The organism is Halobellus sp. LT62 (genome assembly GCF_037031285.1).
Taxonomy (GTDB): domain Archaea; phylum Halobacteriota; class Halobacteria; order Halobacteriales; family Haloferacaceae; genus Haloquadratum; species Haloquadratum salinisoli.
Map to the genome: position 1 here is coordinate 1,071,378 of NZ_JAYEZO010000001.1, position 57,671 is coordinate 1,129,048.

At 56.7% G+C, this 57,671-nt stretch carries 44 protein-coding genes and 12 pseudogenes (2 of these 56 cut by a window edge); 35 read left to right on the forward strand and 21 right to left on the reverse strand.

Annotation, left to right across the window (positions count from 1 at the left end; translation table 11 throughout):
- Positions 1–786, forward strand: partial view of a formylglycine-generating enzyme family protein gene (locus U5919_RS05340; RefSeq protein WP_336022670.1) — the 3' portion only. The gene continues 222 nt to the left of window position 1, outside the view; 786 of the gene's 1,008 nt are visible here — the last part of the coding sequence; its start codon lies beyond the left edge, outside the window; it ends in the stop codon at positions 784–786.
- Between the two features lie 87 nt (positions 787–873).
- Positions 874–2,418, forward strand: a complete 1,545-nt coding sequence (locus tag U5919_RS05345; RefSeq protein WP_336022671.1) for a sulfatase-like hydrolase/transferase — start codon at positions 874–876, stop codon at positions 2,416–2,418.
- A 207-nt stretch (positions 2,419–2,625) separates the two neighbouring features.
- Here U5919_RS05345 and U5919_RS05350 read toward each other — a convergent pair.
- Together U5919_RS05350 and U5919_RS05355 are read right to left on the reverse strand one after the other, a co-directional pair.
- Positions 2,626–3,417: pseudogene (locus U5919_RS05350) on the reverse strand (MBL fold metallo-hydrolase); the annotation flags it as partial.
- A 487-nt stretch (positions 3,418–3,904) separates the two neighbouring features.
- Entirely contained in the window at positions 3,905–4,651 is a 747-nt protein-coding gene (locus U5919_RS05355; RefSeq protein WP_336022672.1) for an IclR family transcriptional regulator, read from the reverse strand.
- A gap of 157 nt (positions 4,652–4,808) precedes the next feature.
- Between U5919_RS05355 and U5919_RS05360 the strand changes: the two are divergent.
- The 5 genes and pseudogenes from U5919_RS05360 to U5919_RS05380 form a co-directional block, all read left to right on the forward strand.
- A pseudogene (locus U5919_RS05360) lies at positions 4,809–5,189 on the forward strand (transposase); the annotation flags it as partial.
- 656 nt (positions 5,190–5,845) lie between these two features.
- The gene (locus U5919_RS05365; RefSeq protein WP_336022673.1) at positions 5,846–6,835 is read left to right on the forward strand and encodes an outer membrane protein assembly factor BamB family protein; all 990 of its coding nucleotides are present in this window, start codon (positions 5,846–5,848) and stop codon (positions 6,833–6,835) included.
- A gap of 127 nt (positions 6,836–6,962) precedes the next feature.
- Positions 6,963–7,163 (forward strand): annotated as a pseudogene (locus tag U5919_RS05370) (hypothetical protein); the annotation flags it as partial.
- A 21-nt stretch (positions 7,164–7,184) separates the two neighbouring features.
- Positions 7,185–7,434, forward strand: a pseudogene (locus U5919_RS05375) (DUF7558 family protein); the annotation flags it as partial.
- Positions 7,386–7,694 (forward strand): type II toxin-antitoxin system PemK/MazF family toxin, encoded by a 309-nt coding sequence (locus U5919_RS05380; protein WP_336023869.1) that lies wholly within the window; start codon positions 7,386–7,388, stop codon positions 7,692–7,694. The pseudogene U5919_RS05375 and the gene U5919_RS05380, both read left to right, overlap by 49 nt.
- Before the next feature lie 217 nt (positions 7,695–7,911).
- On the opposite strand, the gene U5919_RS05385 is transcribed toward U5919_RS05380, so the two are convergent.
- Positions 7,912–9,408 carry a GAF domain-containing sensor histidine kinase gene (locus U5919_RS05385; protein WP_336023870.1) on the reverse strand — a complete coding sequence of 499 codons (1,497 nt, stop codon included), beginning with the start codon at positions 9,406–9,408 and terminating at the stop codon, positions 7,912–7,914.
- A gap of 87 nt (positions 9,409–9,495) precedes the next feature.
- Between U5919_RS05385 and U5919_RS15880 the strand changes: the two are divergent.
- Positions 9,496–9,591 (forward strand): annotated as a pseudogene (locus U5919_RS15880) (DUF6735 family protein); the annotation flags it as partial.
- Between the two features lie 684 nt (positions 9,592–10,275).
- Positions 10,276–10,599, forward strand: coding sequence for a DUF6788 family protein (locus U5919_RS05390; protein ID WP_336022674.1), 324 nt, complete (start codon positions 10,276–10,278; stop codon positions 10,597–10,599).
- A gap of 71 nt (positions 10,600–10,670) precedes the next feature.
- On the opposite strand, the gene U5919_RS05395 is transcribed toward U5919_RS05390, so the two are convergent.
- Positions 10,671–11,081, reverse strand: coding sequence for a helix-turn-helix domain-containing protein (locus U5919_RS05395; protein ID WP_336022675.1), 411 nt, complete (start codon positions 11,079–11,081; stop codon positions 10,671–10,673).
- A 121-nt stretch (positions 11,082–11,202) separates the two neighbouring features.
- On the opposite strand from U5919_RS05395, the gene U5919_RS05400 reads away from it, so the two are divergent.
- Positions 11,203–11,793: a DUF8170 family protein gene (locus U5919_RS05400; RefSeq protein WP_336022676.1), complete on the forward strand. Its 591-nt coding sequence runs from the start codon at positions 11,203–11,205 to the stop codon at positions 11,791–11,793.
- 415 nt (positions 11,794–12,208) lie between these two features.
- Here the strand turns inward: U5919_RS05400 and U5919_RS05405 are convergent, their stop codons facing one another.
- The 3 genes and pseudogenes from U5919_RS05405 to U5919_RS05415 form a co-directional block, all read right to left on the reverse strand.
- Complete coding sequence (locus U5919_RS05405) at positions 12,209–13,483, reverse strand: orc1/cdc6 family replication initiation protein (protein WP_336022677.1); 1,275 nt, start codon at positions 13,481–13,483, stop codon at positions 12,209–12,211.
- A 1,095-nt stretch (positions 13,484–14,578) separates the two neighbouring features.
- A pseudogene (locus U5919_RS05410) lies at positions 14,579–15,052 on the reverse strand (DNA polymerase domain-containing protein); the annotation flags it as partial.
- On the reverse strand, positions 15,024–15,893 hold the full coding sequence (locus U5919_RS05415) for a CPBP family intramembrane glutamic endopeptidase (protein ID WP_336022678.1): 870 nt from the start codon (positions 15,891–15,893) through the stop codon (positions 15,024–15,026). The pseudogene U5919_RS05410 and the gene U5919_RS05415, both read right to left, overlap by 29 nt.
- Positions 15,894–15,963: 70 nt before the next feature.
- Between U5919_RS05415 and U5919_RS05420 the strand changes: the two genes are divergently transcribed.
- Together U5919_RS05420 and U5919_RS05425 are read left to right on the forward strand one after the other, a co-directional pair.
- Positions 15,964–16,392: a universal stress protein gene (locus tag U5919_RS05420; RefSeq protein WP_336022680.1), complete on the forward strand. Its 429-nt coding sequence runs from the start codon at positions 15,964–15,966 to the stop codon at positions 16,390–16,392.
- Positions 16,393–16,485: 93 nt separating this feature from the next.
- A complete protein-coding gene (locus tag U5919_RS05425; RefSeq protein ID WP_336022681.1) occupies positions 16,486–18,666 on the forward strand; it encodes a heavy metal translocating P-type ATPase in 2,181 nt (726 codons plus the stop codon).
- Positions 18,667–18,704: 38 nt separating this feature from the next.
- Here U5919_RS05425 and U5919_RS05430 read toward each other — a convergent pair whose 3' ends face one another.
- The 3 genes from U5919_RS05430 to U5919_RS05440 form a co-directional block, all read right to left on the reverse strand.
- Complete coding sequence (locus tag U5919_RS05430) at positions 18,705–18,926, reverse strand: hypothetical protein (protein WP_336022682.1); 222 nt, start codon at positions 18,924–18,926, stop codon at positions 18,705–18,707.
- 144 nt (positions 18,927–19,070) lie between these two features.
- Positions 19,071–19,712, reverse strand: coding sequence for a hypothetical protein (locus U5919_RS05435; RefSeq protein WP_336022683.1), 642 nt, complete (start codon positions 19,710–19,712; stop codon positions 19,071–19,073).
- A 23-nt stretch (positions 19,713–19,735) separates the two neighbouring features.
- Positions 19,736–20,107: an SHOCT domain-containing protein gene (locus U5919_RS05440; RefSeq protein ID WP_336022684.1), complete on the reverse strand. Its 372-nt coding sequence runs from the start codon at positions 20,105–20,107 to the stop codon at positions 19,736–19,738.
- A gap of 181 nt (positions 20,108–20,288) precedes the next feature.
- On the opposite strand from U5919_RS05440, the gene U5919_RS05445 reads away from it, so the two are divergent.
- The 7 genes from U5919_RS05445 to U5919_RS05475 all read left to right on the forward strand — a co-directional run bounded on the left by U5919_RS05445 (position 20,289) and on the right by U5919_RS05475 (position 25,758).
- Entirely contained in the window at positions 20,289–21,683 is a 1,395-nt protein-coding gene (locus tag U5919_RS05445) for a permease (protein WP_336022685.1), read from the forward strand.
- A gap of 131 nt (positions 21,684–21,814) precedes the next feature.
- Positions 21,815–22,408, forward strand: a complete 594-nt coding sequence (locus U5919_RS05450) for a helix-turn-helix transcriptional regulator (RefSeq protein WP_336022686.1) — start codon at positions 21,815–21,817, stop codon at positions 22,406–22,408.
- A 122-nt stretch (positions 22,409–22,530) separates the two neighbouring features.
- A complete protein-coding gene (locus U5919_RS05455) occupies positions 22,531–23,946 on the forward strand; it encodes a multicopper oxidase family protein (RefSeq protein WP_425604197.1) in 1,416 nt (471 codons plus the stop codon).
- Positions 23,947–24,175: 229 nt separating this feature from the next.
- The gene (locus U5919_RS05460; protein WP_336022688.1) at positions 24,176–24,472 is read left to right on the forward strand and encodes a hypothetical protein; all 297 of its coding nucleotides are present in this window, start codon (positions 24,176–24,178) and stop codon (positions 24,470–24,472) included.
- Positions 24,473–24,529: 57 nt separating this feature from the next.
- Positions 24,530–24,886 carry an SHOCT domain-containing protein gene (locus U5919_RS05465; protein ID WP_336022689.1) on the forward strand — a complete coding sequence of 119 codons (357 nt, stop codon included), beginning with the start codon at positions 24,530–24,532 and terminating at the stop codon, positions 24,884–24,886.
- Positions 24,887–24,981: 95 nt separating this feature from the next.
- Complete coding sequence (locus U5919_RS05470) at positions 24,982–25,392, forward strand: DUF302 domain-containing protein (RefSeq protein WP_336022690.1); 411 nt, start codon at positions 24,982–24,984, stop codon at positions 25,390–25,392.
- 12 nt (positions 25,393–25,404) lie between these two features.
- Positions 25,405–25,758, forward strand: a complete 354-nt coding sequence (locus tag U5919_RS05475; RefSeq protein WP_336022692.1) for an SHOCT domain-containing protein — start codon at positions 25,405–25,407, stop codon at positions 25,756–25,758.
- Positions 25,759–25,867: 109 nt separating this feature from the next.
- On the opposite strand, the gene U5919_RS05480 is transcribed toward U5919_RS05475, so the two are convergent.
- Positions 25,868–26,266, reverse strand: coding sequence for an SHOCT domain-containing protein (locus tag U5919_RS05480; RefSeq protein ID WP_336022694.1), 399 nt, complete (start codon positions 26,264–26,266; stop codon positions 25,868–25,870).
- A 28-nt stretch (positions 26,267–26,294) separates the two neighbouring features.
- Positions 26,295–26,855, reverse strand: a complete 561-nt coding sequence (locus U5919_RS05485) for a DoxX family protein (RefSeq protein ID WP_336022696.1) — start codon at positions 26,853–26,855, stop codon at positions 26,295–26,297.
- Between the two features lie 114 nt (positions 26,856–26,969).
- Here U5919_RS05485 and U5919_RS05490 point away from each other — a divergent pair, with 114 nt between their 5' ends.
- The 5 genes from U5919_RS05490 to U5919_RS05510 all read left to right on the forward strand — a co-directional run bounded on the left by U5919_RS05490 (position 26,970) and on the right by U5919_RS05510 (position 30,892).
- Positions 26,970–27,320, forward strand: coding sequence for an ArsR/SmtB family transcription factor (locus tag U5919_RS05490; protein WP_006183485.1), 351 nt, complete (start codon positions 26,970–26,972; stop codon positions 27,318–27,320).
- Between the two features lie 3 nt (positions 27,321–27,323).
- Positions 27,324–27,599: a DUF7521 family protein gene (locus tag U5919_RS05495; RefSeq protein ID WP_004515576.1), complete on the forward strand. Its 276-nt coding sequence runs from the start codon at positions 27,324–27,326 to the stop codon at positions 27,597–27,599.
- Positions 27,600–27,735: 136 nt separating this feature from the next.
- Positions 27,736–28,131, forward strand: a complete 396-nt coding sequence (locus U5919_RS05500; protein WP_336022701.1) for a hypothetical protein — start codon at positions 27,736–27,738, stop codon at positions 28,129–28,131.
- A 147-nt stretch (positions 28,132–28,278) separates the two neighbouring features.
- Positions 28,279–28,476: a heavy-metal-associated domain-containing protein gene (locus U5919_RS05505; RefSeq protein WP_336022702.1), complete on the forward strand. Its 198-nt coding sequence runs from the start codon at positions 28,279–28,281 to the stop codon at positions 28,474–28,476.
- Positions 28,477–28,609: 133 nt separating this feature from the next.
- Complete coding sequence (locus U5919_RS05510; RefSeq protein WP_336022703.1) at positions 28,610–30,892, forward strand: copper-translocating P-type ATPase; 2,283 nt, start codon at positions 28,610–28,612, stop codon at positions 30,890–30,892.
- Between the two features lie 323 nt (positions 30,893–31,215).
- Here U5919_RS05510 and U5919_RS05515 read toward each other — a convergent pair.
- Positions 31,216–31,476, reverse strand: a pseudogene (locus tag U5919_RS05515) (DUF8172 family protein); the annotation flags it as partial.
- Between U5919_RS05515 and U5919_RS05520 the strand changes: the two are divergent.
- From U5919_RS05520 to U5919_RS15770, 10 genes and pseudogenes are all read left to right on the forward strand, one after another.
- Positions 31,447–33,926: pseudogene (locus tag U5919_RS05520) on the forward strand (ATP-binding protein); the annotation flags it as partial. The pseudogenes U5919_RS05515 and U5919_RS05520 overlap by 30 nt on opposite strands.
- The gene (locus U5919_RS05525; protein WP_336022705.1) at positions 33,923–34,807 is read left to right on the forward strand and encodes a bifunctional DNA primase/polymerase; all 885 of its coding nucleotides are present in this window, start codon (positions 33,923–33,925) and stop codon (positions 34,805–34,807) included. The pseudogene U5919_RS05520 and the gene U5919_RS05525, both read left to right, overlap by 4 nt.
- A complete protein-coding gene (locus U5919_RS05530; protein WP_336022708.1) occupies positions 34,804–36,327 on the forward strand; it encodes a primase-associated protein in 1,524 nt (507 codons plus the stop codon). Before U5919_RS05525 ends, U5919_RS05530 begins: the two co-directional genes overlap by 4 nt.
- 320 nt (positions 36,328–36,647) lie before the next feature.
- Positions 36,648–36,983, forward strand: coding sequence for a DUF7344 domain-containing protein (locus tag U5919_RS05535; RefSeq protein ID WP_336022710.1), 336 nt, complete (start codon positions 36,648–36,650; stop codon positions 36,981–36,983).
- 673 nt (positions 36,984–37,656) lie between these two features.
- Positions 37,657–38,096, forward strand: a pseudogene (locus U5919_RS05540) (DUF8030 family protein).
- A gap of 276 nt (positions 38,097–38,372) precedes the next feature.
- A complete protein-coding gene (locus tag U5919_RS05545; protein WP_336022711.1) occupies positions 38,373–40,532 on the forward strand; it encodes a PAS domain S-box protein in 2,160 nt (719 codons plus the stop codon).
- 104 nt (positions 40,533–40,636) lie between these two features.
- Complete coding sequence (locus U5919_RS05550) at positions 40,637–40,804, forward strand: hypothetical protein (RefSeq protein ID WP_336023898.1); 168 nt, start codon at positions 40,637–40,639, stop codon at positions 40,802–40,804.
- Positions 40,805–41,028: 224 nt separating this feature from the next.
- Positions 41,029–41,286, forward strand: a complete 258-nt coding sequence (locus U5919_RS05555) for a hypothetical protein (RefSeq protein WP_336022712.1) — start codon at positions 41,029–41,031, stop codon at positions 41,284–41,286.
- A 978-nt stretch (positions 41,287–42,264) separates the two neighbouring features.
- On the forward strand, positions 42,265–42,942 hold the full coding sequence (locus U5919_RS05560) for a PAS domain-containing protein (protein WP_336022714.1): 678 nt from the start codon (positions 42,265–42,267) through the stop codon (positions 42,940–42,942).
- Positions 42,943–43,918: 976 nt separating this feature from the next.
- Positions 43,919–44,263: pseudogene (locus tag U5919_RS15770) on the forward strand (zinc ribbon domain-containing protein); the annotation flags it as partial.
- Positions 44,264–44,642: 379 nt separating this feature from the next.
- Here the strand turns inward: U5919_RS15770 and U5919_RS05570 are convergent.
- The 8 genes and pseudogenes from U5919_RS05570 to U5919_RS05605 all read right to left on the reverse strand — a co-directional run.
- Complete coding sequence (locus U5919_RS05570; RefSeq protein WP_336022715.1) at positions 44,643–46,829, reverse strand: PAS domain S-box protein; 2,187 nt, start codon at positions 46,827–46,829, stop codon at positions 44,643–44,645.
- The gene (locus U5919_RS05575) at positions 46,826–48,700 is read right to left on the reverse strand and encodes a PAS domain-containing protein (protein WP_336022717.1); all 1,875 of its coding nucleotides are present in this window, start codon (positions 48,698–48,700) and stop codon (positions 46,826–46,828) included. The genes U5919_RS05570 and U5919_RS05575 overlap by 4 nt, the downstream gene beginning before the upstream one ends.
- 3 nt (positions 48,701–48,703) lie before the next feature.
- The gene (locus tag U5919_RS05580) at positions 48,704–49,348 is read right to left on the reverse strand and encodes a response regulator (protein ID WP_336022718.1); all 645 of its coding nucleotides are present in this window, start codon (positions 49,346–49,348) and stop codon (positions 48,704–48,706) included.
- The gene (locus U5919_RS05585) at positions 49,338–49,952 is read right to left on the reverse strand and encodes a HalOD1 output domain-containing protein (RefSeq protein ID WP_336022719.1); all 615 of its coding nucleotides are present in this window, start codon (positions 49,950–49,952) and stop codon (positions 49,338–49,340) included. Before U5919_RS05585 ends, U5919_RS05580 begins: the two co-directional genes overlap by 11 nt.
- Before the next feature lie 678 nt (positions 49,953–50,630).
- Positions 50,631–52,976: an MEDS domain-containing protein gene (locus U5919_RS05590; RefSeq protein ID WP_336022720.1), complete on the reverse strand. Its 2,346-nt coding sequence runs from the start codon at positions 52,974–52,976 to the stop codon at positions 50,631–50,633.
- Between the two features lie 159 nt (positions 52,977–53,135).
- Positions 53,136–53,777, reverse strand: a complete 642-nt coding sequence (locus U5919_RS05595) for a helix-turn-helix domain-containing protein (protein ID WP_336022721.1) — start codon at positions 53,775–53,777, stop codon at positions 53,136–53,138.
- A gap of 135 nt (positions 53,778–53,912) precedes the next feature.
- Positions 53,913–54,563 (reverse strand): annotated as a pseudogene (locus U5919_RS05600) (type B DNA-directed DNA polymerase); the annotation flags it as partial.
- Positions 54,558–55,023 (reverse strand): annotated as a pseudogene (locus U5919_RS05605) (hypothetical protein); the annotation flags it as partial. The pseudogenes U5919_RS05605 and U5919_RS05600, both read right to left, overlap by 6 nt.
- A 311-nt stretch (positions 55,024–55,334) precedes the next feature.
- Here U5919_RS05605 and U5919_RS05610 point away from each other — a divergent pair.
- On the forward strand, positions 55,335–57,671 hold the 5' portion of the coding sequence (locus U5919_RS05610) for a PD-(D/E)XK nuclease family protein (RefSeq protein WP_336022722.1). Its footprint extends 852 nt past the window's final position; only the first 2,337 of its 3,189 coding nucleotides appear in the window; its start codon is at positions 55,335–55,337; its stop codon lies off the right edge, out of view.

Consider the following 57,671-nt stretch of genomic DNA (forward strand, 5'->3'; position numbering starts at 1 on the left):
ACTCGGGAGGTCACCGTCGATCAGTTTTACATCAGCAAGTACGCCGTGATGAACGCCGAGTTCCTCGAGTTCGTCCAAGAGACGGGATACACCACAGACGCCGAGAAGTTCGGCTGGTCGTTCGTCTTCGAGGATTTTGTCCCACGAACCGACTATGATCGGATCATTCAGAACATTGCGGCCGCGCCGTGGTGGGTCGCAGTCGAGGGTGCGAACTGGCTGCGCCCGAACGGCCCGAGTACGAGTATCTTAGACGACCGCGAGCTGCTGAAGCACCCTGTAACACACGTCTCGTGGAACGACGCGATAGCGTATGCTGAATGGGCTGGAAAACGACTTCCCACTGAAGCCGAGTGGGAGTATGCCGCCCGCGGCGGCAGAGAGGGCCGGCGTTTCCCTTGGGGCGACGAGCTGGAACCGGACGGTGAACACCGCTGCAACGTCTGGCAAGGCGACTTCCCGGAGCACAACACAGGCGATGACGGCTACGAACGGACGGCACCGGTCAATGCGTTCGAATCGAACGATTTCGGGCTCTACAACGTTTCTGGCAACGTCTGGGAGTGGTGCAACGATTGGTTCAGCCCAACCTATCACCGAACTGATGGGTACGACCACGAGAACCCGACTGGACCGTCGACCGGCGATGAACGCGTGATGCGGGGCGGTTCCTATCTCTGTCACCAGTCGTGGTGTAACCGATATCGGCTCGCCGCTCGATCGAAGAACACCGCAGACAGCTCAACCGGCAACATCGGTTTTCGCTGTGTCGTCGACGCGAAATGAGAGATATTTCAGGGGTCCCCGAGGGGAATCATACTATAGATGTCATATTGCGGGATTTTTATATGCCTCTAATCTCATCTGCGAACAATGAGCGGCTCAAGCAGTAATATTCTATTCATCACAAGCGATCAGCATAGCCATCGATATCTGGGAAATCGACCAGCGCACAACGGTGGCGAGGATGTCGACACGCCCACGCTTGATCAGTTGGAAGACAACTCTACGTCGTTCGATAGCACCTACTGTGCAACGCCGCTCTGTACCCCCTCGCGTCTGTCACTGCTCACGGGGAAACGTGCCCCCAACGCCGATGCGTGGGGTAATTCTAGTCTGCTTCAGCCGGACTTGGAGACGTTCCCCGAAACGCTGTCCAATGCGGGGTATGAGACGTGTCTCATTGGAAAAATGCACTTGGGGGGGAATCGCCAGTTCGCAGGGTTCGATCATCGGCCGTACGGTGACCTCACGGGGAACACTGGTCATCAGATGGAACCGCCGAATAGATCACTGGGTGAGCAGGGCCCTGATTGGGAGGCTCTCGTGACTGACGTCGGAAACACGGATATTCCCGAGAGCCTGCTCCAAGAGCGGAACGTCATCGCGGAATCGATGTCTTTTCTCCGCGAACACGAGTACGCGAATCCGGATCAGCCGTGGGCACTCTGCGCGTCATTCAGCCGTCCGCATTGGCCGCGAACCGCCCCAGAACGTTTCTTCGACAAATACTGGCAAGGTGGCGTCTCCGAACCACGGATAGTGGAGGGAGCGGATACGGACGAACATCCACTCATCGCCGAACAAAAAGAGTTGACAGCGGGAGTCACACACGACGACGCGATGCGAGCACGGGCAGCGTATTTTGCTTGTGTCGAGTACTTGGACGAACTCATCGGAGACTTCCTCGCGGCGCTTGATCGAGACGGGTTCTTAGATGACACAATAGTAGTCTATACGAGCGACCACGGTGAGATGGCCGGGGAACACGGACTCTGGGATAAATGCACATATCACGAGAGTTCCACTCGTGTCCCGCTTTTCGTCCAGACGCCGGAGCATCGAACAGACGATCTCGAACCATCCCGTTTCGAGAGGCCTGTCAATCTCATTGATCTGTATCCGACGCTGTGCAATCTCGTGGGTGTTACTCCTCCGAAGGATCTCGACGGAACAAACCTCTCAGCGAGCATCGTCAACGAAGAGGAACCCGAACGCGGGCCAGTGATGACTGACTGTTTCGCCACTCCCGGTGCTCCCGCAACGGACTACCGAATGGTCCGCGATGGCGACTACAAGTACGTGAGATTTCGGGACGCTCCAGAACTACTCTTCAATGTCGAGGAGGATCCGTTAGAGACGGAAAATTTGGCCGAAGAGCCACGAGACGACGATGCGGAGGCGTTGGAGTCTCTTCGGAACGTCGTACGCGAGTCACTGGATTTCGAGGAAACGCTCGAACAGAAAGAGAAGGCTGCTCAGTTAAAGGACGAGTACAGATTGGGCGCCTACAGGGGTGGGCCTAACCAGTATCACCTCCCCGATGGACGAGTCATCGATGCTGATACGCCTATCTATCATCCCGATGTCGTTGCTGAGGAACCGGACGTGATATTCGACGACTTCGAAGAGCCGTAACCGGGAGTAACTGCGTCAGTGTGACCGGACCACCGGGGAGACAGACGTCTGGGTTCGACCGATCAAGTGGACAGATAGACAAGATCGCGAAAGGGTACATCGTAGCCACTGTGGGGCCGAGCGATCCGAGAGTCCACAGACCACCGCCAAAAAGTGAGTACTGCATCCGGAGACTCTAGAGATGGATCAGTGAGATGAACCGCGAGTTCACACCGAGAGGCGTAAGCCATCATCCGCGACGTACACAGTCCCCAAAAACTGTTGTTTCACCGAATCGGTGATCGCTTGTTCGTCCCGATACGGAAGTAGATGAGTCAACATCAGCGTGTCGACGTCGGCTGCAGCGGCTATTTCTCCGCGCTCCTCAGGACTACAGTGGACATCCGAAATCCCCTCCAGCACGCTCGGAGGGATGCCCGTAGTGTATTCCTCCCAGACGACTTCGTCACCGGTAGAATCGGGATAGCCACTCGTCGGTGCGATGCCACAGTCCTGAATGAGGAGGTCACCATCGCGGGCAGCGTCAACAACTGTGTCTGTCTTTCCCGTATCCCCGGAAATAGTGGTTATTGCTCCTGAGGAGTGTTCCCGTATACGGAATCCATGCGTCTCGATCGAGTGCTTCACCTCGAAGGCCTCGATCGACCAGTTGGTCTTCGAGAATTCTGCTCCAGCGGCCACTTCATACGTCGGAAGATCCCTGATTAGCTCTGAGGGTGCCCCTGCCGAAACTCGATAGTCGATTGCATCACCGTAGATGTCGTACAGACTCGACAGGAGTATGTCAGTAGTTGGCTGTGGGCCATAGATGCTGAGTTTGTCTTCGCCCCGCGTCCAGTTCGTGATGAGGAAGTAATAGAAAGCAGCATTATGATCGATGTGGTGATGGGTAAAGAAGAGCGAATCAATAGTGCCCGGATTAATTCCGTGTTCCACCATACGATGGATTGACCCCGGACCACAATCGAACAAGAGTCTCTCCTCGCCGATATCCACGAGAACGCTGGAACCAGATCAATTAGGAAGAGGAACAGGAGTGCCTGTTCCTAGTATCGTGATTTCCATACGCTCCGTGTTGAGTGGAAAGTAATAAGTTGAGATGGTCCAGATCTCAAAACCAATTTACCTTAATATATTTGACACATATCCGCCAGTTTGTTACTAATTCGAGAGGCTCGAAGAGACCTATTTGTTGCGCTGAATTGATTTCGTATTCGGGTTTCAGCCACCTCGTATCGGGTATTAGCAGAGGAACATAAGAAAAAACCAAAACAATTCGTGTAGCTCGAATCTGTGGCTGAGCGCAGTCTATTATTGATTATAAATTTTGTTACGGGCTATTTTCTGGTATAAATAATAGGCGTACACTTGTGAGGTGAAATTACCCCTCTGGGCTATCAGCCGCTCACGTATTTGGAAACTGCTTACGTGATGTGTTATTAGACCACATCCGTCGCGATTCGAATGAGTAGAATTTATCCGGCCGTTACGACTGCAAACTTATCGAGATCTCTGCCGCTTTTTCGAGGACGTCTTCAGAAAACACGCTGAGATCATCGTGCTTAGCACCATCGAAGGAGTGGAAGCCCACTGCACCAATCTCATCAGCGACTGCTATTGGAGCGGCGATTGCATTGACTCCGGATACTGCTTCACCCTCCGAGATCGCATATCCCCGATCGCGGATGATTTCGATTTCGTCTCGAAGCCTCGTCTCACTTGTAATCGTGTGTTCAGTGCTTGATTGCAGCCTGTTGTCGCGGAGAATTTCGTCGATGCGATCGTCGGGAAGTACAGACAATATTGCTTTCCCACCAGCATTCGAATGAAGCGGCGTGAGCTGACCAATAACAGAATAATGGTTTTTCGAAGTCTGATTAGATGATCCATAAATAGGTGCACACATATCATTTTCTAAGGAATATAGCCATGAAGTTTTTCTAGTTTGTACTGACAAGTTTTCTACAACTTCTCGGCCTGCAGAAAGCAAATCTCGCTGCTTACGTTCTTTATTCCCCAAGTAATACAGATGTAGACCAGCACGATATTGATCATTTATCTTTACAACCAGATCTTCATTGCGTAACGTTGTAAGATGTCTATGCGTGGTACTTTCGGCTATTTCTAATTCTTCTGCTAATTCTTTAATTGTCGAGCTATTCTTTTCTATCAACGTTTCTAGTATTTTGATTGATGTCTGTGTTGTTTGGACCGGCCGTCGTATTTCGACCATATCTCGTAACATTTTTTATGGATGTAATACTTTTCGAGTCAATCGAGATAGAGGAATTCGGAGCGAAGTTGTCGTTGAGGGCCTGCTTGCCCAGACAGAATGGTCTGCTCCGTTGAAATTCTTAGAGAGTTACAAGTTGCCCCGGTAGTCTGATCGGGTGGAAGCCGTCCCGAAATCGCGGTTACTCCAGTTCGTTGAGCAAGCGATGCACTTAGCTCGCCGAGCTGTCACTCGTTACTTCTCAAAGTTCTCGAAACAGCGGGACATACTTCATCAGCACATCGTTCTCCTCTGTCTCAAGATTCGGAAGAATACGACGTACCGGACGCTTCTGGACGAACTTATCGAGATGCCTCGGATTCGGAGCGTCCTCAATCTTGAGGAACTCTCGTCTCCTTCGACGTTGTGTAAGGCGTTTAACCGCCTTGATATACTGTTTTGCGGGTTCTTCTCAATCACTGAGTCACACTTTCTCCCGGCCACCGGTGTCGTTGGGATTGACGCTTCCGGCTTTGACCGCAGTCACGCCTCGAAGCATTCCGAGTAGATGAGCGAGTTCAATCGTTTTGGGAGTGACGCTCCGGATCAATCAATTAACAGCGCATCGATTCCGGAGTCGAACTTTCCCGTGGTCCCGGAACCGTCGTTCCTGTAGGATTTCTACCCGGCTGTTTCCTGCTATTGGCACCGTCTTTTTCAGTGGGTGGCCTCGGACAAGTTAATATAAATAACTCCTGCGGGTTGACCACCGAGGATTTTGCCAGTCTAAAGGGATGTTCCAGTAGATATCCGAGAGGTTAGGCGCACAGCCATCGGTAGTTGTTGGGTAGAATGCGGCATCAAGGGGTTAGTTTTACAATATCCCGCAAGCGGAGGTGTCGTATGCCTTCCCGCTCGCGACGCGCACTCCTCCAAGCACTTGCCGGCACTGCCACCGTCCTCGCCGGCTGCCAAAGCGACACCCAGTCCAAGACCACCCAAACCACTACAACAACGACATCGACATCCACCCCCACGACCACGGTATCGACTACGACGACCGAGGGGACCAAGCCCGAGGCCATCGGGGGCGACCCTGACTCACTCCCGGAGAAAGTGTGGCCGCTCCCAGACCGAGGGCCATCGAACAATGCCTACCTCCCGGCTGGTCCTAGTTTCGGGACGGTGTCTGGGGTAGGCTGGGAATTTGCACCGATGAATCCCAACGGGGACCACTACAGTCCTCGGTACCTCCAACCTGTCATCGCAGAGGACACCATCTATGCGGTGAACGCACTGACATACGGGGCGAACGTCGCCCTGCCCGAAAACCAGTACCTCCGCGCGGTCAGCACAGCTGGTGAAGAGCGCTGGACGGTGACTCTCTCCGCTGGTGATTCGACACCGGTGCCGTCCCTGCCAGCTATTCGCGACGACCTTGTCCTGCTTGGTCTCGACCAGATTCTCCGTGCCTATGAACGCTCAACTGGAGAGACCGCGTGGACGGTCGATATCGACGAAGGCATCCATACGATTGTCCCAACCTCACAACGCATCGTCGTTCGTGGCAGCCGCGCCATCATCGCAGTTGCCAGCGGCGACAAACAGTGGACAGTGCCGTATGAGGTGTACCCGAGTGCGATGGCGGTCGCCCAAGATACCGTGTTCGTCGGGTCGAGCAAACGCATTTCTGCACTCGATCCTGCTACTGGGAAGATACAGTGGCGCGAGGATCTCCCCTCGGTTACTGACGGCTGGGGAGTGAGCTCGCTGGTAGTCGTCCCCGGCGGCGTGCTGGCACGGCAAAATAGCGGCCACGTCTACGCCTACACCAAGACTGGGGTGAAGGTCTGGCAAGCCTCCGAGATAGATGACAATTTCGCCACTGACGGCACCTCTCTCTACGCCGGCGGTGCCGGTAGCATCCGTTCGATCCGTGTTGCGAACGGGGAAATCGCCTGGGAACGTACGTGCGACGAAATTTCGGGCTGTGGTGGGACGATCAACGTCTTGGACGTCACCGCCACCGAGGATGGTGTCATAGCCGCCCTTGAGGATGGCTTTATCGTCGGCCTTGACGCGTGTACCGGCAGCGTTCAGTGGGTCACGCAGGCACCAATTACTATCGAAAGTCTTGCTATTACCGACAACGCCATCTTTGGCGTTGGCGACCTCGACGACCCGATGATCCAGCTCACGGCATAGGTTCTATTTCAACTAGCCCCGCCGCTCTTTGAGGTTCATTGTATGCGTGCTCAACTTCCCCCGCGAAACTGCTTCAGTATGCTTTGGAACGGTTCCGCATCCGGCCCTCACCCGGCCGGCTCGTGGAGTGTACTCTCTCCACTCACTTGAGGAGGTCACCAAACTGAGCGAGCGCCGAACCCAGACTTCGTCCGAGGCGTTCCCGGATGATTCGTTGGCGTCGATTCGGGCGGCCGTCGAAGCCGTCCAAGCAAGCGTCTTCGACGGCTCGACGAAACACACGGAGGTCGGCGGGTTCGATACCGCGATCGTCGACGGCCGGTCGCGACGCCGACGCGGAGGCCGAGTGATGCAGCAGACGCTCTCCCGCTGTGCCTTCTGCGACGTCCCGCCCGGTACCGAGACTGGCCAGGCCCATACCTGGGGGCAGGACGAACGGGTCACTCACCCGAGCTGTGTCGACCGCGCTATCCAAGTGGAGCCGGATACCGACGGGCGCGATCACGTCGCCTGCGACGGGTGGGCTCGTCGTCGACGCGCTCGCGGCGACATCGTCTGGGCGACCGACCCGCCCTCGGAGAAAGGTCGCCCGATGCTCGTGCTGGGAACTCCCCGATTCCCGAACCACGGCGTACAACCCATCACGGTCTTGGTGTCCACGAAGACCTATCACGAAGAGGCGCTCCCACTCAGGGATGACGACTACAAAGGCAACCCACTCGGGGAACGAAGTCACGTCCTCCCGTGGTCGCTCGCGACTCTCGACAGTGCTGGGGATGTCGAGCACTACCTGACCACTCTCGTCGACGAGCGCACCGAGGATGTGGCGAGCCAGCTAATCGACTACATCTCCTCCTGAGAGTCCCCTCCCGTCGTCGCCGTTCCAAAAACGCGTCATCCAGACCGACGACGACAGTTACGATCATCGCCGACAAAAGCGGAGACCCGATCATCAAGATTGAATCACACCGCTAAGTGCACACCTACCGAGAACTTGTTGCGCAAGGATCAGACAGAACCAAACTTGAATTGACACCGACCCGGATTTGGAAGGTGTCAGGTTGTATGGGTGATTTCTATCTCGAAACGAACTCGACACCAGTGATCTCGAATCTTGCGCCACCGTCGGAGCCCTCAGTCACTGCAAGATTCCAGCCATGAGCATCGACAACTTGTTTGACAATGCGCAACCCGAACCCGGTCCCTTTGTCGGCGGTCGAATAGCCCGCCTCTAATACTTTATCACGTTCCTCAGGGGGGATGCCACGTCCATCGTCCTCTATGTAAAATCCGCCCTCGAGTTGTCCGAGAGTCACAGTCACACTCTTGCCAGCGTGCTCAATTGCGTTCCGAACGAGATTCTCAAACAGTTGCTGAAGGCGGCTTGAATCGGCACATATCTTTCGCTCGATATCCACTTGGAGGGTTGCGTCGTGGGTGTCGATGTTTTGCCACCAAGTCTCGCTAAAGATAGCCGGGTCGATTACTTCCATTTCGTCAATCTCCTCTCCTGCGAGGGCGAGTTCCAGCAAGTCGTCAATGAGCGCTTCAATCCGGTCGTGGGCCTTTATGACGGGATCAAGGTGTTCGCTGGTACACTCCTCTGTTGCGAGTTTCAATCGGCCCTGGGCGACATTAAGGGGGTTCCGAAGATCGTGGGAGACAATCGAGGCGAACTGCTCCAACTGCTCATTTTTCCTCTGGAGCTTGACCTTTGCTCGTCGCCGTTGGAGTTCGTAGCCTACCCACCGGCTCATCAAATCAACGAGAGTAACTTCCCACGTGGAGAACTGCCCGCTTCGAGCCTCTGTCCCGTAAAAGCAGAAGGTTCCATAGACGTCGTCTCCGATCATAACGGGGGCACCGATATAGCAGGATATCCCCCATTCAGTATATCCGGCTCGGTCAGTTTCATCCGGGGCATCCCGTTCGATATCACCAAGCACGAGGGTTCGTTCGTCGCTGGCTGCGATTTCGCAGTTCGTTGCTGAGACTGGGACTACGTTTCCCGCTTGAATACCGTCGTCATCAGCAGCAACGATCTCGAACACGTAGTCATCACCGCGGATTTCTGATAAGGTTCCGTACTGCGTGTTGAGCTCTGCCCGGCCGAGTTCGAGGAGGGCCTGTACTTGTTCCTCGAAAGTCTGGTCCCGTGCCGAAATGATGGTATGCATCTCGCGGAGGACATCCTCACGTCTCCGTCGGTCGGTAATATCCTGAACGAGTGCGTCGAAACAGCGTTCCTCAACGGTTTCGACAACGCGGGCGGTGACCAATACCCAGATGGTATCGCCGCTCAGCGTCGTCACCTTCAGCTCCTCGTTGTGAACCTGTCCCACCTCGGTCAGTGCTGTGAGAAGATTCTCCCGCGTCTCTGGGTCCTGATAAAACTCCGTGACTTCTCGGGACAGAATATCGTCCTGTGAGTCCCCGCCCACCATAGAGACAAACGTAGAGTTTGCCGCACGGAACTCGCCATCTAGGGTTGTGCGTACGTACCCAATAGGCAGCGTCTCGATGAGTTGCTTGTATTGGTGGAGTTCGAGTTCCGCTGAATTCCGGTCAGTGATAAATAAAACCTCCTTACTGGTATCTGGGAGGGAGAGATATAAATGAGTTCACCGACAAACCTCGGATTTCACGCCGGGGGAGGTGATTGGGGCGCAGCGAACCTGAAACTCAAACACCGGATCTCGGCTGAGTCGCCATTCCGTGGCGGGTACACCGACTCTAAGTGGGAAACAGCTCTGTTGAAATAATTGGACACCAACAAGTTGAGAATCCATCTGTTAGATACAGGGGACTCACATATCGTTCAATGGGCCGGCGACTATTTCGGAGGCCGAGGGCCGACACGTTCGACCAGCGCGTAGCCGCCGACCGCACTAACCGTCACGACAGGCCCGACGACGACCGCGGTGACGACAGCTATGTCCGTCGCTCGACCGACATATCCCGCTCGGCGGGCGAGTGCCAAGGCCCCCACTGTTGTCACGAACGGCACGAGGACCAGAACCCCAAGGCGATAGAGAAGCGACTGCGCAAAAAAAGTAGTCAAAAACGTAAGTTGAGAGTTCCACCGTGTTGCGAACTTGGCCGGTGTCACCGTACTCGACGGTCACAAGGGGGACAAGAAAGTACGCGACTGCTCCAGTAAGTCCCGTCACGGCCCCACTAAGAACGGCTAGAGTCCTCGAAAACGAACTCCGCTTCCCTCATAGATTCCAATTTTACCGATATATTTATAACTATACCGGTGAAGGTGGAATAAATACTCTTGATGCTCAGGTCGTGTCCTACCCTAACAAGACGTAAGTAGTTGCTATTTATGCGTAAAAGGCTACTCGTCCTTTTCAGGTAACAACGAGTCCGAGATGTGTTTAACCAACGAACCTATGGGATTGGGCGTTTCGTTGGTTAACACGAGGCGACCACAGATGTCCTACGAACCCCCAACCCCACCGGCGAACCTCCCAACGGAGATCGTCAACACGCTCAACGATTCGACCCCGGAGCAGCTCCGAGATATTGCTACATACGCCGAAGCGCTAGTCGAGCACAAGGACCGTGAGGCCCGTCTCGAGGAGTCGGCAGACCAAGAAGAAGTGGAGGAGCGACCAGACGACCTCCCGGACGACGTCCCTGCCAAAGCGACGATCACGATCAAGGAGATCAACGACAATCGCTACTACTACTGGCAGTGGCGGGACGGGAATCGCGTCAAGTCAAAGTACAAATCGCCAGTGAACCCAGCCGAATAGACGAAATGGCATCCCAGCCGGATAGCCAGCCGGTCGAAGGGCACCCCGCCTGCGAAGTGAAACAGGGAGTGTTAGCGCTCGGGGCGCGGGGCAGTCTCATACCGTTTGATGTCGTCGGTTTTCTCCACCCGGTCGTAGATCGCTCGGAGTGTATTCTGCGCGCGAAGGAGCTTGTGCTCTGCGAGGAACTGCCGACCGTCCTCGCTGATCCCGTAGAACTTGTACGGCAGGTCGTTCCGCCGCCGGTCCTCCGGCAGGAGTATTTCCTCGACGATGCCGACGTCGACAAGCTGTTGGAGGTGCTGACGAATCGTCGTCTGGCTCTTGCTTGGATTGACGTAGTCGAGTTCCTTCAGCGTCGGTAGTTCCGACGGATGCCCGAGGATGTCCTGGAGGAGTGCAAATCGCGTCTCCTGGGTAACGACGTTCAGCCGCTCTCGGACGGAACCCAGATCGCTTGGCGGATGATCGGATGTACTCATTACTTCTTTATTTGAATAGTGCGTGCAAAAGCGTTTCGCCCAGATACGAATCGGTATGGAACGATACGGTCGCCGAAGCGTTCGCGACATTAAAGCAGATTACGGGAGAAGCCCCGCTCGAATGAGTGACGAGCCGGTCACTGTCGACGAACTCGCCGAGAAAGCGGATGAGTATCTTCACGAGGGCTCACTCACGCCGGAAGAGTACGAAGCGCTCAAACAGAGTGTGGCGGAGTTCACGCCGATATTCTCAGCAGGGAATTCGTATTTCGTTCTCGGTAGCTACGGGCATCCCGAGATTCGGCGGCTCCAGCTTGTGAAAGATCGTCTCAACCGGAAGCCCGATGCGTATGCGTTCCTGATGGTCGACATTCGGAGTGAGTGGATGAATACCTATCTCAAATTTCGGCTGCTCGCCGATTACACGGACCTCATTGTGGGTGTCGCCGAACACGCCCAGGGCGGCTTCCTCGTCGAACAAGGGTACTTCACTGCCCTCGAAGAGTACTTCACGAAGACGTATGTCTTCAAACGCAAGTATGACTCGTTGGATGCGGACGCCATCGATACGAGCATCGATATCGACAACCCGTATAGCGGAATGCAGACTGCGATCTTCGATATGCTCGACGATGCTGGGCGTCTCTATCAGTGGACATCTGGGGATGACCTCGTCGATTGTGCCGAGGCTCTTGTGAGTAGACAGAAGTAATGGGGATCAAAGCACTCTACCTGTTGTTTTTCACTTCGATGGAGGGGTGTATCTCTATTCGGAGCGAACACATCGATAACGGTGTGTTCCGTTGGAGTAGCGGTTCAAACACATCGATAGAGGTGTGAAATCCGCATGTATCCACAGAGTATCTGTCGAAACAATTTGGGTATGGCACTACGCTCTTAAGAACAAAAACAAAGGTGGGGTATTCAACTCTCCAAGCCGTTTTAGCGCCTCTACTAGCGGAATACACTTCGATAGAGGTGTGTGGTGTAAGCTGGCGTGCACCCATCCTTTGAATCACAAGTCAGGGAGTAGAGCGCCCCTATCGGAGTGTATGTGGATCTCTCTCGAATACACATCGATAGAGGGGAGGGAACAGTGAGTCCACCAGCAAAGAATGTAGGACTGGTCAGGTCTCGTTTCGGAGTTGTGCTCTTACGACCGACGTCACTTCGTCGTCGGAGACCATCTTGAGACGGGAATCCTCACGTAGCGTGTCCAAAATGGTCTCCGGGCGTTCCCCGAACTGGAACTCGAGGAACATTCCCGAGCTTGGCCCGTGGCTCCGGCGCTCAAAGTCGACCAACGAGTACGTCGTCAGCTCCTTCATCTTGTTTACGTACGACTCCTGTTGGTACTGGTCTGCATCGATCGAGTCGGTCAGGTACTGATACACCCGATACCCGGTCGTGCTTCGGGCAGTGCCATCCTTCGTTTCGGCAGCAACGGCCGCCGTCGCGTACAAGCAGAGTTTCTTTTGTGTGCTAATCCCACGGACAACTTCGAGGACCCGATTCTTTTCGACTTTATCTTGGGCCTGTCGGACGTGTTCTTCACGAACACGGTCGTCGCCCTCTCGTTCAGCGAGTTCCCCGGCGACACGCATCAAGTCGATCGCTTTCCGGGCATCGCCGTGCGTCTGTGCGGCGAACGCTGCTGCCAGCGGGATGACGTCGTCCGCAACGACACCATCGTGGAAGGCATCTTGGCGACGGCGGAGGATCGACTGGAGTTGGTTCGCATCGTAGTCGTCGAAATGGACGTCTTCAGGCGTGAACGAGCTTAATGCACGACTGCCGACAGACTCCATCATCTTTGTGTCGTTCGAAATTGCAACCACTGAGAGATACGCAGTCAGGTCGTCGGCGGCACCGGCTCGCGAGAGTTGGTAGAGCAACCGAGAGAACGCAGGCTCCTGTTTGTCCCGGCGGCCAACGAGCATATCCAGTTCATCGAGGACGAAGACGACGGAATCGAAGTTCTCGTTGACGATGCGGTAGAGTTCATCCCACTTCTCTTTCGTTGCCACGCCGTGTTTCGGAACTTCGACCGCGACGCCGGCCTCGTTTGCGGCTTGCTGTGCGAGTTCATAGACCGCGACGCCGAGCGTGTCGAGATCCTGGCAGTTGACTTCGATCGTGCCGAACTGAATATCCCGTGAGTCACAGATGCGACTGATGTTTTTGCAGACGGCTTTCGTGATAAGCGACTTCCCCGTTCCGGAGGGACCGTACAGGAACAGGTTTGGGGGGCGGTTGTCGCCGAGTGCAACGCGTAGCATCTTCGTGACTTCTTGAAGTTGTTCGTCGCGCCCGACGATTCGGTCCTCTGCAACGATGTAGTTTGGATCGAGGAGTGACCGATCACGGATGAGCCCCTCCTGTTCGTCGAACTCGAGGAGCATCTCCTCGATGGATTGTGACTCCGTCGTTTGGTCAGGTTCGACGGGTTGACGAGATGACGATTGGCCTGTCGATTGCGAGGACAAATCAGTGTCTGAGGAATCAGATACGAGATTCGCGTCCGTCGGGGCCTCATTTTCCGATGGTTCCGAGTCTGTCTTGGAGCCATCAGAATCGTGAGTCCTCATAGTGACGACCATACAACTAGGGGACAAAAAGGTTTCCCCACCCCTATCGAAGTGTGTCTTATTGTTAGAGGTGTTCAAGTTTTGTTTTTCAGCAGTAGCAGGATATATTGAGCTCGATTTTCTGAAACGGGCAACGAAGTGTTCATCAGAGAGCGGGTGTGGCAAGAGACACACCCCTCTATCGATGTGTTCGCCGGATACTCGTGGGGGGTTGCTCTCGGACTGTAGCAGGTACTTGATCGAGGTAAGATACACGCATCTTAGCCGATAACACAATAGTTGAGAGTATACGTAGTACAGCTAGTCTATAGTTTAATTCGGGATCTTTCCTTCTTCTTCTTCTTTCTTTATATACACGAACACACACACACACACCTCTATCGATGTGTTCGATGTGTTCATTCGATTTCCGTTATGCCTCAACAGCGGGCCATACTCTTCGATGTGTAATCGGTCCCTCTCACGCCAAAATCACTATTTCGTACCGTTTTTCGCGAATCGTTCCTGATCCCTCCGTTTGAGTCCCCCCTTACGTGTTTTTTCACGAGGTCCCCGTTTCTTCTGAACACATCGATAGAGGGGTGTCTGTTCGTTCAAGATACCTGACGTCCCCTTTGTACTCGATGCACTTCGTGCCTAAATGGGTTGGACTACACAAAGCTGAACACATCGATAGAGGTGTGTCTCTGTCCCCGGTCGGGGACTACTGTACTTCGGTTTCGGTGATTCGCTCTTCTGGACTTAACCAACTGTTTTTCCTTCCTACCATTCTTGTTGGTTAATTTATCACAAATGAGCGCTCATACGCTGCAACTAGGAGAGTCTGCCCGCTGTACGGTTCATTACTCCGGTCGGAGTGGTGTCATCCCACGACCGACCGGCTCGGAACTCCCTACCCGTTGGTGTACCGACGCACTTCGTGATTGCCGTCGCGAGCGTCTCGGGTTCCTCGCAGTCATCGTCGTCGACTTTGGGATCCCGTGTCACCCAGATGGAGTCGACGATGCCGTGGACGACGCGCCAGCCGCCGGCTTCCAGCCGCTGTTTCGCCGTCAGCAGAATCTCGCGAGCGAACGCGTTGATCGTCTCGTGACACTCGATTCTCCCATACTTGCTATTCGCAACGCCCTGATAGCCGAAGCAGGCGACGAGGATCCACTTCAGCGCGCCCGACCGTCCCTCGAGCTCCGCCAGACGGTCCTCGTCGGGGTCATCCCGTTCCTTCTCGCGACGGATGGCCGCCTTGATCTCGTCGCGTGCGTCGATGATCGGTTGTAGCACGTCGACGAGGTAGCCCTGGTCGTCGCAGATCGAGTATCCGAGGCCGGGGACGTCGTCGCGGTCGCTGTGGCAGCTACACCGGATGACGTCCGGCGAGACGTTCCCCACCGTAGAGGATCACCAAGAGAACGGCAATAAATACGAGTGGAAGGGCCCCTGAAACTTCGGCGAGCAGGTTCAGCCACGGGTCAGGAACACCATTCGGGATGAGCGCTTCCGGGTCAGCTGGATGGAAGATTCCCATCGCATTAACGCCAGCATGGAACACCGCGACGGCGAGCACGCTGCCGCCGGTGCTGTTGTACATCCACGTCCAGAGAATCGAGCCCGCAAGGATGGAGACTATCCAGAGGAGTTGCTGGGAGAGCGGCCAGCCGCCGTGGGTGGTCGTCGCGTTCAGGAACAACGGGAGATGCCAAGCAGCCCACGTGACGCCCACGATGACACTTGAGGTCAGCGCGCTGTAGGAGTCCTGCAGGATAGGGAGCATGAAGCCACGCCAGCCGAGATCCTCCTGGCCGCCACCCCACACGGTTCCCCACACCATCGCGAACAGGTAGATGAAGGGCGATTCGAATTCGGTGAGGTCGATTGGGCCGCCAGCTAAGACGAACAGCAAGACGCCCAATGAGAGAATAATCAAGGGGAGGCCGAACGCGAGCGCCCACCATTTCGCACCGATCCGCCACTTGAACATCTGGCCGACCCACTTACGGAGGCTTCCACCGGAAGCCCAGATGACCACCGTCGCGCCGATCGGCGGACCGAATCCGCCGAAGCCGATCAGGATCGAGTGCGTCCAGGTGGCTTCCATCCCGGAATACGCGAGCGTCCCCTGGATCGTCCACGTGAACGCATAGGCGATTACAACGAAGCTTAGGAGGCGATGTTGGTTGACCCACGAGCGGATACTGGCCATACCTCCGATTGGGGCACACATCATAATTAACGGTACTCCTAGGTACCGAGTTTTCGGCACTACACTCTTCTCAACACCTCCCGAACTCTATCGTATGCCTGACAACGTTCTCGTCGCCTTGGACGGCTCCCCGCTTGCCGAGCGTGCACTCATGTACGCACTCGAGACCTTTCCGAACGCCACGATCACCACAATTTACGTCATCAACCCGATCGACTCGGTAATCGATGTAGAGGCCGGTGGCTTGCCAGTCGCAGAGGACTGGTACGATACCGCCCAGGAGCGGGCGACCGAGATTCACACGACTGCGACGGATCTTGCGGCGGACCACGATATTGTGCTCGCTACAGTTACTGAAGTCGGGAAACCAGCGCGTGAGATTCTCGACTACGCTGCCGACAACGGCATCGACCAGATCGTTATGGGGAGCCACGGTCGGTCAGGCCTAGACCGGACGTTCCTCGGGAGTGTCGCCGAGACAGTCACTCGCCGAGCACAGATCCCGGTAACCATCATTGGATGAAATCCTCGACTCGTGTGCCGAGATCAGGATCGGATGAATGCTCGTGGGCCCACCTCAAACGTGAAATCAAACCAACCCATAGGTACCGAGAACGTGGCTGTTACTGAATCACCACCTCTCTCGACGTGTACGATCCACATTGAACGACGAGGTGGTCGTGGCGACGCGGGAGCACGGGCGCTCGAACGACATCTTAGGCGTCTCTCCGGCGTCCACGATGTCGACGTCTCGTTTCGAACAGGGGACGCCCGGATCACCTACGACGGGAGCGTCACCTCGGAAGAAACGATTCGAGACGCTGTCCGCGACCGCCACGTGTCGATTCAGGACGAATCTGAGACAGCAACGGATGACGTGAGTACCCGCTCGGAACTCAGGCAGGAGGCCGTGTTCGTCGGTCTGACCCTCCTCGGGATGGCGGTCGGCCTAGTGACGGGATGGCTCGAGGGACCACAGATTCTCATATGGGCCGGGTACGGCGTCGCATACGTCTTCGGTGGCTGGTACGGGCTCAAAGGCGCGGTCGAGACCCTCCGGCACCGTGCGGTCGACATCGACCTGTTGATGATCGTCGCAGCGGTCGGCGCCCTCTCGATTGGCGCCCCGTTCGAGGGCGCGATGCTGCTGTTCCTGTTCTCACTATCGAACACGCTCCAGCACTACGCGATTGGCCGCTCGCGACGGGCGATCATGTCTCTCGTCGAGATGCGACCGGACGAGGCACAGGTCCTCCGCGACGGTGAGGAGGTCACTGTGCCCATCGACGAGGTCGCCGTGGGTGACGTGTTCGTCGTCCGTCCCGGCGACAGGATTCCGCTCGACGGCGTCGTCGCGTCGGGCGAGGGAACGGTCGATCAGGCGTCGCTCACTGGCGAATCAGTGCCCGTGCCGAAAGAGCCCGGCGACGAAGTGTTCGGCGGGACGATCAACGAGAGTGGCAGCTTGGAGATTGAGGTCACACGGCAGGCTCACGAGTCGGCGATCAGCCGGCTCATCCACATGGTCGAGCGTGCTCAGAGCGAGAAGGCGCCGACACAGCGGCTCATCGACCGCCTTGAGCAGCCGTACGTCCTCGGTGTGTTCGGGCTCACAATTGCGGCGATCGCCATCCCGCTCGCGCTCGGAAGCGAGTTCACTAGCACGTTCTACCGCGCGATGACCCTGATGGTCGCCGCCTCGCCGTGTGCGGTCATCATCTCCACGCCGGCGGCGGTGCTGTCGGCTATTGCCTCCGGTGGGAGGCAGGGCGTTCTGTTCAAGGGTGGCGAACACGTCGAGGCGGCTGCGAACATCGACGCGGTCGCGTTCGACAAGACGGGCACACTCACGCGGGGCGAGACACAGCTGACGGACGTGTTCGTCCGGGACGGCCTCGCGAACGAGTCGCTGACTGCCGACGAGCTGCTCTCGCTCGCGGCCGCCGTCCAGGCTCGCTCGGAGCACCACCTCGCCCGTGCGACCGTCTCAGAAGCCGAAGACCGCGCCCTCGACGTCCCCGACGCACGTCGGTTTCAGTCGGCGGCCGGGAAAGGCGTGCGCGCCGATGTCGACGACGTCGTTATCCACATCGGGAATCGGAGTTATGTCAAGACGGTTCTCGAAGATGCTTCGATCAAGGGACTCGAACCGGGCCTCGACAGGCTTCGGACCCTGGAGGCGGAGGGGAAGACGAGTGTCGTCGTCGTCCGTGAACACGGCGACGACGTCACGGTGCTGGGCTGGCTGGCGTTCACCGACACGGTTCGCCCGGGGGCTGCAGAGATGATCGAGGACGTCCGGTCACTCGGCGTGGAGCATATCGTCATGCTGACCGGCGACAACGAACGCGTCGCCCAGCAGATCGCGGACGAAGTCGGTATCGACGAGGTGCAAGCGGAACTGCTGCCGGAAGAGAAGGTGGCGACCATCGAGGATCTGGTTGAGCGATACGAGAACGTGGCGATGGTGGGTGACGGCGTGAACGACGCCCCGGCACTGGCGACGGCGACGCTCGGGATCGCCATGGGTGGCGCCGGGACCGACGTTGCCCTAGAGACGGCTGACGTCGTGTTGATGGGCGACGACATCGGGAAGATTCCCTACGTGCTCGGACTCGGTCGCAGGACGCGCCGGACGCTGACAGTCAACCTCGCAATCGCCTTCGGTGCAATCGCGTTGATGGTTGGCACGATTCTGTTACGCGGTATCCCCTTACCGCTGGCCGTGGTCGGCCACGAGGGATCGACGGTCCTCGTGTCCCTGAACGGGCTTCGATTACTCGGTTTCCGCAAATAATCGGTCGCTGAAGGCGACGAATGGACCGATAGCGCCAATCAGCAACAACTAGTGTCGTCGGGAGTCCACTCGCACGCATTCCCGGTAGTGAGGTCGTTCTCGTCGATATATGCGGACAGACAGGCGTAGTTACAGAAATACGTGGGTGAGCCACACTCGTCATCGCAATCGCGGACGCAGATTGGATCGTGGTCGAAGATCCTGGATCCACAGTACGCATATGTCTCGTCTGTTTCGGGTGTTGAGACAGTCGTCGACATACTCGTGTTGAGGAGCTGCCCACAGAAAACGTTTCTTCGGGCTGTGATCAGTGAAGGAGTCTCGATCACCCTCTCCTCCTCGAATTAGCAGTCTTCCCACCACTTTTTCGAACAGCGTTGAAAACAGTCACCTGTTACAAATCCTCAGGTTCCGGTTCGCGTCGTCCGTCGATATCCTTCGTACAGGGCAGGTAACCCAAGAGGAAGTGCGAGGAATCCAAACCCGAGAAGGGCATATCGGTCTCTATCCTGGTGTCGCATGACGAGGATGGTCGTGACGATGCCGAATAGTGCAATGACGTATGCGGTGTTGCTCCAGAGCACGTCGTAGGTCGAACAGTACAGCCAGCAAACGAACGTGTAGGCCGGGGCGTTCCAGGTCGGTGGATGGAGCTTCGGCCAGAAGAACCGGCAGTACGTCGTCCAGCCCAGCATCGCCACGGTCGGCAACCCGACGAGCCACACCGCTGCTCCACGATTCCTGTCGCCGTATCGCCGGTATTCAGCGAGGAAGAGTGCGGGAAAGCAGAAGACCCACAGCCAGATGCCGATAGTGTAGGTCACCGGCCAGTGTTCGATTCGGGGCTGTACAATCGGTAATCGTAGAGACTCGGGCAGCGTCGCCCACGGGAACGAGGGGTCGGGAACGGGATTCGTGAGGAACGCGACCAGACAGAGTCCCGTCCCGACGAGGAGTCCGTATACTCCCAGCGTCGTGTATCGGTCGAGCCACGCTGGAAGTTGCGGACGCGTCGACTGTTGACGGTGGTCGGGGAAGCCGGTCATCGTTCAAGTTTGCCGGACGGGAATCAGGTATCTCGTTCGAGTGCTTCGCGTCGCTGTTCGTATTCCTCGTCGGTCAGCTCACCGCGGGCGTACGCGAGCCGGAGCTCCTTGAGGGCTTGGTCTGAACTACGCTCACTTCCCGTAATCGCACGGTAGATGAGGTAGCCACCGCCGACGAGGGCGGCGAGGAACAGTAACTGCATCACGATGCCGACGATGAACATCCAGCCAGGCATCGTCCCGTCACCCCACATGTGACCGCCCCACATCCCGCCCATCATTGGGCCGAACCCCATCATCCCGAAGCCCATGAAGAACAGCGGGAAGATGACGAACGCACCGATGATAACGAGGAGGAGCGTAACAAGTCGCGTGTCGTCTGAATTTGTCGCCATATTGTGGTCCCTCCGTGAGTTTGGGTCTCAAGTATTACTACGTACTAACTATTCAATGCGGTTGTGCCTTAGACCTGCGTGCTACTCCCACCGCTATTCTTTTGAATTCATACTTACCACGGCTCTAACCCGAACTATCTGAAGGAAAACTGCAAAAGATGATCCGCACGATGATACATCTATGCAGGTGACGATGGTCGAGGGTATCTTCGAAGCCCTCCGAATCGGTGTCGGATTCCTCTGGACGGCGGCGTGGGCGATCATTATGGGACTCACGATCACGAGTCTGGTCCAAGTCTATGTCTCCAAGGAGCGAATGGCACAGGTGCTGGGCGACGGTGATCTGAGCGGGCTCACCAAGGCGACTGCGTTCGGCGCGGCCAGTAGTGGCTGCAGTTTCGGCGCTGTCGCCATCGGGAAGGGACTGTTCAAGAAGGGAGCGCACGCGGTGAACTTTCTCGCGTTCATGTTCGCGTCGACGAATCTGATCGTCGAACTCGGGCTGATGATTCTGATTCTGCTCGGCTGGGAGTTCCTCCTGGCGGAACTGCTGGGCGGCCTCATCCTCATCGCCGTGATGGCGGTGATCGTCCACCTCACGCTCCCCGAGAATCTCTTTGCCGAAGTTCGAGAAACGCTCAACGAGCGCGACCGTGAGGCGGGCGTCACCGAAGACCCGACCTGTGGGATGGAAGGCAAAGACGAGTACACGATCACGACCGACGGCGGTGAGACGCTCAAGTTCTGCTCGGAGGGCTGTATGGAGACGTACCTACAGGAGATATCGAGTCGTGGCGGGTGGCGTGACGAGTTGCTGTCGTGGGGTGGCTGGTACAAAGTCGGGAATCAGTACCGCAAGGAGTGGTCGATGATCTGGAAGGACATCGTCGCTGGCTTCCTTATTTCTGGGTTCGTCATCGTCTTCGTCCCCCAGTGGGTCTGGAACACCCTGTTCATCCAGGGCGACGGGCTTCTCGTGACCGCTGAGAACGCGATTATGGGTGTCACCATCGCCGTCCTCAGTTTCGTTGGCAGTATGGGTAACGTCCCGTTCGCGGTTGCGCTGTGGGGCGGTGGCGTCAGCTTCGCCGGGATCATCGCGTTCGTCTACGCCGACCTCATTACGATTCCCGTGCTGAACGTCTACCGGAAGTATTACGGCTGGAAGATCTTGCTGTACATCCTCGGCGTCTTTTTCGTGACGATGGCGTTCACCGGCTTCCTCATGGAGCTGCTGTTCGACGCGCTAGGAATCGTTCCAGATCTGGCGGGCGGCGAGACGGCGACTGAGCAGACGTATTTTAAACTCAACTACACGTTCTACCTCAACCTCATCGCGTTCGCGCTCTCCGGGTGCCTGCTGTACGTCTATCGTCGTGGCCTCGGTGCGCCCGGCCAGTACCGCGACCCTGTCTGTGGGATGCGGACTGACGACAGCGAGCCATCGGCGACGCACGACGGCGAGACGTACTACTTCTGCTCGCAGACCTGTAAGGAGACGTTCGAAAAGGACCCAGATGAATTCGCCCATCAACACCCAGAGGCGGGAGCGTCTCAGGATCATGACCACCATTGAACACCGATTCGAGATATCGAATTTGTGGGGCTGCCAGCTCCGTGATTGCGTTGGCCAATCAAAACTGGTACAGCAATGTCTCACGAACTCTCACGTATGAGCAAGTCTCTCGGAGGATCGAGGTGGGGAAGATGAATCGACGGCGAGCCGATACCGTAGCCGGTGCCCTGGTCGCTGCCGTCCTCATCGTCGGTGGTGTGCTCACTTGGCAAGCGTACCAGCAACAGCAGGCCTTCGAGCAGATGGGCTCGATGATGGGTACATCGATGGGCGCGGTTCACGGAACGAACCCACTCTTGTACGTTCTCGGAACGCTTCTTGTCTCGGCTGTCGTTGGTGGGGGCTATCTCGTGGTTCGGGACGAGCTCACTAGCACAGAGGTAGCCGATCGCTCACAGACTGAGATGGCGAATCCAACCGATTCTGAGAGTATCGAATCGCAGGAAGAGGCCGTTCAATCTGAGGGAAAGATCAATCCGGAGTCCCAGCCACAGGCTCGCGTATTGGATCTCTTGCCGGACGACGAACGCCGAATTCTCGAACCGGTCCTCTCGTCGCCCGGTATCACACAGATCGAACTCCGGGATCGCTCGAACTTCTCGAAAAGCAAGGTCAGTCAGACGGTGAGTGCCCTCGAGAAGCGCGGCTTACTGTACCGTGAGCGACAAGGGCGAACGTATCGCATCTATCCAAGCGACGACTTAGAACAGAAACAGGCGAACTAGCGGGGGGTCTCGGGAATCCGGGATCGTTCACCGTATCGCCGGGACTAAACTCGGAACGAGGATGGCCGTATGAACTTCTCTCATCGCGAGGCCTTTACTCGCTGACCGCGAAAACGAAGGCAATGACCTCCTGGGGACTTTCTCGCCGTAGGCTCCTCCAATTATCGGGGATATCAACTCTCGGAGCGCTTGCGGGGTGTGCCAGTCCGCTACCGGGCACCGACGATGGTGGAGGCCGTGCGGTGACCCCCCGTCCGACTGTCACAGGTGCCCCGGATACCTCCGTTAGCCTCACTGCGACGTCTGGGACCATTCGACCAGATTCGGATGCTTCGACGACTGCTTGGCTGTACGACGGACAGTACCCGGGCCCAGAGTTGCGCGTGCAGGAAGGTGACGTGCTCAGCGTGGAACTGGCTAACGACTTGCAGGAGGAGACGACGATTCACTGGCACGGGATTCCCGTTGCGAATCCAGTCGACGGCGTACCGAACGTGACGCAGGATCCGGTTGCTTCCGGTGATACATTCACATACAAGTTCCGTGCCGAACCCGCTGGGACGTATTTTTACCACAGCCACGTCGGACTCCAACTCGATCGTGGATTACTCGGCCCCCTGATCGTTGAAGAACGAGACCCACACGTTGAGTACGACCGCGAGTATATCGTCGTGCTTGACGATTACCTCTCTAGAGAACCCCGTCTTCCGTCGGACGGTGGGATGGGTGGCGGTGGAATGGGTGGAATGATGGGAGACGTTCGACCGCCATACGAGGGGCTTTTGATCAACGGTCAACTGCCCGAGAATCCCCCGACGTTCGACGTAGCGGAGGGCGATCGGGTTCGCTTTCGGTTCGTGAATGCCGCCAGCGCGACAGTCTTTGGTGTGCGAATCGCTGGACACGAGATGTCGGTGACCCACGCCGATGGGCAGCCCGTCGAACCGGTCGAGTCCGACTCGTTCGTCTTCGGTGCTGGTGAACGATACGATGTCGTCGTTGAAGCGACGAATCCGGGGCGATGGTTCGTTCAGGCGAACGCGCTCGACGGGAACGAACCACCGGCCAGAGCCGTCGTCGAGTACGAATCAACAGACGGTTCGATCACTCCGCAGCCTCCATCATCTTCGAGTAACAGATTGCAATACGGTGACCTGCGAGCACGCTCCTCGCTCGACGGTGTGAGTGGAAATCCAGACCGGACGTTCGACCTGACGCTCTCACGTGGTAGAAACCAGTCCTACACGTGGACGATAGACGGACAGGCCTATCCGGATGCCGACCCGCTTCAGATTCGGCCTGGGGAACACGTCCGAATTCGGATGACCAATCAGAGCCCGGTCGTCCATCCGATGCACCTTCACGGCCACTTCTTCCAGGTCGGCAACGCGATCAAAGACACGGTTATCGTCCCGGGACATCGAGGACAGGTGACGCTGGACTTCCACGCGGATAACCCCGGTCGGTGGTTGTTCCACTGTCACAATCTGTACCACCTCGATGCGGGGATGGCACGTGTTGTGGAATACGTCGAATGAGTGGGTTGAGACTCGATTTCTGGTTGATCAATCTGTGGCCCGTATGGTCTTAGTCCCGTTCCGAACGAGGCGTTGAGTGCCATCCCGGCGAATTCGAGCCGGATGAACGCTCTTGTTTCTGAAACACGATTAAAACGCTGTATACACGTTCTCGAACGTTCTCCTGCGTGAGTTCACGCCCATCGTCATAACTCCCGAGCGGTCCTACGAGTAACCGAGGAGAAAGACAATGACCAACTTCAAACTCGGCGGCTGGCTGCTCGTGGCGCTCGCGCTCGTCGGACTCGCGTTCGCCGCCCCCGTGGTCAGCGCACACGGTACCGACACGACAGCTGACGACGTGCCCACAGACAACGCTACCGCTGATGACTGGGCGGCCTGGATGGAGACGCAGATGACTGAGCACATGGGCCCTGGTAGCGTCGACTGGATGGAGTCGCATATGGGTGTGACCGTCGACGAGATGGGCCAAGACATGGCTGACAACGACTACAACGGCGGAATGTACGGGCAGGGCCACTGCTAACGGCTCTGACCGTTTTGATCGCTTCAACCGAACACCGAAATTCACCACCGCAAGACAATGACGCAACCCATCACTCACATCGGACGCACTGCTCGTCGCCTCGCGATCCTCGCCATCCCGCTGCTGGTCGCGGCGACTGGAACGGCTGCCGCCCACGGCGGCGGGAGCTATGGCGGCGGGATGATGGGCGGAAGCGGCTGGGGCCTCTTCGGCGGAGCGATGGGGCTCTGGGGACTCCTCTGGATGGGGCTCCTCATCGCCGTTCCGCTCTACCTCGTCTATGCGCTCCTCAACCGAGGATCCGGCGGGGACGATGAGCAGTCGTTGTCGGTTCTCCGCGAGCGATACGCTCGCGGGGAGCTTTCGGACGATGAATTCGAACGGCGGCGAAAACAGCTCGAACGGACTGGATGATCGGAACGGCTGCTGTTCCATCTGAGACACTGCCCTCCCCAACGATCGCTGTTGGGCACCCAACCGTTAACCCTGCGGACGGGGTATGATATTCCATGGAATACACAATACAGACCACAGTCACTGGCGAATTCGACGACGTCGTTGATGCAACGAACGCTGCACTCACGGACGAGGGATTCGGTGTCCTCTGTGATATCGACATTCAGGCGACACTCAAGGAGAAGCTTGGCGAAGAGTTCCGTCAGTATCGCATCCTCGGTGCATGTAATCCTCCGCTAGCATACGAAGGGTTAACCGAGGAAATCGAGCTTGGTGCGCTCTTGCCCTGTAACGTCATCGTCTATGAGACTGATGACGGCGACATCGTGGTAAGTGCGGTCGATCCGGAGCAGTTGGTCGGGATTGCTGATAACGACGCGCTTGATTCCATCGCAACCGAGGTCACCGAGCGATTTGATCGTGTACTGGCAGCCGTTAGAGACGAGTTCGACCCCGCGTCGTAGGCCTGATCGTCGATGGCTTCATCAAATCAACTGGACACAACGACGATACTGCTCCTGATCCTCGGAGCGTTCATCCTCCTTCCGTTGCTCACGATGGGGATGGGCTTCGGCGGGATGATGGGATACGGGGGAATGATGGGCCAGTACGGTAGTACCGGTGGCTGGTGGCCCGTTATCGGAATGCTTGTTCCACTCGTCTTCCTCGTTGTGCTTCTCGGCGGTGGCTTCCTCCTCTTCAGGCGGGTGAGCGAAACACAAACGTCTCACAATCCCGCGATGGAAGAATTACGTCTAGCGTATGCCCGTGGCGATCTCACGGACGAAGAGTTCGAATCCCGCCGAAACAAGCTCGAACAATCAGAGTGACCATCCTCTAAACAACTTGGTTCCTGCCGAGCAGATGACGTATATTGAACACGGCGGCATCCTCAACTACGTCCATTGACCGTTCCTCGCGTTTTTAAGGACAACGCGGTCAGTAACGGCCGCCACCGGATATGAGACGGGCGCGACGGTGGTCGAACTCCTCGTCGTCGATCTCGCCACGAGCGTACCGCTCTTGGAGGACGGCGAGCGCGCTGTCCTCAGTGCGGCCATCCGTTTGGGATCGCGTTGCCAGCCAGTAGACGAGATAGATGGGGAGAGCGACGAGGAGGGCCATCCACAGGAGACCGAACAGCATCATCCCCCAGCCCCAGCTACCCCATCCGGCCATGTGGCCGTCGTTCCACATGCCGTCGTGCCAGCCCCACATCATTGCATCTGGGACGGTCGTATGCGTTAGCGCCATTCCGGCGACGACGGCCAGTGCCAGCGCTCCAACGACGATGAGTCCCAGAGAACGAATCCCGTGTGCTTGAATTGGATTTTGCATTGTTGTACTCCCAAAGGTCTCGGCGTGGTTAGCCGAGGATGTATTCGAGGGCGGGGTAGCGCTCGACGAGCGTCTGGCCGCCGACGTCGTAGTTCTCGATGTACTGGTCGAGGCCCAGGATGCGGCCCGCGGCGAACGCGGCAACCGCGAGGAACACAAGCATGTACGCGAAGTCGCCGTTGATGAATCCGTGGCTCATGTCCCAGTTGCCGAAGTAGAACATGAGCATCATGAGCGCGCCGAAGAACGCCGCGAGACGGACGAACGCGCCAATGAGGAGGCCGAGGCCGATGAACAGTTCGCCCCACGGGACAGCGACGTTCGCGAACTCAACGAACCACGGCGTCGAACCCATCCACGCGAACATGCCCGCGAGCGGGTTGCCATTCGTCGCCGCGACGTTGGTCAGGTAGCCGCCCGCCGCGAACTCGCCGGTGATCTTCGTGAACCCGGAGTACGCGAATGCGTACCCCATCATGAGGCGGAGCGCCAGCACGAACCACGCGCTGAGGCTGTGGACTTTCCCGCCGACGGTCAGGCCGCCGACTCTGCTCTCGAGCTGGTTCATACCGGAGTCGAGTGTGGACATAATTATTGCACCTTCAACTATCAGTAGGCGGGTAGAGACGATATAATAGCGAGCCGGCGTTCTGAGTCAGAAAACCGGCGGGCTATATTACCCTCCTGTGGCGATTAGAGGAGTGTGACTGAGGAGGCCGACCCGTCGGAGGTCTTCGCGACGCTCGACGACGAGTACGCCCGCGACATCCTCGTGGCGACGAAGACCGACCGACTGTCTGCGAAGGAACTCAGCGAGGAATGCGATATGTCACGCCCGACCGTCTCGCGGCGTGTCACCCGCCTCGTCGAGCAGGGCCTCCTCGAGGAGTACACGCACGTCGACCCCGGTGGCCGGCACTACAGCGAGTACGAGGCGCGCCTCGAACGCGTCGAAGTGCTCCTGCAGGCGGAGGGGTTCGACGTGCAGATCGACGTCCGGCCGGACCCCGCCGACCGGATCACGTCCATCTTCGAGGAGATGCGGGGGGACTGACCCATGGAACACACCCTATTCGTCATCGGCAAACTGTTCACCACCGCATTGGCGCTGGTCATCGCCTACCAGGCCTATCGCGGATACCAACGGCATCACACACAGTTGCTCCTGTACGTCGCCGCTGGCTTCGCGCTGGTCGGCCTTGGCGGCCTTCTCGAAGGCGTTCTCTTCGAACTCCTCCAAGTGTCGATCTTCGAAGCGGGATTCGTCGCGGCACTCGTGACCGCAGCCGGGATGCTGTCGATCCTCTACGCTCTGTATGCCCCAAATCCCTGAGGATTCGGGACGTTCATCCGAAAAGCGGCCTCTGTGCGTCGTCTTTGGTTCGACGCCGGTACTGTTTGGACCCCTATGTTCTCGGTAGTGTAGGATCACAGCGAGAATTATATCCGTATCGGTCGTACCATATCGTATGATTCGAACACTCGTAGGTGTCCTTGGCGCTCTCTCAGCGCTGTTCCCGGACGAAACCCTCGAGCTCTTCGAGAGACTCGCGATTGCGAATCCAAGCGAAGGGACGGTGAGAGGGTGGGTACGTCCAGCAGTTCGGTCGGAAGGCGTTCTTATAGCTGTGATTTCCCTCCTTAACGGGCGAGCATACGCGTGGCTGATGAATCTTACCGGCGTGTTCGGCGCGATCATCCTCCTGTTTCCCGATCTGTATCGGAGATTTGCCACCGCGTTCCTATACGAGCGTCCGGAGTCGATGGAATGGAACGAGCGATTCAATTCGGCTGTTCGGGCAATCGGCGCACTATACGTCTTTTTAGCAGCAAAGACGTACAGAGAGCGCCACAACGATACCTGAGCCTATCAGCCATCGACAGCTGGTGAATCTGAGATTTGGTTCGTTGCGGCTGCACGTATCACTTGGAATCTAAAGTTTGACCCCCCAAGAGACCCGTATCATCGAAAGAGAAATCTGCTAAAGAGAGGGAGCCGTATGTACCTCTGTATGACGACGATCATCACCGTGGAAGGAATGTCGTGCGGTCACTGTGAGCAGACGGTCGAAGAGGCCCTTGAAGAGGTCTCTGGCGTGACTTCCGTAACCGTCGACAGGGAGAGCGAACAGGCAAGTGTCGACGGTGAGGCAGAGATCACGGCCCTCGTGGAGGCCGTCGAAGACGCAGGATATACCGCTCACGCCTGAGGGTAGCACAGACCAGTTCAAGACAACGGCAAACCGTTGTCTTCGGAGTTTGCCTACGCTGGTCCTGCTGTACGGTTTCAGGGGGCGAAGATTCAGGAAGCCGGCGGATCCACCTCTAAAGAGCATATGATCTATGGACGACCACAAAGACACAACTGAGAATTCCCCGGGAGGAGAGGACCAGCAGGATATCACCAGCCACCAGCACGAACACGGCGACCAAGATGAAGCGGTCGCTGAATCAGACGAGGAAAGGGTAGAACAGGAGCTACTGGAGGAGGAGGCTCACCCTGCTGCGGCAGGTGAGATGGCGTCCCACGAGCAGCACGAGCACGCCGGACACGAGGGCGAAGGGCACGGCCACGGTTCCCACGAGGGACACGGCGAGGGCCATGGCGGGATGCATGAAGGCCACGAGCAGATGTTCCGGCGGCGCTTCTTCGTCTCGACGCTCCTGTCGATTCCCGTCCTCCTGTACAGCGAAATGCTACAGGAGTGGCTCGGGTTCTCCGTCCCGGCATTCCCGGGGAGCGAATGGATCAACCCCGTCTTCGCGGTCATCGTCTTCGCGTACGGTGGGGTCCCATTCCTCCAGATGGCGGTGCCGGAGCTGAAAGACCGGTCGCCGGGGATGATGACGTTGATCTCGATGGCCATCTCGGTCGCGTTCGTCTACAGCCTCGCGAGCGTAGTATTCCCGAGGCAGTCGGCGTTCTTCTGGGAGCTCGTCACTCTGATCGACATTATGCTACTGGGGCACTGGATCGAGATGCGGTCGGTCCGCCGTGCCTCAAGCGCCGTCGACGAACTGGCGAAGCTGATGCCGGACACGGCGGAACGAATCACCGACGACGGCGAGACCGAGGAAGTCCCTGTCAGCAAACTCTCCGAGGGCGACCTCGTGCTCGTCCGACCGGGCGCGAGCGTGCCCGCTGACGGCGTCGTCGAGGAGGGCGATTCGGACGTCAACGAGTCGATGATCACAGGTGAATCGAAACCGGTATCGAAGGAGCCCGACGACGAGGTCATCGGCGGCACCATCAACGGGGACGGCAGCCTCCGTGTCCGCGTCGGTGCGACGGGCGAGGAGACGACACTCGCGGGCATCATGCGCCTGGTCGAGGAAGCTCAGCAGAGCAAGTCCAAGACGCAAGTGTTGGCCGACCGCGCGGCCGGCTGGCTGTTCTATGTCGCGCTCGGGGCGGCAGTCGTGACCGCGATTGCGTGGACGGTCGCGGTCTCGTTCGACGCGACCGTCATCGAACGCGTCGTGACGGTGCTCGTCATCGCCTGCCCACACGCCCTCGGGCTCGCTATCCCGCTGGTCGTCGCGATCAACACGTCGCTCGCCGCTCGCAACGGGATGCTCGTTCGCGACCGCATCGCGATGGAAGACGCACGGAATCTGGACGCGATCATCTTCGACAAGACGGGGACGCTCACCGAGGGCGAACACGGCGTCGTGGATATGGCGACCGTCGACGGCGTCGACGAGGACGACGCGCTCGCGCTGGCGGCGGCCGTCGAGAGCGACTCCGAACACATGATCGCCCGAGCGATCCGTGAGGCCGCCGACGAGCGCGACGTACCTACTCCTGACGCGACCGCCTTTGAGGCGATCAAGGGCCGAGGAGTTCGTGCGAACGTCGACGGAAACGAGGTGTACGTCGGCGGCCCGAACCTGTTGGCCCAACTCGATAGCGAAATTCCCGATCACCTCCAACGCTTCGCTGACGAGGCCGGCCAGAACGCCCAGACCGTGGTGTACCTCGTTCGCGACGGAGAGTTGATCGCCGCGTTCGCGATGGCCGACGTGATCCGCGAGGAGAGTTTCCGCGTCGTCGACGCCCTCCACGATCTTGGCATCGAGGTGGCAATGTTGACTGGCGATTCTCAGGACGTTGCCGACGCTGTCGCCGACGAACTGGGTATCGACACGGTGTTCGCGGAGGTCCTCCCCGAAGACAAGGACGAGAAAGTCCAAGAACTTCAGGACCAAGGGAAGCTCGTAGGGATGGTCGGTGACGGGGTGAACGACGCGCCGGCGCTGACGCGAGCTGACGTCGGCATCGCAATCGGGAGCGGCACCGATGTTGCCGTCCAGTCGGCGGACGTCATCTTGGTGCAGAACAACCCGATGGACGTCGTTCGGCTGGTCAAGCTCAGCAAGGCGAGCTACCGGAAGATGCAGGAAAACATCGTCTGGGCCGCCGGCTACAACGTCTTCGCGATTCCGCTTGCAGCAGGCGTGTTGGCACCGATTGGGATTCTGCTGTCTCCCGCCGTGGGGGCACTCCTAATGTCACTGAGCACGGTCATCGTCGCAATCAACGCACAGCTGCTTCGTCGCGTGGACCTGTCCATCCCCGAACTTCCAGACGGGACACCAGCGACTGACGCACAACCTGCAGACTGAAACGCTCCCGATCGATTCGGAGCTTCTTTCAATTGAGTTCGGTTGGTGGACAGCAAATGGCGACACTGCGTAATTTCGGTGGGTATCGCTATGTGGTCACCGGTTCCACTGTTTTCAGCAGAGGGGCACGTAGTTCGGTATACACAGACGCTTCCTCTGATGGGCTACATTCCTGCGCCAGCACTAGGTTTATACCGTTAGACGGACTTCTTTCTAGTATGAGCCTCGAAGAGACGGTGGACTACTTCGCCGAGGAACTTGACCTCGAGCGAAGTGAACACGTCCGTGAGGTTGGTCAGTCAGTCGCCGAACTCCGCGACTGATCAGAACATTTCTCTGAAGTCCCGTTCGACGAGCCCGTCCTCCAGATACGTGATGAACTCTTGTTTCGTTGGTCCTTGACGGTCGAGTGGATCGTCCCGTCCTACTCGTTCGAGAACTGCCTGCGCGAAGTCCGTACAGTGGGATTCGTGCTGCTCAGCGTACTTCGACAGGGCTTCTCTCCAGTGCATATCCAGCTCGAACTCGGCTAATCGGATTTGGATTCCGTCTTTCCGTTCTACGAGGTCGAGGGACAACGCCTCCGGGACAGCGGCTTCCGTGAGAAAACCAGGGAGAAGAAGGCACGGGCCGCTCTCCAGCGCCTCATCAATCGTGAGTTGACGACGGCCCGGGGGAAGACCCGCCCCGAGCTAGTCCTCTGTGGGACCGAGCTCGCGAACTTCGTCCTCGTTCCCTCCTCCGAACAGTTGACCGTCGAAGGGACGCGAGGAACCAGGGCCGAACAGCAGAGCCGGAACCCGCTCCCGTGGCCGAATCCGGATCTGATTCAGCAGTTCTAGGAGGGAATGGCCATCGGCTACGCGCTCGACGAGAACGGTGAGCCACGGCCGGACCCCATTCGGATTCCGCCGGACCTGTTGCCGACGCATTACGGGCGGTTCGCGTCGACGGGCGGCGGGAAGTCGAAGGCCATCATCAACGACGCGCTCTCGCTTCGCGAGACGACGGGTGGCCCCGTTGTCCTCGTCGACCCGAAGGGTGACGGGATGTGTGAGAACTACCTGCGCTGCCACTACGAGCGGTTCGATGACCTCGACGACGTCTACCACTTCCGCGTCCCGGAGACCATCCCCGCGTTCTCCTTCTTCGACATCCGGCCCGCGCTCGAGGCGGGTCGCAACCGAGAGGACGCGATTCAGGACAAGGCGACCACTTCCACGACATCCTCCGGATGATTATGGGACGCGAGCAGTACGGGCAGGCGTTCGTCGCGAACGAGATCCTCAGCTACCTGATCAAGGCGCTGTTCGACGAGGAGTACGGAAACGACGTGTTCGGGCTGGACGACCTCTTCGCCGCCGCTCTCCGGATGCAGCGCGATCAGACGATTCCTCCGGTCTCTGCGGACAACCAGAACATCGAGGAATCGCTGACGCGCCACTTCGCGAAGGACAACCACCAGTTCCAGGTCTCGATGGACGCCGTGCAGGTACGCCGTCGCGACGGTCAGACCGACTACGAGAAGCTCACGAACCTCATCATCGAGGAGGCGGCGCCGGTCGCGTCGACGAAGCTCGTCTCCGAGCAGCTACTGCCCCAAGGCCGATCGTTCGGTCTGAGTATGGGGCTCGTGATGCAGTTCCCTGAACAGGTGCGGAACCGGAACGAGCGGGCCTACGACGAGGTGCTGAACAACATCAAGACGAAGCTCATCGGCAACATCTCGATCGAGCGCGACCTCGCAGAGTCGCTTGCCCACGAGGACCTCAGCCCGACCGAACTCCGCAACCGAATCAACACGCTCCCAAGTGGCGAGTGGATCGCACAGCTCCCCAGTCCGTCGTTCGGCGAGACTGGTCCGCCGCCGTTTTCGCTGAAGCCGCTCCCGATTGCGGCGGGGCATCCAGAAAGCGACCAGCCGCTCACAGAGCCCCAGGAAGATCATTTCGAGTCCGTGTCCCGGCCACGGATGGTCGAGCGGACACAGACCCAGTACGGGCTGACAGAGCCGACTGAGTCGAGCACTGCTCCGGAAGAGTCTGGTTGGGGGAGTTCGGGAGCCGAGACGACGGGCTCGACTGCCGACGGCGATGCAGCGACCGACCCGACCCAATCCGCGTTCATCAGCGAATCGACGACGGAGGACGCGTCGACGTGGACTACGCAGCCCGAGGCGGACAGCGACCCAGATGGGGATGAGACAGAGATGAGTCCCCTGTTCGGGCAAGCCACCGAGACGGACGAAGAATCAGCAGATGACCAAGCAGCGCAGCCGGAGAACGGGGCAACCCCCGTCCAAGAAAGTAGCGTGCCTGTTCCTGATGACGAACTCCGACAACGCGGGCTCAGCCGTGACGACGTCCGGTTCCTGAATCGGGTCCTCGACGTGATGAACAGGGACGACGACGAGTACACGCTACTGGACAGGATGAGCCAGCTCCGGGACGAATACGACGACCTCCATATAGAGCGGCACACGGAGCAGGACCTCATAGAAGCGGACTCCGCGGCGGGGCGCAAGTACTACACCGTCCTCCCTGACGGTCGAGACCTCCTCGGGAGAGAATTGAAGGCGGGACCAGGAGCGGGCGATCTCGGCGAGAAAACGCCACACAAGGTTGGCGTCCGGCTCCTCGAGCTGTGGCTCCAGCAGCGGGACGATGTCATTCGCGTGGACCCGTACTACGAAACCGACGACGGCACCGTCCTGGACGTGGCCGGCTTCGACGAGGACGGCGATCTCGTCTGGGCCGGCGAAGCAGAGCTCGCGAGTAACAACCGGCACGCCCCGATCGAGGATTACGACAAACTCAGCGCGGTGGACGCCCACGCGATCTGGGCCTTCAACAATCGCGAGACAGCGCTCGACGTCCTGGATAGCCTTGCCGACGCGGACCGAATCGACAAGCGGGTCAGCGGCCGGGCGGCACGGTCGTTCGCGACCATCAGAGACGCCGTCGACGACTTCGACGCTGCGGGCCTGACCACCGTTCGGGGCTTCAAAAATCTCGATCAAGAGCTCAACCAATGACCTGGCGACAGGCGACCCGCGAGGAGATCTACGCCTACTACGCCGAAGAGTTCCCCCGCTATCTGGATTATCTGCCGGAATTCATCACGGCGACCGGCCCGAAACAGTACGCCATCGCCTTCCGAGAGTCCCACCCGGTTCGCAAAGACGAGGTGCCGGACAAGGACTTCATCCGGCGGGATACGTGGCAAACAGATGCGTCGGGGGACCGAACGACGCCCGAGTTCGATGACTTCGAGGATGTCGTTGAGTTCATTCGGCATCCAGCTCGCAACGACCCGCTGGGGCGGAACAAGTTCGCGCTTGCCGATCCGGAGGTGCTGGAGAAACCGGACCCACGGCCCGACGCCGTCTACTACGCGCTGGATCACTGGGAACGGCCGTGGGTCCTCCTCGTCGACATCGACGCCAAAGAGATTGCCCGAGACCGAGCGGACGAGATGGTGTCGGCGAACGGCGACGATCGGGACGACGATGCGCTCCTCGACGCCGCCGGAATCCTTGACGCCGCTCCCGATGGGTATCCGTACGCCTTCGAAGACGTCGACCGCGCCATCGAGTACGGGTTCGAGGTGCGCGATATCTTCGAGGACGATTTCGACGCCGAGGAAACGATGGTCGTCTACAGCGGGCAGGGTGTCCACGTCTACCTGCTGGATACCGATCCGGCGCACCGATACGACGAGCAGAGTCGCGAGGTGTTGAACGACCTTCTCCTCGAGACGTACGACATCCCGATCGACCCCGTCGTGACGGCCGACCGCCGGCGGGTCGCCCGCCTGCCCTATTCACTCCACGCCGACGTCTGTAGCATCGTTCAACCCATCGAGAGCCCGGCGTTCGACGCTCGGTCGGCGACTCCCGAGGTGATCGACGAATGAGCCCGAGTACGCCCACCGACGACGAGGACATAGCGTATCGGGTTGCGGCACTCCCGTTGGAGTACGGTGAGACCCGCATCAACCAGCTGTTTACACGTGGCTACGACCGATACGTCGTCGACGGCGAGGACCAGCCCGACGACCTCGTGAACGACGTCGAGCGGTTCGGGACGGCGGCGTTCAAAGAGCAGGTTCGTGCTGACGTCGCCGAGGAGCCGTTCGTCGACGAGCCAAGAACGCTTGCCGTGCTCGCGACGCTGAGTGCGATCTGTGTGAAAGAGCAACCGAAGTTTGAGCACGCGTCACCACGGAACATCCAGGTGCTCTACGACATCCGTGAGCTGTACGTCAACAATCTCGCCTCCCTCATCCGCGCCCACGCCGATGGGTCACTCCAGCAGGACATCGCCGACGTGCTGTACAGCAAGGAGCCCGGTGAGGATGGCCCGCATCCTGGGCGAGTCTGTACGGGCATCACAGAGATACCGGAGTTCGGGGATGGCCTGTACCTCGAAATCCCGATGGCGGCGGCGTCACGCAAATGTCTCGTTCGAGCGGAGGGCGAGTCATCGACGGGGAGTGACGGCGGGGAGATACTGACGCGAGTGAATGACAACAAGCTGTACGTCCCGGTGGGTGATTTCGACAGCAAGTATCGTGACTACGCTGAGCGGGCGTTCAAGAAGCTCTTGCGCGTACAGGAGGATGGCCTCTCCGACGACCAGCTATCGTGGTTGACCACGAACGAGTCGGCGATCACGGAGCGGATCGACCGCTTCCTCGAGACCGGCCACCACGAGCGAATCTGGCGGAACTGGGACCGTGGGGAGCGGACGATCCGCGTCCTCCGACGGGCCCTGAGTGACGCCCCCGACGACGTGGCACAAAAGGGTGAGTTCCACACGGCGAAAGAGCTCTACCGAGCGGTCGAGGCGTATGAGGCCGAGGACGAGTGGGAATCCTCCGTGACGGACTGGATCTCGAGCCCGAGCAGTCTCGCGAAGACGCTGGCCGACCACGAGTCCCACTCGGCCGTCACGATCGACCGCGACGGGCGCGTCAATACGTACCGAATCGGGCGAGCCGGATCCGGCGCCGAGCAGATCGAGGTCCGGGAGATCGAAGAGATCTTCGAACTCCCCTGTATGGCGAATATGGAGGAGCGGCTACACGAGAAGAAGCCCGTCCGGAAGGACCTCTACAACTTCGCGCGGATGGTGATGTGGCTGCCGCAGTATCAGGACAGCAGCCTCGACGAGATTGTCGCGGATCTCAAGGACGTCTTCGCCCGGTGGCCGTGGTACGACGAGCAGGAGACTGAGTACCAGGTTCGCTACGAGTTCTCGAACACGATTGACGGCGACACGCCGCTGCCGATGAACTGCGATAACGACGATCTGCAGCGCTACTGTATCGGTCAGGACCAGTGTCCCTACTCGATCTGGGGCAGCCTCCCGTTCCCGGATGAGATGTACGAGCAGGTTGAGGAGGAATCAGCTGGGCCCGCTGAGCAATTCTAAATCATAGACTCCCCGAATCTGTGGAACCCTTAGATAGGATTGGTTTGGCGACTCTGCTGAGTAGAGAGAGCGGATCGACCATCGCGTTGAATCGCTAAGTACAGATACTGTACTGCGTACGCCATCCTATGATTCCTCCAAATGGCATCTCCACGAGACCACAATCGCGCAGGTCAAGTTCAACCAGTTTCTTACGTTCTACTTCTTACAAATTTTGGGAAACAAATTCCTTCGACTCTTTTCGCCTAATGAAAACTCCTCTAAATCGATGTAGGGTTTGATAACGTTTTTATTCAATTCGTCCCGTAATAATCAATCGTATGACATTCCAATCCTGCTACCCGGATAAGGCACCACAGATGAGCCAACTACTTGATATACTAAGCCACAGTATTCGCCGCGAAATCATCCACTTCTTCGAAAACCACACTGACTCCCGGACAGCCCCCATCAATGAACTTGTCTCACATATCACAAATCGAGTACCCGCAGCGTGTGAGGAAGAACTCGAAATAGAACTCTTCCATACTCATCTCCCGAAACTAGCTCACGCTGACTGGCTTACCTATGACCCTAGATCCGGAGATATCCGGTACTACGGGCACGACCACGTAGAGGACTGGCTCCGAGATCTTTATGCCATCTTCTACTCGTGAGACTGTTCAATGGATACGCACACCCAATTAAAGGTCAATTCTCCATCAAAGGTGCGAAACAAACATCGGCAGCTTTCTGCATCTATCCCCTATATTTAGCAAGCCGGTTGTGTAAGCTCGATAGGTTTCAACAGATCCACTCCTCTCAGTATATCGAAAATCATATTTCGGACTATAATCAGGTGCTTCCGAACTCCCGTCAAGCAATTTCCAGCGGCTGATACGGCCGGAATGGGGAGAATAGGGAAAATTTCACGATTCGAAGTGCCGAGCCGGAGGACCTCGAGAGACTCAGAACAGGGGGATCAACGATTCCAAGCTATCCAGATACGCCCGAAATCACCTTCGTTACCCCGGCGTCGAACAATTTTTGAAATCACAGCAGTATCCCGGAACTCGTCTAGGTACTTTCTACGCCCTCAAATCGGCCCGACGTGGTTCTTCTGCGATGTAAGGCCGTCACTTTGCCTTGCATATCGCGTTTTTCGTCCAAAGAAAGAGGCGATATGCAGTGTGCGAAGGCCGCCAGCTCTCTCAGGCCGAGGGGCCATCACAGGGGTAGTGGAGTCAAGAAAGTATCAGATTGAGCGCATAGGTTGACCGGGTACGTTTCGGTGGTGTTTGTCGCCCCCGCGAGGGGGTGGCGGGGCGCATCCCGTCCCCCCGATAAACGATGGCTTCGGAACGACGTAGCAAGACACGAGCAGCGCATCACGCAGCAACCACCCCCGGCGGTCAGGCACCGTGGGCGGACCTCAAGATGACGGTTCCGACCGACCGGGATCACGCGTCGGTCGTCGCCCTCGTAGAGTGTGCCCTCGTCGAGCTCACGAACGAGGCCGTGGGCGCCGTCTTCGTTTCCCGGCAGGTCGGGCGGTTGACGCGGACGCAGTACGTCGCCGGCGACGACATCGGCGAGCAGTTCCAGACGCGGCACTTCGACGACCGGCTGGGCTGGCACGAGACCATCATCCCCCGACGGACCGTTTGCGACGAGTTTATCACCCAGCTCACGCGGTCGGCCTCACGTCGACCGAACAGGCAGGTAAAGAAGCAGCCAGCGAGCCAGCTACCTTCGTCGTGAAGCCAGTTCGAGATCTTCGAACAACGTAGCGGCTAGGATTAACCAACATTCCCGGCCGATACCAGCAAGTGTTGGTTAATACTTGGGCTGAATCCACTCCCGCGCCCCCACCCACCGCCCGACTCCTCGAGTGAGTGAATCCTAGCCACCGGTCGGCTCGAACGGCCGTCGTGACGGGTTCTCAATTCTTACTGATTCGATTTTATCACCCAGTATATGACACCACGATATAGCCTGACCGGCGATTGCGTAAACTTACCAAATTAATATTATACGAGAAACACCAACCGTGAGGATACTGGTCCATGATTGACTCTGTTACCCTCCTCTGCGTTGATCAACCCGAATGGACGGAAAAAGTTACACGGCAACTCTCGAACGAAGATGATCGATTTGAGGTGATTTGCGAGCAATTAGCTTCTGAGGCATTAGGTCTGGTTGAGAGAAAAGATATTGATTGCATACTCTCTGCATACGACCTTCCAGAACAGACTGGTCTGGAATTCTTAAGACGTGTTCGTGAAAGGCATCCCGACCTGCCCTTCGTTATCTTTACTACAGAGGGCGCAGAGCAAATCGCTGGTGAAGCTATCTCCGCTGGCGTCTCGGACTATTTCATCAAAGATCAGATTGACTCCCAGTATCTTATTCTCGCGAATCGACTCAAAACCCTGGTCGAAGCACACCGGGCTGAACAAATTGTCGACGCAGCCGAGTCAAATTGGAGGGAAACCACTGAGAGAGTGAACGACATCTACTATATGTTCTCAAGCGATTGGAATAGTCTCCTGTATATCAACTCTGCTTATGAGGAAGTTTGGGGGGGTCCAATCGAAGAGCTTCGAGAAAATCCGCAATCGTTCCTTGACAATATACATCCTAGTGATCGGGAAATCGCCGTTGAGGCGATGCAGAAGTTATCGAAGGGCGAGTCTACGGACATCGAATATCGGGTCCAACCATCGAGTGGAGGAACCCGGTGGGTCCGTGGTGTGAGCGAACCGATCTTCAACACAAATGGAGACGTGATTCGAGTCATGGGTGCAGTGCGAGATATCTCACGATTGAAGGAGCGGGAACGACGGTTTCAGGCCGTATTCGAGGACGCCTTTGATGCGATGGTCATCGCCGATGACGAGGGAACGTATATCGCCGTAAATGACGCTGCCTGCGAATTGTTCGGGCTAGAAGAAGAGGAACTTCTCGGAAGAAATGTCACGGAGTTCGCTACCTCCGAGTATGATGCCGAGAAAGCTTGGGGTGAATTCCAATCAACGGATAACGAGACTGGCTACTTCCCTCTCCAGCGCCCGGATGGGACTGTTCGACTTGTTGAATACGCGGCTACGACAGATATTGTCTCAGGCGAACATCTCTCTATTCTCCGAGATATTACTGAGCGAGAACAGCAACGGCAGAAACTGGCGGAAAGTGAGGCCAGATACGAGACGCTAATCGAGGACGTTCTAGACACGTCTTCTGTAGGGACATTCATTCTCGATGGAGAGTTTGACGTCGTATGGATTAACCGTACCATCGAGGAGTATTTCGGCGTTGAACGCGAGGATGTCCTCGGCCAAGACAAGGCTAAGCTCATCCAAAACCAACTAATGCAGAAATTCGCACAGCCGGAACAGTTCGCTGAGAAAGTGCTCAACACGTATGAAGACAATACATACACAGAACAGTTCGATTGTAAAATCCAGAACGAAACCACCGCGGGATGGCGTTGGCTCAGACATTGGAGTCAACCCATTCGATCAGGTCTATACCAAGGTGGCCGAATAGAGCACTATACCGACATCACAGAGGTAAAGGCCCGAGAGCGCCAGCTACAGGTCCTTGAACGAATCTTCCGACACAACCTGCAAAATAAAATGAATGTCATTCTGGGATTTGCAGAGACGATCGCTTCAAACGCCCCAGAAGAAACAAGCCGGCAGGCAGACCGGATTATCCAAGCCGGACGGGATTTATTAAAGCTATCTGCGAAAGAGAAACGAATCGTGGAGTTAGTTCGGGAGAACTACGAACAACAGCCAATCGAGATAGCAAGCCGGCTTCAGAAAATTGTTGACGAAATTGAGACGAAGTTCCCGGACGCCAAAATAACCATACAGGGTCAGTCTATGGCGCAGGTCTTGGCTGTCTCAGATATTGACCGAGCGATTGTTGAAGTCATCGAGAACGCTGTTATGCACAGTCGTGGGGCACCTCAGGTCGTGGTTTCAATACACTCGACTCCAGCAGAGACTACGATCACCGTCCGTGATGACAATCCGCCTATTCCAGAACTTGAGAAGTCTGTGCTGCGTGGTGATGTCGAGATTGATCAATTCTCGCATAGCCGAGGGCTCGGCCTGTGGTTAGCTTACTGGTTAGTTTCCAAATCCAATGGCACCATCTCCTTCGAAAGTGTGAATCAAGGAAATGAAGTTGGGATAACCCTCCCGAGGCCCGAATGAGAATAAGGAGCTTGTCGCGACGCCGGCGAAGTGACCCCAACAGTCTTTATTGATTCGCTGAAAATTGTAAGTAAGAAAACAACTCGTGATCGGCTGCGCGACCGATGACCGACGAGGACGCGGTTTCCCAGGAAATCGCGGCCGCTTACTACGATGATGAGGTCTCCGTCGAGCAACTCAAAATCCTCGTCGGTGCCGAGGAAGTGGCGAATCTCCGGGTGTTGAAACAGCAGCTGGATGAGAACTTCATCGACGAGGTTGCTGACGCATAGATTCAGACACTCGTCGCAGACGTTTCCTCTCTTTTCAGTCGCCGACATATTACTGACCAAGGTTCTGATGTGCAAGGCAGTGGCAGTCGTCAAAATGATAACGGCGCTGTATCCCTCTCACCTACGCTGTCGGACGCTCCGCTCGCTGCGTTGCGCGTTATGGGCGAGGACTTAACGCCTGAAAAACAGTTAAACAGCGGTCATACGAAATTCAACATACACAGATGCACCCTGCGTCAACAGCAAGTGCAAAGAGATCAGATGACCTCCTCGTTGAGATCATCGAGAGACTGGAGGCATATGGGCTCGAGGAAGAACCCTACTGCCTCAACGACTACGTCGACGTCGACGCCCTCGAGAAGGTGCTTGCTTCGGGTGACGGTGAAATCGCCGTCCAGTTCACCATCGAAGGGGTTCGTCTTGCTGTCTCTCCAGCGGGAGTGGATGCCCGCGTCGACCAAGAGATGAATTCCTCGAGCTAGTAGCGACGTCAGTCGTGGGGCTGCCATTCCACATCCGAAATCAGCCAGACCGAGGCGGGATCCGAAGATCTTCGTCAACTTCGTACAGATAGCCCTTCAGGAGCAACCGCTTAATCCGATCACGAGCATCGGCACGCTCGAGGCCCTGCTCTGCAAGGTAGTTTATCGCTGTTGCACGCGTCACCGACTCAGTATCTGCATTCGAAGCGATGTATGTCTCGAGTTGTTCGAGGGCTTCTCGTTCACCCGGTCGCAGTGGCGTCTCCGAATTCCCCATTATCGGGACCTTTGATCCGCTCTTAGTAGACTGTTGGGGAAGGGTGCTGTCCTTCAGCTACGGAAGGCGGGTGATACGTAAGCCAGTGCTCAACAAGTTCCCTCATTTGTGTTGACTCCACAGCAGCAGCGCGACGCCAGTAATAGAGACTGACATCCCAAGGAGAATCAACCCGAGATAGGCAATGGCTATTGATCCGAGATCTTGGATGGCCGCGTTGTACCTGTTGGTAGTATGCTGGTACAATAATGCGGTGCCTGCGATACTGATGAGAAGTCCGACCGCGTTTGTCCACAGTCCTCCTTTTGGCATACGAGTAGCCTGTGTCGTCAGTCTGAAATAAGAACCGGGGGCTCACGGTGATTTTTCTTTGTCCTCTGCTATGCAGTATCTCCCGCTCTGTTGCAGACCTAGTCAATGGTGAAATTTCCGGCTCTCAATACCAATCGATGGTATTCCAGCACTCGACAACGACGGATACCGCTTCATCGTAAGGGTCCATAGAACGCCTGTCACAGTATTTAATTCACGATTTCACAGCCGAATGATCCGTGAGGACATACGTGCGTATCGGTCGCGAACATCCTACCGCTTTTGACCGAAACAAAACACTCACGACATTCTCCATCCGTCGAAATTTGGTGAGTTAGGAATATCTGAGCAAAAAGCGAACTTAATACTCCCAATAATCGTTCATAGATATGGTCATCTCCTCCGCCGCTACATTATCCCCTGTTGCAGTCCTCGATACGTATGGGGATATAGTGGAGGTGAATCAGGCTTGGAAGGCCTTCGGTGAGCGAAACGGAGTATCCAAGGAGTATACTTCTGTTGGCAAGAACTATGTTGCAATCTCCGAACAGGCAGACGATATATACGGAGAACGGGTCGCAACCCAGCTTCGCCGTTTACTAAGCGATGAGCAGACCGGATTCACGGTCGTATACCCTTGTCACTCACCAAATCAGAAACGTTGGTTCCGACTCTACGCGACGGCTGTTTCGTTCGGTGGCGGTCAGTACTACCTTCTCGTTCATCAACAACTCGACCGAGATTCACCCTCCAGAGGCAACACTCCGTCAGACGGCGTAGATGCCCCGACGAGAAACGCCGACCATCGAGATCGTAATCGATTAGTAACTTACAACCTCTCCCCGGATGAGTCCGCTAACGACGGTCTCCTTATGGCGTTCGATGCGATTGGCGTTGACGTACAACGTCAGGACACGACTCTGGTAGATTGGATCGATCCGGATGTGATCAACGGACTCCAAACCATCACATCCGAGTTCTATATCACGTTTGACGTATGGAACTATCCAGTCGCCCTTACTTCAGACAAAGTGATCATATACACGCCTGAAGGCAGTTCTACATAGCAGACTGGAACCGAGTCTGCGCAAGTGGCACGGTGTATTGATCGATAGGTGAGTTCCCTATACAGACCGATTGAAGAAAGAACCACATAGCCTCGATACGGGATGCAAAAGAGTCAAAAATTCTAAAGGATGGGGAAGTGAAATACCTCAAACCTATCCCTGCAAAAGGTTCCCACACGTTCGAGGGGACTACAGTAATCGAGAGGTCACACAATACGCTTCGCCCGCATCTGGAGTCCACACGACTTACCCTCGTTGAGAACGAAGCCGGATGTAGAACATCAGGATGGATTCTCGAGATCCGTTCCCTCCGCAAAGTGAGGAGCCTGTGGACACCCCGCCAGTCTCTTGTGCCGCCTGTACGGCTGCACTGCAATCCCCTGAACACCAACATCTCTCGTTTTTACTGCTGGATCAATTCACAATCCCTGTTGTCGGCTGTACGGAGCATCTCGCACAGTTCACCTCCATTTGTGGGTATACGACAGATGCCACTGCTGAGCTCGTTGGGCATCGCCCTGCCGGCGGTATCAGCTGCCCGAGTTGCCAGCTGGCCCCCTATAATCAACGGCACCCCGTCATTCCGGTCGGCACCGGAGCAGTGAGCATTCTCGCCTGTCCGGAACACCAATCCGAGATTGTCAATCGCTTCCATACCGGATTCCAAACGCAACAGCAACTCACGGCATCCTTGGATACTTGACGTAACTCTTCCATTTACCTGAATTGAGGCGCTAAGGCCCCTTCCTCAACGAGCGAGCGGAGCGAGCGAGTAGGGGGGGATACAGCGTTCACGAGAGCGAAGCTCTCGTGCGCGAACGAGACGCCGGATTCCCCGCCGACGTTCGGCCTCGACAACGGGGAAACTGCTGGCATCGCGGGGCTGACACTCAATGGCGGATACGGGCACTTTACACGCGAGTACGGTCTCGCCTGCGACGCGCTGACTGAAGTCGACGTCGGGCCGCATCTAAGCCGGTGGCTCCACGCGTGGGCGTTCGACCGGCTACAGACGCGGCTCGCGGACAAGGCCGCCGCCGACATCCCGGTCCGCTAGGTCGACCCGGCGTACACATCCCAAATCTGCCACGCCTGTGGCCACATCGGCACCCAACCGGAACAGGCGGAGTTCCGCTGCACGAACGATGACTGCTTGGTGTCGGTCTATCAGGCCGATATCAACGCGGCGGCCAACATCGCTGGCCGCCTCGATACGTGGGGTGAGAGCTGTCCTTGGAAACCGGCCAACGATGACACGCCACGGAGCAGGCGCACCCGTGACAGTGCCTCGGGACCTCGTGAGCAGAGCCCATCACAATGACGGCGCTCACGAGTTCAGTCCTGAAACCTCAGTAACGCCTCCTGTGTGAGGCACCGGTGCGGTGAAGATGTCACTCCGGGTGGTCTGCCTGGTCGCCAAGCAGGCTCTTTTTTGCTGTATGCCGGACCGGCCCAGACCTCGCCGCCCCACCCTCCGCTCCGTGCTCGCTCCCCTGCGGTCGCTGCGCGCCCAGCCACGACCTCACTCACCGGTCCAACATTTATCCGGAAAACCGAGGGAAGGTGTGTGTCGAGCACCACCATCTCTGGGAGCGAGCGTCCCCGCTTCGACTCGATACGCGGTGAGCTATTGGGCAGTCCCAATTGATCCGAGTTGAGGCGGTAGGAGGCTAGTGGTCTATCGCCGGACCTCCCAATAGTCAGCGCTGAATATCCGCATCAGAGATTTCGAACCGGGCGCCACCGGCAGTACTCTCGGATATCGTGATATCCCAACCATGTCCGTCAACGATTTCGCGGACAATATAGAGTCCAAACCCGGTTCCATCATCTTGTGAGGTAAACCCACGTTCAAATACTCGGTCACGATCAGACTTGGATATTCCAGGGCCATTATCGGCGATCGCAAATCCGTCCTCGATAGCTTCGACCCAGATTCGGACATCGGATCCCCCGTGTTCAATTGCATTCCGGAAAATGTTTTCAAAGAGTTGGCTAAGACGATCATCGTCAGCCGATATTTCGCCTAAATCGTTATGAAGTACGAGCTCTCCAGCAGAATTAGTATCGAGAACAGTCTCCCATGCCGAGCTAGCTATATACTGTAGGTCGACAGATTCCAGTTCGCCGATTTGTTGATTCTCGCGTGCTAGATAGAGCAAGTCATCGATGATTCGCTCCATCCGATCAAGGGCCACCTCGATTCGATCGAATTGTTCGGGGTCACCATCTTCACGGGCGAGTTCGAGGAATCCAGTAGCAACCGAGAGCGGATTCTGAAGATCATGACTTACTACGGAGGCGAATTCTTCGAGGCGATCGTTTTTGCGTTGGAGCTCTTCCTCGCGCCGCTGTCGTTCCGTTACGTCTCGAGCGGTCAAAACGACCGCTCTCTTGCCGTCGATCCGGGTTTGTAAGGGCGCTATCCGTGCCTCAAACCATCGATCACCAGCCGGCACGTTGAGTTCGTATTCGAGTGTTTGTACGTCACCTGTTTCCAGTGTCTTCTTGATTGTTGAAAAAATCTGCCTGCCAAGGTCTTCTGGAAGCAACTCCTGCATCTGCTGATCGCGAAGCGTCTCAGCGGGAAGATAGAGATGCTCCTCGTGGTCAGGACCAACGAAGCACTCCTTCGTGTAGCCTTCTTCGTCAACGATGAACGTGATATCCGGTGTAGTCTTTGTGAAGGCTTTCAACTGGCGTTCACGTCGTTTCTGCTCGGTGAGATCGATATAGATGGCGAAGCCTCCCCGTTGATCGGCCCCTGAGGGATCACCAAATGGAACGACAGTGAGCAAAAAGTCACGCGTCCCGTCCACTGCATCGCGTTGGACCTCGGTTTCGAACTGCTCTCCCTCCCGAACGCATTCGTTGAACTCATCGGCATCTGATTCGCATTCTGCTGGTACGATGAGATCGTCGAGCGATTCTCCAATAACGGCATCCCCATCGACACCGAACGTCCGCTCGAATGCAGGGTTCACTCCCTGAATCAAAGGATAGTCCTCCTCAAAAACCGTCTCTGCGAGAGGAACATCGATATGTTGCCACAGGATGGCAAATCGGTCACGTTCGGTTTGGAGCGCCGACTCACGCGCTTTGAGTTCAGAGATGTCATGTGCAACGAGCAGGAGCCGATGTTGCCCGCCCAATGTAACCGGCTTCATTGTCAATTCCGCCCAGAACGAATTACCATCAGCCCCCTCACACTTCCAGTTGACCGATCGTTCTCCCTCCTCAAGTGTTCGTTCGAACAGTTCGTGGGCTCGTTCTTTGGTGAAGTTTGAGTCGTCAGAACTCAAATCATCGATCGACTGAGTTTTCAATTCCTCCTGTGAGTAGCCCCAGAGGTTGGAAGCTGAGGAGTTGACACCAACAACGTCGAAACTGGTCGCATCATAAACCAAGACAGCCGCATTGACGGCGTTGAATAGCTCTCGGTATTCGAGGCTTTTGCGATAGTCTTCGACAAGGTCTGCAACGATAGCCGCCAATTTCTCCCATTGCCTCGATTCTGAATGCTCTAGATACTCGGATACGTCAGCCGAGATAGCTTCGGAAACGACCCCCTCGTCTCCACTATCGGTCGAAAGAATGAATGGCAATTCGGGATACTCCTCCCGGACTGTTTTGAGCACCTCGAGTCCATTCGAGTTCGGCAAGTGGTGTCTACTAACAATACAGTCGATCTGTTCTTCATCAATCAGCGTGAGAATGTTCTCAGTACCGCTTTTCGTGACTATCTGGAACGGTTGTTGATGTTCCAGACGCGTCGCTGAGGGCTCTCCGTCACCGTCCCCGTCAATATAAAGGATCCGAACAGGCGACGTGAAATTCGATTGCCGTATCCAGCCCTCTCCGTGGTCCGTACTGCTAGCGTTTTTCATTCGTCGTTGCTCAAGCCTTCGATGTTGTATAGTTCGAAACGAGTGCCGTCGTCTTCGCTCTCAGTGATTCGAATCTCCCAGTCGTGTGCGTCGACAATTTGTGCGATCGTCGCCAATCCGAAGCCCGTTCCATCGTGTTTTGTCGAATATTCAGCTTCGAATACCTTATCACGCTGTTCTGGAGGGATGCCAGGACCATCGTCCGCGACATAGAACCCCTGTACATCGGGCAGGAGTCCAACGCGTACGGTGACATCATCAGGACCGTGTTCGTTCGCATTCCGGAACAGGTTCTCGAAAATTTGTTGAAGACGACTGGCGTCTGCATCGATCGTCGTCGTTTCCTCTATCGAGAGTGTGGCACTACCAGTCTGGAGTAACGCCCACGATTTATCCGCGACAGTTGCCAGCTCGACAGAATCGTATTCGCTCAGACTGATCTGTTCACCGGTTTGCGCGAGAGTGAGGATGTCAGAGATCAGGTTTTCCATTCGAGCGAGTGCTCGGTTGGCTGTCTCGTAGTATTTTGCCTCACCGGTTTCATTGAGTAATTCGAGATTCCCCTGTGCGACGCTCAAGGGATTACGAAGGTCGTGTGAAAGTCGCTCAGCGAAGTGTTCGAGTCGCTGGATCTGTTGTTTGTCCTGTTTTTGTTCCGTAATATCGGTGAAGATTGCGTATGTTTCGGTGACACCGCCATCAGAACGTATCGGCACTGCTCGATGGCTGAACGTGCGAATACCGTTCGCTGTTTGGCACTGGAGTTCCGTTTCCACTCGTTCTCCTTCCTTCACTCGTTGGGCAATGCGCCGACCCTTTTTACGACTCTCTGAGGGGAGGATGGTCTCCTCAAATGGTTCACCGATCACATCGCCTGCTTCGAATCCGAATGTCGTCTCGAATGCTGAGTTCACATCGACGATAACAGGGCTATCGCACTCGAACTCGCAGTAGGCAACGCAATCAGTCGTATTGTCGAAGAGTGTCTGAAGGTGATCGGGATCGCGCTCCAATTCACTCTCCGTACCCTCCTTGCGTTCGGAGATGTCAGTGATAAACCCCTCAAGTGCTTGGGGCTCTCCGTTGACCGGGTTCAGGCCCCGACCACGTTCCCAGACCCACTTCTCGGTATCATCCTTGGTGACGATGCGATACGTAAGTTCGAACGGGTCAGACTCACCGAGCGCGTCTTGAACAGTTTGCCAGACCAAGTCACGATCCGCTGGATGAATAATATCAGCTCCAAACGAAACTTCACCACATTCGATTTCTGCAGATGTATATCCGGTGAGAGACTCACACTCTCCCTCGACGCTTTTCATCGGCCATCCTCTCTCCGTTCGACAGCGATAGACGACGCCCGGAAGGTTGTTGATCAATGTGTCGAGACGGCGTCCACGTTCAGCGGAAGCTATCTGGAACCGATATCCTTCGACAACGTTTGCGATCCGGTTGGCTAGTATTTCATACTGATCTGTTCCACTCACTTTTTGCATATAATCGGTCACACCGGCCGACACGGCATCGCTAGCGACCTCTTCGCTACCCTTGCCAGTAAAGAGAATGAACGGCAGATGCGGGTAATCCGCGCGCACCTCCCGAAGGAACTCAATTCCATTCTTATTGGGCATCTCGTAGTCACTCACAACGCAGTCGACAGCATCTCCATCACGCAAACGGGCCAGTGCATCGTCAGCACTCGTTTCGACGATCGTCTCGATTTTGTCGCTCGTGCGCTCGAGGAACGTTGTAGCCATCTCCGCGAAGTCTGGTTCGTCGTCGACGTGAAGGACGGTGATCGTGTCGGCGTCGACGTGCGCCTCTACGTCGATTGCAGATGCTAGCGTTTCTAATTGTGGTGTGTCAGACATAAATTATCCCGTAGGTGAATTCCAATCCGATCCGCCTGGTTGCCCGTTCTCGTCTGGCGCGTGTGCATCGATATTATGTGCTGAGAGATCGAGATCGCGGAACAATACTCGATAGTCCGCGGCATCGAGTTGTGCGAGCAGCCGCTCTGACTGGTTCCGGCAGTCCTCAAACTCAGTCGTTAGCGTCGCATACTCGCGACTCGACTCAAGCTCACACTTCGATTTTGCTGCCTCCAAGACAGCTAGCTTCGATGCCAACGAGAAATATGTCCGTAAGCTCGCGTCAACGGAGCCGATGGTAAGCAGTCGCTCGACTGTTGCTCGTAATTCTTCTTCGGAACTGGGTTTCATAAGATACGCATCAAAGCCCATCTGGATGATATCGAACTCCGGCTCAAGACCGGTAACCATCGCAACGCGACAGTCAAGCCCTTCTGACCGTATTTCATCTAGGACATCATCGCCCGATAGATCAGGCATCTGCCGGTCAAGTAAAACCACAGCTACGTCTTCAGTTAGTATCTCGAGCGCTTCCGCCCCATCATAGGCCGTTTGCACATCGTAGGTGTCCTGTAACCAAGCCGTATGGAGGTCACCGACGTCTTCCTGGTCATCCACGACGACAACTTGTGGCGCTTCACCAGCCATTATTTCCTCTCTCTGATGAGGGACGAGAAGCGTGATCGAACTTGATTTGACCCGAAGCCTCGACAGTAATCCTGAATCCATCCACTGAAAACGATAACCACCCAGCATCCCGCCGGGATTGCTCATCAATAGGCGCAAATAGCCGATCGAGCGAATCGAGATCGATTATCTTGGTGAGGGGCACCGGATACGTCAAATCACGTTGTTGAGAGAATTCCTTAAGCGCTTGCAGTAACGTGATGCTGAACGAGGAGACCGCCGTCCACTCGTGTTTCGCTTGATACACCTCACGTTGTGAGGGAGCCGGAGAGACATTCAGCTCTTCCTGAGGAACGACAGTTATCCCGTCATCCAGCCATACGGCAATCCAACAATCCTCGAATGGGAAAGTTATCTGTGCCTCACCGCTTCGGTTGCTTCTCGGCTCGTCAGCAAATAATTGATTCAAGGCATCGGGATCAAGAACCTCGTACAGGGGAGGCAGCTCTAATGCGTCGGTGTCGGTCACTTCTGCAACTGCCAAGCCCACGGCCGTACTTGGTTCCTCCTCCGCTACACACCGGTTCTGGGTGATATTGGGAGGGGAATTATCCAACAAGTGCATTATCAAACCCAGCGTTTTCGACCGGAAGTCGATTGCCGCTACGTATGATGAGGGGGAGGCGGTTCTATATTCTACATTTGTAGAAAGACAGTGGTGAACGCCTAGTCGAATCAAGGACTAAGTTGGATTCTCAATTGCCAGTACGCCGCTGTCGTTCTTTTTTGAGCCGCTGACAGCCAGTCACTAACGTCTCAGGGATTTCCGCTGATATGGAATGTAATGCCCCGAAAACAACTGCAACCTCCTCGAACCGTGGTCCACGAGTGGCGCTTAATGGATCAGCCTTCCACTCGGTATATCCAAGATCCGCTAACAGCGGGGGATGACAGTGGTATAGTTCGACTCTCAGGGATTCTGAATTAGTAGGTACGTTTGGATTCATTGCGCTCTCTGGCAAGAAAACTGGAGTATCTGCTGTACTGTCTATTAACGAGACGATCAGTTGTCGGCGTGGCTCAGCAGAAACGGCTTTGAAAGCGTTATTCCACCGTTCGACTACTCTTGCCCCTCAGTAAATCGGGTGGTTACCATACTTGAGCGAACTACGGTTAGAAATTTAACTATTAGTTGCGCAGGGGCGATGTGAGTTCCTATTCCGATACTTCGTTAGCTACTCAGAATCGAGGGATCTGCGAGTAGGCGAAGATACGTACAACAGGGAACGGGCTCACCGCGTACTCACTTATCCCCGAAGATCTCGGTCAATACGCGCCGATGAGCTTCGCGCAGGTGCCGACTGATAGTCGGATGGGTTACTCCAAGCATCTCTGCAAGCTCTTCGGTCGATGTATCTCGGGGCCACTCGAAATAGCCGCCGAAATACGCCGTTTTGAGTGTCTCCAGTTGTCGCTGTGTCAGAGACTGTTGGATATCCGCTCGAAATCCGGCAGGAGTCCGAACTGTTCTCTCTCGTTGGTTTTTCGAAACGAGTTCGACTTCCGGATATCTACGTCTGAAAGCATGCATAAATTCGCTCACGCTTTTTTCACCGGGCAGATCAAGAACGGTGTGTGCGGATTCGTTATTTGCCACTAAGGTCTTAGGGACGACGTTATGCTCTAAGAGGAACTCGAGAAAGCAATCGCCGGTGACCGCACACTCATACAAGTAGTCGCTTTCGCGTTCTGTCACGACCGTCGCCGTTTCTACGACAGGTGCCGTCTCAACAAAGTCGAGGAGTTGTTCGGGCGGTGTATCAATTCCCGCGAAGACATGAAACGACTCATCATCTGCGGGGACGACGCCCTCCAACACAAACTGACAGTCCAGCTCTGATACAAGCTGAATCGCCGCGTGCTCATCACTATGGAGGCGAAGCTTGACTTCAGTCACTCGGTCTCCCACGAGTGCCCGTTTCCGCTCAATTCCGTTGATTGTCCGAGCGACTAATCCAGATAGGCGTTCAAAGACGCCTCGTACCTCTTCATCCAAGACACGAGCGTCTCGTAAGTAGACAGTGAGAACTCCATGCAATTCCTCATCGTATAGAAGTGGGAGACTGATGACTGAACGGACACCTCGTTGTAGCGCTTCTTTCCTCCAATCCTGCATCGGAGTGGGTGACCGCACGTTCTGGACTGACTGGGAGTCGCGAGTCATCGCAGCCGCCCACGACGGCTCAGTCTCGGTCGCCTCCCACTCGGAAGCGATTGCGTCGAAATATCCGTCCGGGTCTCCAGCGATATGGATATTCTCTAGCTGTTCAGTCGCTGTGTCGAAACCACCGACCCATGCAAATGCTACGTCCTCAATCGTTGTGAGATCGTCGCAAGCAGCGGTCAGTATCTCGCGTCTCGTCGAAGCGCTAATGAGAACATCGCTCAATCGCTGGAAGACTTCGTTGATCCGTTCTACCCGACGGAGACGTTCGTTCTGACGCTCCAACTCGGAATTTTTTCGCTCGATCGCGGACTCGTACTCCTGTCGGTCAAGGGTAGCCTCAGCGATCCCGGCTACAGTTTCTAGAAGATGCCAGTCCGGTTCTGAAAGGTTCCATTCCTCGTTGTTGGCAACGAGGAAGACACCGTGATTTCCCAGTGGGAGAAGAGCCCCGTTCAATCGGTTCGTGTCGCTCTCAGTAGATTCAGCTATCGTCTCGTCGAACGTCTGCTTACTCCGGTCTGTGAAGGCACCCCAGATCTGATCGTGAAGAACTGGCTCTATTTCCTCAATGTCGACTGTCTGGTCGAACTGCTTCTTTTCTACAAGTTCGAGACTCCCCGTTTCTTCGTCATAGACCCAAATCGAAGCGATGGAAGCGTCCAGCGAATTCCTGATCGTATCGAATGGAAGTTTGAGGGGTTCGTCTTTCCCGGGGTGATTGGCTTGTTGAATCGTTCGGTTGAGCGATTCGAGATACTGTTCCCGTTCGGAAAGTGATCGCTGGGTCTCTTGATGCTGCGAGAGCGCCCACAGTTTCTGATCGAGGTCGTCCGCGCTGGCCGCTACTGCCGAAAGTTCTGGAGGAGATCGATAGTAGATGTTCTCAATGGCGTCTGATCCCTCCGCGACTTTCGGATGGGAGCAGAGCGTATCAGAAAGCAGATCCGCCGAAAATCGGGATCGGTTATAGAGACAGAGGCCCATCGCAGGACGTTCTCGAAAGACCCTATTCATTCGTCGCTCGTACTCCCGCCACTCGTCAAGGTCGACATCAGAGTCAGTAATCCAGCTGGTTTCACCAGCGATACAGACGCCGTTATACCCCTCCGAGAGAGCAGTATCAATCAGCTCCTCGAGTAAATCGACCGTTCTTACCGAGTCGAACTCGCTATTTTCGAGATAGATGTGATCGGGTAAACGGAACAACAAATCGCCGGAACCAATACGGGTGATGACGTCGATACCGCCCTCAACCAGACCTTCAGTTATCGATTGGTGCCTCTCTTCACCACCGACATAGATACATTGTTTGTCCGACTCAAGGCCCTCTCGGAAGAAGGAGATAACGCCGTCTACGACTTCGGCTTCGGCCTCGTGAATGAGGACAGAATGTTCGTGAGAGGGAGGATGGTGCGTAGACATCTTTGCGATCAGTAGCCTATTGAGGACGGGTGGGAGGGTGGGGGACCGTTGAGCTAACGTTCTAACTACTTACTGCAGTATCAGAAACGTGCGGGTGAAAAATTTTACCTTTTATATATCCACCTCCGTTTGACCCATCCAATCAATTGATTTGGTTATTCACTCATCGGAGATCAGTGTCCGTTGGACCAAGTTCGAGATTCCCCTTCTAAGGCGGCCACTGACCGCCGCAGCCGAGAGATCCAACTTGGTCGCTAATTCCTCCATAGTTAGATCGCGTGGTTCGTCAAAATAGCCCCCTCGATCTGCTGCAACGAGCGTCTCTCGCTGGGCAGGAGTCAATCCATACGCTTCGTCCATTGGCTCAGTCAAGGAGTGTACGTATTCGAGGTCAACATCAAATCCAATCTCCGAACAGTAGTCCCCAAACGCTGAGAGATCATCGTGCTCCTCAAACACGATCTCAAACTCCCATCGGTCTTCACCGACTGCCGATTTGAGAATGCCATTATTTGTTCGAACAGCGTCCAGAAGGCCTTGGACAGTCGTTTTCCACTCAGTTCGGTAGAGCCGGCTGCCTTCGAGTGAGTCTATCTTTTCGATCGTATCAATCGATGGTTCTGTCCGGACGGCTTTTTCGAATCCGTCAAATGATGAGCCCCATACCCAAAAGTACGGCATTACACCGATCCGTGTCGGAATATTGCAGGCAAATTCGATACTCTCGATTTCGTCGGTTTCTAATGGGTCCCCAAGAACGAACGACTCTGAAGGGAGTGCGAACGCTGCCACTAAACTCATAATATGAATCCGCAACAAGGCGGCCTATAGCTTTCGGGCACTCAAAAAGTCACACCTGAAAGATAGCTATCGAACCGAGGATAGATAATAGCAGTTTCGGAGTGACGGCGTTTGTCGGCCCTTGAATAGCTGAGGGGCTCGCTTCAAGGCGGCTACGTTCTGAGTATTCTGTGAGTAGCCCTCCAGCGGCTTGGAAACACGATTCCGCTCGACGAGCCGCTCCACTGCTACGGTACCCGCCTGCAGTTCGTCGATTGCTCGTTCGAGACGCCCGAGCACCGCGTCCGGTGACCGCGTGGCATCGAGCCGGTCGAGACAGTCCCGCTGGATGTCCTCGATGAACGGCGGGGTCGAGCGCTGCCGGGCTTCGATGCCTCTGATCTTGAAATCGTCGTCGCCGGCGACCTTCCCGAAGTACTTCGTCAGTGCGCCGGCGTCGCTCTCGCGCTGGGGCACGAACGCCACCCAGTCGTAATGAGCCTCGTGTTCGAGCCGAATCTCGACGCATTCCGTGATCTCCGTCGCGAGTGCTTTGAGGTCCTCGCAGTCATCGTCGTCGACTTTGGGATCCCGTGTCACCCAGATGGAGCCGACGATGCCGTGGACGACGCGCCAGCCGCCGGCTTCCAGCCGCTGTTTCGCCGTCAGCAGAATCTCGCGAGCGAACGCGTTAATCGCTTCGTGGCACTCGACTCGGCCGAATTTCGCGTTGCTGAACCCTTGATAGCCGAAGCAGGCGACGAGGATTCACTTCAGCGCTCCCGACCGCCCCTCGAGTTCCGCGAGCAGGTGCCGCCAGTACGCGAACGTCGTCTGTAGTACGCACCGTCGTCGCCGGGATAGATGAGCGTCTCGAAGTCCTCGCCGACGACCCGTGGCCCCATCCGGGTTCGAGGTGGTGGTCGGCGACCGTCGCGGCCGGCTCGGTGAATTCGTTTCGTTCGTTTCGCGTAACGAGCACGGGATGTCTTACCCCTCGGCGTCGGTCGCCAGCCGGGCGAGGAGTTGGGCCTGAAAGGTTTTCGCGTGGGTCTCGCCGAGAGTATCGTCGGCACGGTACTGGCGTCGACAGCCGGCGCAACGATAAGGCGGGTGTGTGGGGAGACGTGACCCCGTCACGGTTCACCGACTGCCTATCGCGTGTTCCGGTGTCGGTGGTCAAGTTTCGGATAAACCCGCGTGCCACGTGGATTCGGTTGAGCAACCGTTGACTGGGCGCGATCTGGGCGAGTGTCGTCGTCGTACTTGTTGCACCGAAAGATATCGTGGACACCACCGGCCGCAACGCCAGTGCCGGCGGCGGTCCCCGTTGCAGTGAGGTTGAGACGCAGTGACGTGACGGCAGGGTCCATTACACTGAAACATACAAACCGGTGATACTTTGAATCTATTGCCAAATCCGGAACCGACGGTTCTGGATTGAGTGCAGCGTCTCAGTCACTACATTAGCAATACTCTGCCCTCTCAGTTTTATTTGGCCTCCCCCGGTAAGCCACCTCGAAGCTGTCAATCCCGCCAAGAGTGAAGTGCGGCCGATATCTTGGTAGAGAGTGTTCGATGGATTCAACGCTTCTCACCGGTCCGAAACACGCCCGATTGGAACAACGGGCATTTCAGTGGGCTGTTGACATCGCCACCGATTCGCTGGGGAGTATTCTCTATATTACCCGGAACGACGCCCGTCGGAGTGCAGTTGCGGACAGCTGGGCCGCGTCGTACGACCCACTCCGCCTTCGTGCCGAGACGCTTGATGCGGTCGTTCGTGAGTGGTATGAGCATCTCCACGGTCCGGTCCAACCACTCTCCGGACAGTTGAACCGCCGGCTCGCGGAGTACGCGCTCGACAGAACAACAGCCGAAACAGATGGCGCTCTCGCCGGCGAATCGGCCTCAGCCGCTCTCGCGGATTCGTTCAGTAGCCGCTTTTCACTTTTCGACGAGGCCGGCGTCGGGACCGCCGACGCTCTGGCAGCGGAGTTTGGAGACTCAGCGCTCGATGACCGGATTGCAACAGCCACCGTCGACGCCTATCACCACTATCGCGATCTTCATGCCGACTATGTCGACGAGTGGGTCTGTCTCCGAGGCGAGATATTCGAGGCCGTCGCGACGACAGCCCAGCCACTATCCGAACTCTCCCCGGAGCTGGATGTCGTCGTTCTCTCTGGGTATCACGAGTTCCGTCCTATCGAACGCCGTCTCATCGAACGCCTTGTCGATGAATTCCCGGTGATCGCACTCCTACCACTCCATCAAGGTGGTCAAAGCGGAGTCGATGCCGTTGCGGATGACGCCCTAGACGTCTATGAAGCGCTGGACTTCGAGAGGGTAGAACTCGAGCCCGTTGACGAGTCGGGGCGGGCCTTCAGAACGATCACCGAGTCACTCTACCGCCCGGATCCCGACACCGTCACTGTTCCAGACTCGCTCCGGTGGCGGGAACTCCCGACACCCGAGCGTGAGATCCGCTTCGTCGCTCGCGAGCTCCGAACCGAGTTAGCCAATGGCCGTGATCCAGACGACGTGGCCGTCGTCATCCCGGGGACTGAGGCGTATTCGGGCTACGTCGAGGACACGTTCGAGACGTTCGACATTCCGCACGTCACGACCGCTGCCTCACAGCTGAACCGGACATTCACCGGGAGTGTCGTACACGACCTCCTGAACTTGGCCGAACCCGACCCGCGCGCCGAGGATCTCACGTCGTTGCTGGCGAATCCACTGGTTGACATCGTCGATACTGACCAAGCCAACGCCGTCACGGCAGCTGCTCGCCGGCGCGACACCGTTTCTGTGTCGCCCCTGCTTGACGACGTCGACGATGAGGCGGCGGCGCTGATTGAGGACTTACTGGCCACGCTGGAGACGCTTCGAGGGGGCGACGTTGAGGATGCAACCGAGACGCTCCGACAACTGTTGGACGACCGGTTCGACTTGGAAACGGCGACGGATGACTACGCCAGTGGGGCCGAGCAAGCCGTCGAACAGCAGGCGTACGACCTCGTGGACGAGGTCCTCACCTCGTTCGAGTCGCTGGCGGCGGTCAATAGCGACCTTTCCCCGTTGGCACTGTTCACCCGTGCCTTCGACGGTATCCCGATCCAGGTTCCACAGCGCGCTGCCGGCGGCCACGTCGAAGTGATGGGGTTACTCGACGCGCGGATGCGCTCGTTCGAGAAGGTGTTCCTCGTGGGACTGTCGAGCGAGCACTTCCCAGCGACACCGGAACGCCCGGCCTTCTTCGAGGAGATGACCGACGCCCACCAACAGTTCGACACCGGTGACGAGCGCCTCCGTGGCCGCTATCTCTTTGCGACGCTGCTCGCGAATGTCGACGAACTCACGATCACGACGCCTGAGACAGGCGACGACGAATCTGCGGTCGTCCGGTCGCCGGTCCTCGACGAACTCCAACGTGTGACCGGCATCGAACCCGAAGCCGGCGTCGACGACCGCGTGGGCTCCCGCGAGGATCTCCAGCGGCACGTCGCTGCAACGGCCGACCGGCGTGCGGCAGTCAGCCGCGCCGGCGACCGAGGTGACCTCTCCCCCGAACAGACCAAGCGCACGGATCGGGGACTCCACTGTGCGGACAACAGAGGAACGGCAGGCCTCTCCGAACACGACGGCATATTGGACCCCGAGACAGTCGATGAGGTATACCCTCCGTCGGAGAGGGAACCCTACAGTGCGAGTCGAATCGAGCGATACGTCGAGTGTGGGTTCAAGTTCTACGCTGACGAAGTGCTCGGACTCGAGGATCCCGACGACGTCGAGGTCGTCCCCACGCCGCTCGAAACCGGGTCGTACGTTCACGACGTCTTGGAACGGTTTTTCGCGGATCTGCAGGACGGGACCGAGGATGGTGTCGATCTCACGGAATTCGATCGGGAC

Bases quoted from the DNA above. Each gene is read 5' to 3' on its own strand.
- U5919_RS05345 (WP_336022671.1), top strand. From the start codon at position 874: ATGAGCGGCTCAAGCAGTAATATTCTATTCATCACAAGCGATCAGCAT.
- U5919_RS05355 (WP_336022672.1), bottom strand. From the start codon at position 4,651: ATGGTCGAAATACGACGGCCGGTCCAAACAACACAGACATCAATCAAA.
- U5919_RS05365 (WP_336022673.1), top strand. From the start codon at position 5,846: ATGAATCCCAACGGGGACCACTACAGTCCTCGGTACCTCCAACCTGTC.
- U5919_RS05390 (WP_336022674.1), top strand. From the start codon at position 10,276: ATGTCCTACGAACCCCCAACCCCACCGGCGAACCTCCCAACGGAGATC.
- U5919_RS05395 (WP_336022675.1), bottom strand. From the start codon at position 11,081: ATGAGTACATCCGATCATCCGCCAAGCGATCTGGGTTCCGTCCGAGAG.
- U5919_RS05400 (WP_336022676.1), top strand. From the start codon at position 11,203: ATGAGTGACGAGCCGGTCACTGTCGACGAACTCGCCGAGAAAGCGGAT.
- U5919_RS05405 (WP_336022677.1), bottom strand. From the start codon at position 13,483: ATGCTCCTCGAGTTCGACGAACAGGAGGGGCTCATCCGTGATCGGTCA.
- U5919_RS05415 (WP_336022678.1), bottom strand. From the start codon at position 15,893: ATGATGTGTGCCCCAATCGGAGGTATGGCCAGTATCCGCTCGTGGGTC.
- U5919_RS05420 (WP_336022680.1), top strand. From the start codon at position 15,964: ATGCCTGACAACGTTCTCGTCGCCTTGGACGGCTCCCCGCTTGCCGAG.
- U5919_RS05430 (WP_336022682.1), bottom strand. From the start codon at position 18,926: ATGTCGACGACTGTCTCAACACCCGAAACAGACGAGACATATGCGTAC.
- U5919_RS05435 (WP_336022683.1), bottom strand. From the start codon at position 19,712: ATGACCGGCTTCCCCGACCACCGTCAACAGTCGACGCGTCCGCAACTT.
- U5919_RS05440 (WP_336022684.1), bottom strand. From the start codon at position 20,107: ATGGCGACAAATTCAGACGACACGCGACTTGTTACGCTCCTCCTCGTT.
- U5919_RS05445 (WP_336022685.1), top strand. From the start codon at position 20,289: ATGCAGGTGACGATGGTCGAGGGTATCTTCGAAGCCCTCCGAATCGGT.
- U5919_RS05450 (WP_336022686.1), top strand. From the start codon at position 21,815: ATGAATCGACGGCGAGCCGATACCGTAGCCGGTGCCCTGGTCGCTGCC.
- U5919_RS05455 (WP_425604197.1), top strand. From the start codon at position 22,531: ATGACCTCCTGGGGACTTTCTCGCCGTAGGCTCCTCCAATTATCGGGG.
- U5919_RS05460 (WP_336022688.1), top strand. From the start codon at position 24,176: ATGACCAACTTCAAACTCGGCGGCTGGCTGCTCGTGGCGCTCGCGCTC.
- U5919_RS05465 (WP_336022689.1), top strand. From the start codon at position 24,530: ATGACGCAACCCATCACTCACATCGGACGCACTGCTCGTCGCCTCGCG.
- U5919_RS05470 (WP_336022690.1), top strand. From the start codon at position 24,982: ATGGAATACACAATACAGACCACAGTCACTGGCGAATTCGACGACGTC.
- U5919_RS05475 (WP_336022692.1), top strand. From the start codon at position 25,405: ATGGCTTCATCAAATCAACTGGACACAACGACGATACTGCTCCTGATC.
- U5919_RS05480 (WP_336022694.1), bottom strand. From the start codon at position 26,266: ATGCAAAATCCAATTCAAGCACACGGGATTCGTTCTCTGGGACTCATC.
- U5919_RS05485 (WP_336022696.1), bottom strand. From the start codon at position 26,855: ATGTCCACACTCGACTCCGGTATGAACCAGCTCGAGAGCAGAGTCGGC.
- U5919_RS05495 (WP_004515576.1), top strand. From the start codon at position 27,324: ATGGAACACACCCTATTCGTCATCGGCAAACTGTTCACCACCGCATTG.
- U5919_RS05500 (WP_336022701.1), top strand. From the start codon at position 27,736: ATGATTCGAACACTCGTAGGTGTCCTTGGCGCTCTCTCAGCGCTGTTC.
- U5919_RS05505 (WP_336022702.1), top strand. From the start codon at position 28,279: ATGACGACGATCATCACCGTGGAAGGAATGTCGTGCGGTCACTGTGAG.
- U5919_RS05510 (WP_336022703.1), top strand. From the start codon at position 28,610: ATGGACGACCACAAAGACACAACTGAGAATTCCCCGGGAGGAGAGGAC.
- U5919_RS05525 (WP_336022705.1), top strand. From the start codon at position 33,923: ATGACCTGGCGACAGGCGACCCGCGAGGAGATCTACGCCTACTACGCC.
- U5919_RS05530 (WP_336022708.1), top strand. From the start codon at position 34,804: ATGAGCCCGAGTACGCCCACCGACGACGAGGACATAGCGTATCGGGTT.
- U5919_RS05535 (WP_336022710.1), top strand. From the start codon at position 36,648: ATGACATTCCAATCCTGCTACCCGGATAAGGCACCACAGATGAGCCAA.
- U5919_RS05545 (WP_336022711.1), top strand. From the start codon at position 38,373: ATGATTGACTCTGTTACCCTCCTCTGCGTTGATCAACCCGAATGGACG.
- U5919_RS05550 (WP_336023898.1), top strand. From the start codon at position 40,637: ATGACCGACGAGGACGCGGTTTCCCAGGAAATCGCGGCCGCTTACTAC.
- U5919_RS05555 (WP_336022712.1), top strand. From the start codon at position 41,029: ATGCACCCTGCGTCAACAGCAAGTGCAAAGAGATCAGATGACCTCCTC.
- U5919_RS05560 (WP_336022714.1), top strand. From the start codon at position 42,265: ATGGTCATCTCCTCCGCCGCTACATTATCCCCTGTTGCAGTCCTCGAT.
- U5919_RS05570 (WP_336022715.1), bottom strand. From the start codon at position 46,829: ATGAAAAACGCTAGCAGTACGGACCACGGAGAGGGCTGGATACGGCAA.
- U5919_RS05575 (WP_336022717.1), bottom strand. From the start codon at position 48,700: ATGTCTGACACACCACAATTAGAAACGCTAGCATCTGCAATCGACGTA.
- U5919_RS05580 (WP_336022718.1), bottom strand. From the start codon at position 49,348: ATGGCTGGTGAAGCGCCACAAGTTGTCGTCGTGGATGACCAGGAAGAC.
- U5919_RS05585 (WP_336022719.1), bottom strand. From the start codon at position 49,952: ATGCACTTGTTGGATAATTCCCCTCCCAATATCACCCAGAACCGGTGT.
- U5919_RS05590 (WP_336022720.1), bottom strand. From the start codon at position 52,976: ATGTCTACGCACCATCCTCCCTCTCACGAACATTCTGTCCTCATTCAC.
- U5919_RS05595 (WP_336022721.1), bottom strand. From the start codon at position 53,777: ATGAGTTTAGTGGCAGCGTTCGCACTCCCTTCAGAGTCGTTCGTTCTT.